At 28.7% G+C, this 51,535-nt stretch carries 45 protein-coding genes, 2 pseudogenes and 1 other annotated feature; of the genes and pseudogenes, 8 read left to right on the top strand and 39 right to left on the bottom strand.

The window, feature by feature from the left end:
* Positions 1 to 1,456, bottom strand: a pseudogene (locus WAO56_RS02210) (ATP-dependent DNA helicase); the annotation flags it as partial.
* A 166-nt stretch (positions 1,457 to 1,622) separates the two neighbouring features.
* Between WAO56_RS02210 and WAO56_RS02205 the strand changes: the two are divergent.
* Complete coding sequence (locus WAO56_RS02205; protein ID WP_422143678.1) at positions 1,623 to 2,777, top strand: iron-containing alcohol dehydrogenase; 1,155 nt, start codon at positions 1,623 to 1,625, stop codon at positions 2,775 to 2,777.
* Between the two features lie 168 nt (positions 2,778 to 2,945).
* On the opposite strand, the gene WAO56_RS02200 is transcribed toward WAO56_RS02205, so the two are convergent.
* The 17 genes from WAO56_RS02200 to WAO56_RS02120 all read right to left on the bottom strand — a co-directional run bounded on the left by WAO56_RS02200 (position 2,946) and on the right by WAO56_RS02120 (position 21,333).
* On the bottom strand, positions 2,946 to 3,797 hold the full coding sequence (locus tag WAO56_RS02200; RefSeq protein WP_422143679.1) for an aminoglycoside 6-adenylyltransferase: 852 nt from the start codon (positions 3,795 to 3,797) through the stop codon (positions 2,946 to 2,948).
* A complete protein-coding gene (locus tag WAO56_RS02195) occupies positions 3,790 to 4,401 on the bottom strand; it encodes an NUDIX hydrolase (RefSeq protein ID WP_422143680.1) in 612 nt (203 codons plus the stop codon). The genes WAO56_RS02200 and WAO56_RS02195 overlap by 8 nt, the downstream gene beginning before the upstream one ends.
* A gap of 149 nt (positions 4,402 to 4,550) precedes the next feature.
* Positions 4,551 to 7,133, bottom strand: a complete 2,583-nt coding sequence (gene clpB / locus WAO56_RS02190; protein WP_422143681.1) for an ATP-dependent chaperone ClpB — start codon at positions 7,131 to 7,133, stop codon at positions 4,551 to 4,553.
* Positions 7,134 to 7,145: 12 nt separating this feature from the next.
* Complete coding sequence (locus WAO56_RS02185; protein ID WP_422143682.1) at positions 7,146 to 8,087, bottom strand: DnaJ C-terminal domain-containing protein; 942 nt, start codon at positions 8,085 to 8,087, stop codon at positions 7,146 to 7,148.
* A gap of 278 nt (positions 8,088 to 8,365) precedes the next feature.
* Positions 8,366 to 9,418 carry a TcaA NTF2-like domain-containing protein gene (locus tag WAO56_RS02180; RefSeq protein ID WP_422143683.1) on the bottom strand — a complete coding sequence of 351 codons (1,053 nt, stop codon included), beginning with the start codon at positions 9,416 to 9,418 and terminating at the stop codon, positions 8,366 to 8,368.
* A gap of 154 nt (positions 9,419 to 9,572) precedes the next feature.
* Entirely contained in the window at positions 9,573 to 10,949 is a 1,377-nt protein-coding gene (locus WAO56_RS02175) for a uracil-xanthine permease family protein (protein WP_422143684.1), read from the bottom strand.
* A gap of 113 nt (positions 10,950 to 11,062) precedes the next feature.
* Positions 11,063 to 11,287, bottom strand: coding sequence for a DUF951 domain-containing protein (locus WAO56_RS02170; RefSeq protein ID WP_422143685.1), 225 nt, complete (start codon positions 11,285 to 11,287; stop codon positions 11,063 to 11,065).
* Positions 11,288 to 11,297: 10 nt separating this feature from the next.
* The gene (locus WAO56_RS02165; protein WP_422143686.1) at positions 11,298 to 12,134 is read right to left on the bottom strand and encodes a mechanosensitive ion channel family protein; all 837 of its coding nucleotides are present in this window, start codon (positions 12,132 to 12,134) and stop codon (positions 11,298 to 11,300) included.
* Positions 12,134 to 12,385, bottom strand: coding sequence for a DUF3343 domain-containing protein (locus WAO56_RS02160; protein WP_422143687.1), 252 nt, complete (start codon positions 12,383 to 12,385; stop codon positions 12,134 to 12,136). The genes WAO56_RS02165 and WAO56_RS02160 overlap by 1 nt, the downstream gene beginning before the upstream one ends.
* Entirely contained in the window at positions 12,385 to 12,975 is a 591-nt protein-coding gene (yedF, locus tag WAO56_RS02155) for a sulfurtransferase-like selenium metabolism protein YedF (protein WP_422143688.1), read from the bottom strand. Before yedF ends, WAO56_RS02160 begins: the two co-directional genes overlap by 1 nt.
* A 9-nt stretch (positions 12,976 to 12,984) precedes the next feature.
* The gene (locus WAO56_RS02150) at positions 12,985 to 14,004 is read right to left on the bottom strand and encodes a hypothetical protein (protein WP_422143689.1); all 1,020 of its coding nucleotides are present in this window, start codon (positions 14,002 to 14,004) and stop codon (positions 12,985 to 12,987) included.
* A 263-nt stretch (positions 14,005 to 14,267) separates the two neighbouring features.
* Positions 14,268 to 14,852, bottom strand: coding sequence for a rubrerythrin (gene rbr / locus WAO56_RS02145; RefSeq protein WP_422143735.1), 585 nt, complete (start codon positions 14,850 to 14,852; stop codon positions 14,268 to 14,270).
* Positions 14,853 to 14,934: 82 nt separating this feature from the next.
* Positions 14,935 to 16,677, bottom strand: a complete 1,743-nt coding sequence (locus WAO56_RS02140) for an NADH-dependent [FeFe] hydrogenase, group A6 (RefSeq protein WP_422143690.1) — start codon at positions 16,675 to 16,677, stop codon at positions 14,935 to 14,937.
* A gap of 7 nt (positions 16,678 to 16,684) precedes the next feature.
* A complete protein-coding gene (nuoF, locus tag WAO56_RS02135) occupies positions 16,685 to 18,556 on the bottom strand; it encodes an NADH-quinone oxidoreductase subunit NuoF (protein WP_422143691.1) in 1,872 nt (623 codons plus the stop codon).
* A 20-nt stretch (positions 18,557 to 18,576) separates the two neighbouring features.
* The gene (gene nuoE / locus WAO56_RS02130) at positions 18,577 to 19,062 is read right to left on the bottom strand and encodes an NADH-quinone oxidoreductase subunit NuoE (RefSeq protein ID WP_422143692.1); all 486 of its coding nucleotides are present in this window, start codon (positions 19,060 to 19,062) and stop codon (positions 18,577 to 18,579) included.
* A 317-nt stretch (positions 19,063 to 19,379) separates the two neighbouring features.
* On the bottom strand, positions 19,380 to 20,591 hold the full coding sequence (locus WAO56_RS02125) for a GNAT family N-acetyltransferase (protein WP_422143693.1): 1,212 nt from the start codon (positions 20,589 to 20,591) through the stop codon (positions 19,380 to 19,382).
* Between the two features lie 52 nt (positions 20,592 to 20,643).
* Positions 20,644 to 21,333, bottom strand: coding sequence for a Crp/Fnr family transcriptional regulator (locus WAO56_RS02120; protein ID WP_422146229.1), 690 nt, complete (start codon positions 21,331 to 21,333; stop codon positions 20,644 to 20,646).
* Positions 21,334 to 21,487: 154 nt separating this feature from the next.
* Between WAO56_RS02120 and WAO56_RS02115 the strand changes: the two genes are divergently transcribed.
* Positions 21,488 to 21,769, top strand: a complete 282-nt coding sequence (locus WAO56_RS02115; RefSeq protein WP_422143694.1) for a DUF503 domain-containing protein — start codon at positions 21,488 to 21,490, stop codon at positions 21,767 to 21,769.
* 45 nt (positions 21,770 to 21,814) lie between these two features.
* Here the strand turns inward: WAO56_RS02115 and purH are convergent, their stop codons facing one another.
* Positions 21,815 to 23,344, bottom strand: a complete 1,530-nt coding sequence (gene purH / locus WAO56_RS02110) for a bifunctional phosphoribosylaminoimidazolecarboxamide formyltransferase/IMP cyclohydrolase (RefSeq protein ID WP_422143695.1) — start codon at positions 23,342 to 23,344, stop codon at positions 21,815 to 21,817.
* Positions 23,345 to 23,452: 108 nt separating this feature from the next.
* Here purH and WAO56_RS02105 point away from each other — a divergent pair, with 108 nt between their 5' ends.
* Positions 23,453 to 24,286 carry a prephenate dehydratase gene (locus tag WAO56_RS02105; protein WP_422143696.1) on the top strand — a complete coding sequence of 278 codons (834 nt, stop codon included), beginning with the start codon at positions 23,453 to 23,455 and terminating at the stop codon, positions 24,284 to 24,286.
* Here WAO56_RS02105 and WAO56_RS02100 read toward each other — a convergent pair whose 3' ends face one another.
* The 9 genes from WAO56_RS02100 to ileS all read right to left on the bottom strand — a co-directional run bounded on the left by WAO56_RS02100 (position 24,287) and on the right by ileS (position 34,982).
* Positions 24,287 to 25,159, bottom strand: a complete 873-nt coding sequence (locus tag WAO56_RS02100) for a prephenate dehydrogenase (RefSeq protein WP_422143697.1) — start codon at positions 25,157 to 25,159, stop codon at positions 24,287 to 24,289.
* Between the two features lie 109 nt (positions 25,160 to 25,268).
* A complete protein-coding gene (locus WAO56_RS02095; RefSeq protein ID WP_422143698.1) occupies positions 25,269 to 25,661 on the bottom strand; it encodes a YxeA family protein in 393 nt (130 codons plus the stop codon).
* Complete coding sequence (locus tag WAO56_RS02090) at positions 25,661 to 26,392, bottom strand: hypothetical protein (protein WP_422143699.1); 732 nt, start codon at positions 26,390 to 26,392, stop codon at positions 25,661 to 25,663. Before WAO56_RS02090 ends, WAO56_RS02095 begins: the two co-directional genes overlap by 1 nt.
* The gene (locus WAO56_RS02085) at positions 26,392 to 27,300 is read right to left on the bottom strand and encodes an ABC transporter ATP-binding protein (RefSeq protein WP_422143700.1); all 909 of its coding nucleotides are present in this window, start codon (positions 27,298 to 27,300) and stop codon (positions 26,392 to 26,394) included. The genes WAO56_RS02090 and WAO56_RS02085 overlap by 1 nt, the downstream gene beginning before the upstream one ends.
* Positions 27,301 to 27,520: 220 nt before the next feature.
* Entirely contained in the window at positions 27,521 to 28,219 is a 699-nt protein-coding gene (locus WAO56_RS02080) for an N-acetylmannosamine-6-phosphate 2-epimerase (RefSeq protein ID WP_422143701.1), read from the bottom strand.
* The gene (locus WAO56_RS02075; RefSeq protein WP_422143702.1) at positions 28,219 to 29,727 is read right to left on the bottom strand and encodes a PTS transporter subunit EIIC; all 1,509 of its coding nucleotides are present in this window, start codon (positions 29,725 to 29,727) and stop codon (positions 28,219 to 28,221) included. The genes WAO56_RS02080 and WAO56_RS02075 overlap by 1 nt, the downstream gene beginning before the upstream one ends.
* A 16-nt stretch (positions 29,728 to 29,743) precedes the next feature.
* On the bottom strand, positions 29,744 to 30,562 hold the full coding sequence (locus WAO56_RS02070; RefSeq protein ID WP_422143703.1) for a MurR/RpiR family transcriptional regulator: 819 nt from the start codon (positions 30,560 to 30,562) through the stop codon (positions 29,744 to 29,746).
* Positions 30,563 to 30,681: 119 nt separating this feature from the next.
* Positions 30,682 to 31,458, bottom strand: a complete 777-nt coding sequence (gene erm / locus WAO56_RS02065; RefSeq protein WP_422143737.1) for a 23S ribosomal RNA methyltransferase Erm — start codon at positions 31,456 to 31,458, stop codon at positions 30,682 to 30,684.
* A gap of 425 nt (positions 31,459 to 31,883) precedes the next feature.
* On the bottom strand, positions 31,884 to 34,982 hold the full coding sequence (gene ileS, locus WAO56_RS02060) for an isoleucine--tRNA ligase (protein WP_422143704.1): 3,099 nt from the start codon (positions 34,980 to 34,982) through the stop codon (positions 31,884 to 31,886).
* Between the two features lie 66 nt (positions 34,983 to 35,048).
* Positions 35,049 to 35,256, bottom strand: a binding site (T-box leader).
* 278 nt (positions 35,257 to 35,534) lie between these two features.
* Between ileS and WAO56_RS02055 the strand changes: the two genes are divergently transcribed.
* The gene (locus tag WAO56_RS02055) at positions 35,535 to 36,458 is read left to right on the top strand and encodes a CPBP family intramembrane glutamic endopeptidase (RefSeq protein ID WP_422143705.1); all 924 of its coding nucleotides are present in this window, start codon (positions 35,535 to 35,537) and stop codon (positions 36,456 to 36,458) included.
* A gap of 70 nt (positions 36,459 to 36,528) precedes the next feature.
* On the opposite strand, the gene WAO56_RS02050 is transcribed toward WAO56_RS02055, so the two are convergent.
* From WAO56_RS02050 to ilvA, 5 genes are all read right to left on the bottom strand, one after another.
* Positions 36,529 to 36,993, bottom strand: a complete 465-nt coding sequence (locus tag WAO56_RS02050) for a GAF domain-containing protein (protein ID WP_422143706.1) — start codon at positions 36,991 to 36,993, stop codon at positions 36,529 to 36,531.
* 9 nt (positions 36,994 to 37,002) lie between these two features.
* Positions 37,003 to 38,295, bottom strand: coding sequence for an NAD(P)H-dependent oxidoreductase (locus tag WAO56_RS02045; RefSeq protein ID WP_422143707.1), 1,293 nt, complete (start codon positions 38,293 to 38,295; stop codon positions 37,003 to 37,005).
* 10 nt (positions 38,296 to 38,305) lie between these two features.
* Positions 38,306 to 39,520, bottom strand: a complete 1,215-nt coding sequence (locus tag WAO56_RS02040) for an NAD(P)/FAD-dependent oxidoreductase (RefSeq protein WP_422143708.1) — start codon at positions 39,518 to 39,520, stop codon at positions 38,306 to 38,308.
* A 633-nt stretch (positions 39,521 to 40,153) separates the two neighbouring features.
* Entirely contained in the window at positions 40,154 to 41,614 is a 1,461-nt protein-coding gene (locus WAO56_RS02035; RefSeq protein WP_422143709.1) for a UDP-N-acetylmuramoyl-L-alanyl-D-glutamate--2,6-diaminopimelate ligase, read from the bottom strand.
* 8 nt (positions 41,615 to 41,622) lie between these two features.
* Entirely contained in the window at positions 41,623 to 42,849 is a 1,227-nt protein-coding gene (gene ilvA, locus WAO56_RS02030; protein ID WP_422143710.1) for a threonine ammonia-lyase, read from the bottom strand.
* Between the two features lie 156 nt (positions 42,850 to 43,005).
* On the opposite strand from ilvA, the gene WAO56_RS02025 reads away from it, so the two are divergent.
* Both WAO56_RS02025 and WAO56_RS02020 read left to right on the top strand, forming a co-directional pair.
* Entirely contained in the window at positions 43,006 to 43,251 is a 246-nt protein-coding gene (locus WAO56_RS02025; RefSeq protein WP_422143711.1) for a glutaredoxin family protein, read from the top strand.
* A gap of 22 nt (positions 43,252 to 43,273) precedes the next feature.
* The gene (locus WAO56_RS02020; protein WP_422143712.1) at positions 43,274 to 43,516 is read left to right on the top strand and encodes a glutaredoxin family protein; all 243 of its coding nucleotides are present in this window, start codon (positions 43,274 to 43,276) and stop codon (positions 43,514 to 43,516) included.
* A gap of 654 nt (positions 43,517 to 44,170) precedes the next feature.
* Here WAO56_RS02020 and WAO56_RS02015 read toward each other — a convergent pair.
* The 3 genes from WAO56_RS02015 to hemZ all read right to left on the bottom strand — a co-directional run bounded on the left by WAO56_RS02015 (position 44,171) and on the right by hemZ (position 47,878).
* On the bottom strand, positions 44,171 to 45,751 hold the full coding sequence (locus WAO56_RS02015; RefSeq protein WP_422143713.1) for a cell wall-binding repeat-containing protein: 1,581 nt from the start codon (positions 45,749 to 45,751) through the stop codon (positions 44,171 to 44,173).
* Positions 45,752 to 46,026: 275 nt separating this feature from the next.
* Positions 46,027 to 46,452, bottom strand: coding sequence for a hypothetical protein (locus tag WAO56_RS02010; RefSeq protein WP_422143714.1), 426 nt, complete (start codon positions 46,450 to 46,452; stop codon positions 46,027 to 46,029).
* The gene (gene hemZ / locus WAO56_RS02005) at positions 46,445 to 47,878 is read right to left on the bottom strand and encodes a coproporphyrinogen dehydrogenase HemZ (RefSeq protein WP_422143715.1); all 1,434 of its coding nucleotides are present in this window, start codon (positions 47,876 to 47,878) and stop codon (positions 46,445 to 46,447) included. Before hemZ ends, WAO56_RS02010 begins: the two co-directional genes overlap by 8 nt.
* A 103-nt stretch (positions 47,879 to 47,981) precedes the next feature.
* Between hemZ and WAO56_RS02000 the strand changes: the two genes are divergently transcribed.
* A complete protein-coding gene (locus tag WAO56_RS02000; protein ID WP_422143716.1) occupies positions 47,982 to 49,139 on the top strand; it encodes a M20 family metallopeptidase in 1,158 nt (385 codons plus the stop codon).
* 266 nt (positions 49,140 to 49,405) lie between these two features.
* Here WAO56_RS02000 and WAO56_RS01995 read toward each other — a convergent pair whose 3' ends face one another.
* The 3 genes from WAO56_RS01995 to WAO56_RS01985 form a co-directional block, all read right to left on the bottom strand.
* Positions 49,406 to 49,954 carry a helix-turn-helix domain-containing protein gene (locus tag WAO56_RS01995; protein ID WP_422143717.1) on the bottom strand — a complete coding sequence of 183 codons (549 nt, stop codon included), beginning with the start codon at positions 49,952 to 49,954 and terminating at the stop codon, positions 49,406 to 49,408.
* 67 nt (positions 49,955 to 50,021) lie between these two features.
* Positions 50,022 to 50,273: a hypothetical protein gene (locus tag WAO56_RS01990; protein ID WP_422143718.1), complete on the bottom strand. Its 252-nt coding sequence runs from the start codon at positions 50,271 to 50,273 to the stop codon at positions 50,022 to 50,024.
* A 14-nt stretch (positions 50,274 to 50,287) separates the two neighbouring features.
* Positions 50,288 to 50,926: a hypothetical protein gene (locus tag WAO56_RS01985; RefSeq protein ID WP_422143719.1), complete on the bottom strand. Its 639-nt coding sequence runs from the start codon at positions 50,924 to 50,926 to the stop codon at positions 50,288 to 50,290.
* A gap of 347 nt (positions 50,927 to 51,273) precedes the next feature.
* Here WAO56_RS01985 and WAO56_RS01980 point away from each other — a divergent pair.
* A pseudogene (locus tag WAO56_RS01980) lies at positions 51,274 to 51,535 on the top strand (ISL3 family transposase); the annotation flags it as partial.

Raw genomic sequence — 51,535 nt, 5'->3', positions numbered from 1 at the left:
AAATTTTTACAAATTTAGAAAATTCAAAATATAAATCTAGTACATCATCATAATATGGTTTATTCTTTTTATCTGTTAAAAACTTTTCCATAGTTCTCATAGTAAAAATAATTTCTGATACAAAATCATCATCTATATATTTAGAAATATAATATTTATTATTTTCTGCTAATCTATAAAAATCATCTATTAAATTAGAAATTTTATTAAGAGCATTTTTAACTTTATAATCATCTTCTTCCAATAAATTAACAAGCTGATTTATTTTTTTCATAGAAATTTCTTTACTGTACATATCCCTTCCCCTATCTACAAGATTATGGGATTCATCTATTAAAAAAGTGTATTTTTCAACAGTTCCTTCAAAAAACCTTCTTAAATACACAGTAGGATCAAAAACATAATTATAATCACATACAACAAGATCAGAATATATTGCCATATCCAATTGAAATTCCATTGGACATACCTTATGTTTTTTTGAATAATCTATAATTGTTTCCATATTTAAAATTTCTTCATTTTCATAAATATCTAAAATAGCATCATTTACCCTATCGAAATGTCCCTTTGCAAAAGGACAATCCTTTGGATTACATTTTACCTCATCATTTATACATATTTTATCCTTAGCCGTTATAATAACAGCTTTAAACCTTAGTCCTCTATCCATTAACCTATATACAGCTTTGACAGCTGCTTCTTTAGTTGTGGATCTAGCAGTTAAATAAAATATTTTATCCGTTAATCCTTCACCAACAGCTTTAATTGAAGGAAATAAAGTAGACATGGTTTTGCCGATTCCCGTTGGTGCTTCTGCAAATAGTATATTCTTATCCCTTATGGTTTTATATACACCAACAGTCATCTTCCTTTGACCTTTCCTATAAGATAAAAATGGAAATTGTAAAGTTCTTATATGTTCATCTCGTTCTTTTTTAAATTTTAAAATCATAACACTAAAATCCAAGTACAAATCTAAAAGAGTAAAATAAAATTTTTCTAAGTCTGCTTTAGTAAATTTTTCTATAATTCTTTTTATATCGTCTGATTCCACTTGATAATATGTTAATTGAATATCTATTTCTTCCAAATTATTTTTAACACAATAAAAATAACCATAACATTTAGCTTGAGCCCAATGTAATGGATTTGAATTATATTTTAAATCTTCTAAATTTCTAGTAGTGGACTTTATTTCATCAATTAAAACTTCATTTCCTTTATGGTAAATACCGTCTGCTCTTCCTTCTACTGCAAAAATTAAATCCTTGTATTCTATTTCGTTTTTTAACACTACTTCTTTTTCATAGTATTTTCCATATTCTTTTTGAAGTTTTTGATGGATCTTTTGTCCTTCCTTCATTCTGCTAATACCTGTAAAAGTATTGTCTATATCTCCACTACGCATTACAAAGTCTATTAGTCCATGTACCGATAATTTTATTTTTTCCATATTTACCTCTTCATTAATATTATACTGTAAAGACAAATTTTTGTAGAATAAAATATATCTGGGACAGTAACATTCCTCTTGACATAATTTCATCCAATGGTATAATATTAATTAAAGATAGTTAAATATTTAATTATCATTTTCATGAGTTTAATAGGAGGTCATAATGCAAAATTTTAAAATACCTGGAGATATAGTTTTTGGTGAAAATGCTCTTTCCCATCTTACAACTTTAAAAGGAAATAAAGCCATGATTGTTACTGGCGGAAGTTCAATGAAGAAATTCGGTTTCTTAGATCAAGCAAGAAAATATTTAGAAGACTCAGACTTTACTGTTGAAATATTCGATGGCGTTGAAGAAAATCCATCTGTAGAGACTATTTTAAAGGGTAAGGAAGCAATGTTACAATTTGAACCTGACTGGATTATTGCGATTGGTGGAGGTTCTCCAATGGACGCTGCTAAAATAATGTGGGCTATGTATGAACATCCAGAAGTTACTTTTGAATACTTAGGATATGGAGAAAACTTTCCTAAATTAAGAAATAAGGCAAGACTTGTTTGTATACCTTCAACATCCGGTACTGCATCTGAAATAACAAGTACTGGTGTAGTAACAGATACAAAAAACCATGTTAAATATCCTATATCATCACCTGAAATAGTTCCTGATATAGCAATAATTGATCCAATTTTACCATCTAAAATGCCTAAACATATTACAGCTAATACCGGTATGGATGTACTAACCCATGCTTCAGAGGCTATTACTTCAACTGGTGCAAGTGACTACACAGATGCTTTGGCTATTCAAGCAATAAAATTAGTTTTTAAATATTTGCCAATAGCTTATAATGAACCGGATAATATAGAAGCTAGAGAAAAAATGCACAACGCTTCAGCAATGGCTGGAATGGCTTTTGCTTCAGCATCTTTAGGTATTTCTCATTCTTTAGCTCATAAAATTGGTGGAATGTTTGGAATAACTCATGGTTTAGCTAATGCAATTCTTTTACCTTATGTTACTCAATTTAATAGAAAATCCACCGATAAGGTTGATTGGATTGAAAGAGAATTAGGAATTGAAGATTTCCCTAATGCTATTAAAGAACTTAACAAAAAATTAAATATTCCTTTATCTTTTAAAGATACTGAGGGTTTTGGTTTAGAAGATAATAAAAAATTCTATGAAGAATTAAAAAACATGAGTGTTAATGCACAAGATGATCCTTGTACCTTAACAAATCCAAGGGAAACAAATCCAGAAATATTAGCCTTAATTTATAAGCATGCTTATAATGGTGAAGATATTACAGAATAAAATATTAGACTTAGAACTCCTCATGTAAGGAGTTCTTTTTTATTTATTTCTTAAGAAAATATTAAAAGTCGATTTTATACTATATTCTCCTTATTAATAAATAAAAAACTAGTTCCATTTAGATTTAGAACTAGTTTTGTTTTTTATTTTTGTATTATCTAATAATATCTATTGTGCATACATGTTCCAAACTTCTCTTAAATATTTTACTATTTCCCTATCTGCTTCTTTTGGATATAGATATTCAAGTTTTTCTGACACATGTAATCCTTCTTTTCTAAAAAGCATACAAGCATTAAATAAAGCCGTCCAAAGTTTATCTTTATCTGGTGAAGGATATGTTTCCAGTAATTTTTCATAATGGGATTTTTCTAAATAGGTTTTCATATTTTTATCATATGCACCAATATTTACACTAAAGTCATACTGACAACCAATATAGTACAAGGTCATTTTATCAAGTCTGGCTTTTAATTTTGTAAATAAATTCATACTATAAATAATTTCCGATCTATAAAGACCTCGTGCAATTTTTAATGCGTAAATAAAAAACTCATTACAGCATTTTAAAAATTCTTTTTGAGTAGGTTTAAGCTGCCTATATTTAACGTCTGTTATTTTAACATTTCCTACAAGTCCATTATTTTTATCTATATGTATTTTACACAAACTATCTACATCTATATAGGATTGGACATCATCATATTTAAAGAAAGTAAAGTCTACAATAGTAAGGTCATCAATAACAGCAATATACCTTAAAACATCACCAAAATAATTATTCATCATTGATAGTCCATCTTCTTTTTGTAGTATAAAACTACTTTCTATTATTTCCTTCATTGATTCTAAAAGGGCAATTTCATTTAAATCCTTTACCCCTAAAATCAATTTAAATCCCATTAAGGAATCCTTACTTATTGTTGTATTTACACGTTCCCCTGTTTCCAATAAACAAACTATATTTTTATTATTGTATACAATTTTCATCATTGCACTTAATAAATTTTCTTTATTCATTAATTTCACCTTCACATATTTCTATAAACTTTGAAATAATCTTAGCTGTTAAACCCCAAATTAAAGGTTTCGTATTTTCATAAAAGAAAATATCATTATTTACTTCACTAAAACGATAGTTCTTTCCATTTGGTATTAGTTCAAAAGGAAAATCCTTTTCGAAATTATTTTTTAAACTACTACTGTATACTTTAGGTTTGTTTTTCAAAAAATAATCTATAGGATAGGTAAATAAATATTCTACTTCCTTATTTGATTTAAAATTATCTATATTGAAATTCTCAACTTCTCCTATAAACACCCATATTATAGAATGGTTTAAATCATATAAATAATCCATTTCTCCAACAACATTAATTCTCTTTATGTTTATCCCTAATTCTTCAGAAGCTTCTCTTTTAGCTGCTAACAAGGGAGTTTCTCCTACCTCAACTTTACCTCCAGGTAATGAAACCTCTCCTGGCTGTGAAATTTTTCTACCTCTTTTTTCAAATATTATATGATCTTTACCATTAATTTTCGCAATTAAAATTATTACACTGTATTCTTTTTCCATTCCTATAGGTTTGGGATTATAATTTTGAAAAATTCTTTCTATGTTCATTACCTCACCTACATATATTCTAATTTAAATATAATACTTAAGCAAATATTATATTTTCTATATCTTAATAACAAACAATCAAAATCAAAAATAGAAAAAGCATCCTAACTTTAATAGATTAACTATTAGGATGCTTTGTATTTATATACTTATCTTACATATAATTTAAGTTCTCCGTTTTCTACAGATATTACTACATTATCCTTATCTTGAACTTCTCCTTTTAACAACATTCTACCAAGTTCTGTTTCAATATATTTTTGTAAGAATCTCTTTACCGGTCTAGCACCATATTGAACATTATATGCTCTTGCCATTATTAATTCCTTTGCAGCCCTATCTAAAGTAATGGAAATTTGTCTATCTTCTAGTCGACTTTCTATGTCTGCAATATTATGGTCTACTATTTCATAGATTTCATCTTCAGTTAAAGGCTTAAACATTACTATATCGTCTACCCTATTTAAAAATTCCGGTTTAAAGGTTGCCTTCATTTGATTCATTACATTTTCCCTTGCATCTGTTGATATATTTCCTTCTTTGTCTATACCTTCTATTAAATATGATGAGCCAATATTAGATGTCATTATTATTATAGTATTCTTAAAGTCTACTGTTCTACCTTGGTTGTCTGTTAATCTACCGTCATCTAATACCTGTAATAGAATATTAAATACATCAGGATGGGCTTTTTCAATTTCATCAAATAACACTACTGAATATGGTTTTCTTCTTACAGCTTCTGTTAATTGCCCTCCTTCTTCGTATCCAACATATCCTGGAGGAGAACCTACAAGTCTTGAAACAGAATGTTTCTCCATATATTCTGACATGTCTATTCTAACTAGATTTTTTTCATCATCAAACATAGCTTCAGTTAATGCTTTAGCAAGTTCTGTTTTTCCTACACCTGTTGGTCCTAAAAATATAAAGGAGCCTATTGGTTTTCCAAAGGATGCTATTCCTGAACGTGATCTAATTATTGCCTCTGTAACTGCATCTACAGCTTCATTTTGTCCTATAACCCTTTGATGTAGAACTTCATCCATATTTAAGATTTTATCTCTTTCTGTTTCTACTAATTTACTTACTGGAATACCTGTCCATTTAGAAACTACATCAGCTATTTCCTCTTCTGTTACCTCTTCTTTTAACATTGATTCATCTTCTGCGTTTTTAGCTGTAATTTCCGCTAATTTTGTTTCTAATTCGGCTAATTTACCATATTTTAATTGGGAAAGTTTTTCAAAATCGTATTTTCTTTCAGCTTCATCCATTTGAATTCTTACACTGTCGATTTCCTCTTTTAAATCTTTAACTTCATCTATACTCTTCTTTTGACTTCTCCATTTTTCGTAATTAGCATCATATTCATTTCTTAAATCTTGAAGTTCCTTTTCCAAGTCCTCTAAACGTTTCTTACTTAAATCGTCTTCTTCTTTCTTTAAAGCAGCTCTTTCAATTTCCAATTGTAATATTCTTCTATTTTGTTCATCAAGATCTGCCGGCATAGAATCTATTTCTGTTCTAACCATAGCAGAAGCTTCATCCATTAAATCTATAGCCTTATCAGGTAAAAATCTATCTGTAATATATCTATCAGACATAGTTGCACAAGCTATTACAGCACCATCGGAAATTCTTATTCCATGATGGATTTCATATTTTTCTTTAATACCTCTTAATATGGAAATTGTATCTTCAACTGTTGGCTCATTTACTAAAACCTTTTGGAATCTTCTTTCTAAGGCACCATCTTTTTCAATATATTGTCTATATTCATCTAAGGTAGTTGCACCAATTGTATGAAGCTCTCCTCTAGCCAACATTGGTTTTAACATGTTTGATGCATCCATTGCACCTTCTGTTTTACCTGCTCCTACTAAAGTATGAAGTTCATCAATAAACAATATTATTTCTCCATCTGAATCCGTTATTTCTTTTAAAACAGCCTTTAGTCTTTCTTCAAATTGTCCTCGGTATTTAGCTCCAGCAATTAACGCTCCTAAATCTAGGGCGAAGATAGTCTTATCCCTTAGGGTTTCTGGAACATCATTATTTACAATTCTTTGTGCTAAGCCTTCTACTATAGCAGTTTTTCCAACTCCCGGTTCTCCAATTAAAACCGGATTATTCTTTGTTCTTCTAGATAGTATTCTTATACAGTTTCTAATTTCTTCATCTCTACCTATTACCGGATCAATTGCACCCTTTCGTGCATCAGCCGTTAAGTCCCTACCATATTTTTCAAGAGCATTCATAGAACTTTCTGGATCATCTGTTTCTATTTTTGCACTTCCTCTTATTTCCTTTAAGGTTTTTTTAAAGCCTTTCAAATTTATATTAAATCTATTAAAAATTGCTGTACTTGAAATACTTTTTTCTTTTAGTATTGTCATATAAATATGCTCAACAGATATAAAACTATCTCCCATTGACTTTGCTTCATCTTCAGCTTTTAATAAAATTCTTTGAAAAATTGTTGAAGGATAAATATTTGAAGAACTGTCTTGTCTTGGTAATTTGTCTAATTCATTTGTCAATGCAATAGTATAAGCATTAACATCTACTCCCATTTTATTTAAAACTCTTTGAATAACCCCTTCAGTGTCAGCTACTAAAGCATAATGTAGATGAATATCATTTACTTCCGGATTACCATTTTTAATAGCAATATTTTGAGCATCTTGTATAGCTTCAATTGATTTTTGAGTAAATTTATTTAAATCCATATTTTATCCTCCTTATATAGATTTTCTTAATTCTTCATATAATTCTTTTTGTCTTTTTGTTAAATGATTTGGATTTTGTATTTGTATTTCTAAAAATAAATCTCCCTTTTCACCTTTCATATTTCTAAATCCCTTATTAGCCAGTCTAATTCTTTTACCTGACTGTATTTCCTTAGGAATATTAACCTTAATTTTTCCTTCTAAAGTATCAACTACAACTTTTCCTCCAAGAGCAGCTTCCCAAGGATATACATTTACTTTTTTAATTATATTTAGTCCATCTAAAGTGTTTTTTTGGTCTATAACGTTGATTTTTATATAAATATCGCCATCTAAACCAATTTTTTCTCCCTTGGTCTTAATTTTTTTACCTGGTAAAATCCCTTTAGGTATTTTTACATTTAAAGATTTATTTTCTCCATTGACATTTAAATATAAGGTTTTTTCAGCACCATCAAAGGCTTCCTTTAAGCTAATTGATATTTCGGTGTCATATCTTTGTCTTTGAGGTTTACTTCTTCCTCCAAAACCTGAAAACACATCTCTACTACTTTTTCTAGAAGATGAGTTGTTTCCAAAACCTCCTCCGAAAAACATATTGAAGAAGTCTGAAAATCCTCCACTATCTCCTGATGAAGTATAGGTATATGTTGTACCATTTTTCCCAAATCCACCAAAATCGCCAAAATCAAAACCATATTGAGATGGGTCAAAATTTTGACCTCCTGTAAAATCATAATTAGAACCAAATTGGTCATATTTTTGTCTTTTATCTTTATCGCCTAATACTTCATAGGCTTCATTAATTTCCTTTAATTTCTCAGAAGCTTTTTCATTTCCTTGATTTAAATCAGGATGATATTTTTTCGCTAACTTTCTATATGCTTTTTTAATTTCAGCATCGGTAGCGGATTTATCTACCCCTAATATTTTATAATAGTCTTTATACTCCATAATATCCTCCCTTACAAAAAAATTGTGTAAATGGATTATGATACAAATATTATATTAATACCAAAATCCTTTTACATAATTCATTATTCTTTGACTTTCTTTGACCTTATTGTTATTATACTACTTTATTTTACAATTTACAATAGATTTTTCAAAATTATTACATTTTTTTAATAATTAAAACTTTTATTATATGACTAAATAAAATAAGTGTAAGTATATCTATTAATTAATATACCTACACTTTTCTAAAAATAACATTTTATCTTAATTTTTATTTAATAATGAGTTTTTGAAATTACCTTTACTTTTTCTGGAAAAGAATATAATTTCCATTCATTGTTTATATCCAATTTAAATCTATAAACTGCTTCTATAACTCTATGATGATAGCCATCTTTTTTATTGTGTATATCATATTCTTCATATACCTTAATATCTACTGTATTACTACTTACATCATTATAATATATGATTTTAGCATATAGTAATTCCTCATAAATATCTGTACCAACATATTTTTTCTGTTCCTTATAAGCTGGACTATTTACTATTATATATGGTTCTACATATGAAAAATCCTTATTATTTAAAGCTCTAACCATTCCATCTAAATAGGATATTAATCCATCTTCTATAGAGTTAATCTGCTTTGAATTTCCATCAATAGCGGTTAAATAATCATATTCGTTTTCAAAATAAAAATCTAGATTTTTATTTTCAATATGGCTTAACTCATTATTAATATTTATTTCTACCTTCTGCTCATTATTTCCTGCTATTAACATATTAGTATTTATTTTATCTTTTAATTTATACAGAATATCATAGCCTCTTTTGTAGTTTTCATGTTCAAACTCTTCATTGGCTTCTTCAATTTTTTCATCAACTTTTAAGTTGTCTTTTTCTTCTTTTGAAATTTCAATACTATTAATTTCATTTAATATAATTTCGAACTTGTCTTGACTGTCCTTCCTGTATTCATTAAGTTTTCTAACTACAGGTTCTAAATTCTTATTTCTTAATTTTGAAGTATAAGGACCTTTATAACTTTCAATGTTTTCAATATCTTCCTTAATTTTTTCATATTTTACATCAGAAATAATCAATTGCTCAACATCTTTTGAAATTTCATCAATTTCTTTCATATAGGAATTACGCTGAAAAAAATATAGAACAATTAATAATATAGCAATGCAAATAGCAAGTAAAACTACTATTTTTTTAAAATTTAATTTTACTTTATCATTTTCTACCTTATTTATTTTCCCACAATGAGAACAGAACTTATCCTTCTCATCTATTTCATTTCCACAGTTATTACAATGCATATACGCTCTCCTAAATATACTTATTAAATATAATTAATATCATATTATTTAAATACTTTTAAGTCAATATAATATTACATCTCACTTTTATAATCCATTTTATAGAAATTAAAATAGAGATGAATTTTTCCACCTCTATTATATGTATTTAAATTTATTCCTTTTCTTCTTTTAATATAATATTAAGTACAAAAGCTGTTATAGTACCTGCTGAAATTCCTGATGAAAATAGGGCATTTAAAACCGTTGGTAAATTTTCCACTATTTCAGGTTTAAATGTAACTCCTAAACCTATTGTTAATGATGATGCTATTATTATTAAATTTCTATTTGTAAATTTAACTAAGGACAAATTTTGAATTCCCGATGCCGCTACTGTACCAAACATTAAAATCCCTGCTCCACCTAATACTGCTGGAGGCATTATAGATACTATTGTAGCAATTTTAGGAAATAAACTAATTAATATTAATAAAACTCCACTAATTATTGCTACAGATCTTGATGCTACTTTAGTTAAAGGAATAAGTCCTGCATTTTGACTAAAGGTTGCAACTGGTCCTGAACCAAAAAATGGTGATAGGAATGAACCAAAGGCATCTGCTCTTACTCCATTTGCTATCATATCATCTGTTACTTCTGTTTCTGTTACCTCCCCAACTACTTGAACAACTCCTATTGTCTCTATAACGGTTACTAAATATCCTGCTATAAATGGTATAACAAACTTTAAATCAAAATTTACACCAAATTTAAATATAGATGGTGGAGCGAACCAACTTGCTTCTATAACTTGATTAAAGTCAACTTTATTTAAAGGTATACAGATAATATAACCAACTACTATCCCTATTAAAACTGAAGCTGAACTAACAAATCCCTTTCCATACCTGTTCAATAATATAATAATTACAAATACAATTAAAGCAATTCCAAGATTTTCAACAGAGCCATAGTCTGCTGCTCCTACTCCACCTGCAGCCCAGTCAAATGTTACAGGTACTAGAGTCATACCTATTAGTGTAATAACAGTTCCAGTGACAACTTGTGGAAAGAACTTTAGTAAAGGTTTAACAAAATAACTTAAAATAAATTCTAAAATTGCACCTAAAATACTCGCTCCAAAATATGCTGGAAGTCCTCCTCCCATTCCAACTATAATAGTTGAAGCTGGAGCAACAAAACCAAAGTCTGTTCCCATAATTGTAGGTAGTCCAGAACCAATTCTAAACGGAGACATACCTATTCCTCTTGATTGTATTATTGTACATATACCTGAACATAACAAGGCAGCACTTACTAAATATGCTGTATCTGCAACATTGGCTCCTGCCATGCCGGCAATAATTAATGGTACTGCTACAATTCCTCCAAAAGCAGTTAAAATATTTTGAATTCCCATTACAAAACCAACTGCAGCAGGTGGGTTATCTTCTACACCATAAAGAAGTTTCCCCTGGCTTTCAGCTTCATACAATTCTTTTTTCTTTACAAAAACGCTTCTTCGCTTTTCTGATACTTTATCACTCATATTTTCAATCCCTCCTTTTATTCTGTTAATATTATAACATTTATAATTATATTTTCATCAAATTCTTCAATAAAAAAATGCTGCAAAACTATTAAATAATTTTGCAGCATTTTTTACTCTTCTTCAGGCTCATAATGTACAATGGAAATAAATTTTCCATCCTTATTTCTAATTCTTCTCAATCTTTTATCAAAGTCCATTCGAGAAAGCCAAACAACTTTATTACATCCCTGACACTCTAACTTTATATCTAAACCAGTTCTAAGTATTTTCCATTTATTTTCACCGCAAGGATGTCCTTTTTTCAAGGTTACAATGTCGCCTACTCTATATTTCATATTATTACCCCTAAATATTATCCATATTTAACTTCCTAGTTTCCTTAATAAACAATTCTCTCATTTGTAATTCAATTATAGCCTGTTTACCTGGTTTAGTCCATGCTACTATTGCAATTTTAACACTGCTACCAAGGCCTATATCCATTACTCCCATTAAATATGGTTTTACCGTTACATTTTTATCCTTACCTATTTTTTCAGAAATAATAGCTACAACTTTTTCAATATCTGAAATACTCATTTCATTTGGAACAATTATTTCTACATAGGCCCTCTGATTTCCTTTAGACATATTTTTTACAGTATTTATATTACCATTTCCAATTGATGTAATAGAGCCATCAAACCCCTTAATAAATGTAGTTCTCATTCCAAATTCAACAACATTACCGGAAATTGTATTATTTATTAATACATGATCTCCTATAACATACTGTCCCTCAAATATAATAAATATACCAGATATTACATCCTTAACTATGGATTGGGCACCAAACCCTACTGCAACCCCTCCTATACCAGCAAGACCTACACTAATGCTTTTACCTATGTCAAATACTTCAAGTATTAAAACCAGCCCTATAAAATAGATAATATATTTTAGTGTATTGTCTATTACAGAGGTAATTGTTAGACTTTTTTTAGCATCTATAAATTTACTGTCTAATTTTTCAGAGTTTTTTAACAAATATTTATTAAATAATTTATGGACAAGTTTGGCCATTATAATTGTAATTATTGCAATAATTAAAGCATATAATAATTTGCCAAGTATATTTAAATTATTTGCTTCGTTATAAAAAATTTTCCTTATATTTCCTATAAATGAATTTATTGTTTCCATTAAGCAATTTTCACCACTTCTACATTTCCTTTTTCTTTTTTATATTTCCAAATATAACCTATTGGCAAGTCTTCTTTTAATTTAACAATATTATCTAATTCTTGATTTTCAACCATTATTGCTAAACCACAACTTCTACTAATTTCCCTAGGAGTTGGTATGGTTTTAATTTTATAGCCCATTTCTATTAATTTTTTTTCTGTCATCATGGTGAAATTTACAGAATCAAAAGTTAATAATATTACATCCATTACCTAATTACCACATTTTTAGAAGCTTCTTTAATTTTCTCATAAATTGTGTACATATTGGAAACTTCCCCAACTTTTAATTTATCTTTTAAATTATAATAGTCTAAACATGTACCACAAGAATGAATTTCTACACCCTCTTTGGCTAATTTTTCTATATCATCTAGAACCGGTGAATCTTCACAGGTTAAAAATACTCCACTATTATAGAAAATTATAGTATTTGGTAATGGTTTTGTTTCTGTAACTGTATACATAAATGATTTCATTAATATATGTCCTAACTCTTCTTCTCCACCACCCATTGTATCAGAAGCAATTACTAGTGTATAATCTTCATCATCCATGATTTCACATGTTAAATTATCCTTCTTTTCTGATTTATTAATTGTAACCTTATACTCATTTTCAGAAATTGTTACTACGCTATATTCATATCCTTGACCTTTGGCTAATCTTGAAAGATTTTCCACTGCTACTTTATTGTCAACTGTAGTTTCAACTTCTCCACTATCTATATTATCTAATTCTTTCTTTGTTAATATTACTGGTTTAGGACATGCCAATCCTTTTGCATCAATTTTTATCATAATATCCTCCTAGTTTTCATTTACCTTAGTAACAGAATCCTTGTGAATTAAATACAATCCATTTTCTGTTTTTATTATTTTCTGCACGTCTGAAACAGTTTTAGCATTATCTACTTTTCCTCTTATATATTCAGAATAATTGTTTTTACCAATTAAGAATACTCGATTATCACTTACGAATAAATTACTATAATCTTCCTTTAATTGTATGGAATTAATTAATTTAAAATCAAAATCATAAATATTTAAAGAATCGCCTTCTAAAATATAAATATTGGATTTTAAAATTCCAGCTCCTTTAAATTCTGAAATCCTTCTTTTGGACTCTATATTAAAATCATCAAATATTATAGCTTGTTTATTACTAATTAATAAGTATCTATCATTATCAATATATTCAGAAAACATTATAACTTCACCAGCAAAACTTTGACTGATTTCCGTATCTTCTTTTATATTTTTCAAATATATCTTTGATTTATATACATTATCAATTAAATCAATAGTAGTAACAATTAATTCTTTTTGTTTTTCAGACATTATAGCTGTAGTAATGGCAGACTTTGTCTTTATTGTATCGACTTGTTTGCCTTTAAAGTCCATTAAAACAAGTTCCTTATCTCCTGAAATATAAATAATATTATCCTTAATTTCAATATTTTTAATTTCAAATTTCATTTTAAGACTTTCTTCAATTTTGCCATTTGAATTAACAATATATAAGTTTTTATTTTCATATATAACTAATTTATTATTATCGCCAACTAAATGTCCTTTTTCTACTGGAATATTAACGGATATTTTCTCTTTTCCTGTTTCGTCATAAGACTTTAAATTATTGGTTTTTAAAAGATATATTCCCTCATCTAATATTGCAATATTAGTATAGTCCCCTTCAAAAGGAATTTTTTCCATACTTCCAATACTACCTGCTTTTAAATTAAATAATAAAAAAATAATAACCACAAAAAATACAAGTAATATTATAAAACCAAATAATTTCTTATTAAATTTTTTTAATTTTTTCATATTATCACCAATTTTTACAACCTATTAATAATTTTACCACTATATCTAGTTGAATTCTACCAATTATAATTTTATAACTATAATTGAAAAATAAATAAATTGGTGAAATATTTTCTACTACTTAAATAAATCATTTTTAATTTTTAAAAAAATAATTCATCCTATTTATTATTATATACTATAAATCGAGATTTTTTTCTATAAGTTTAAGAAAATTAAAAATCTTGATAGTATAGACTACCAAGATTTTAATTTAATTCTTATTAATAAGTTTCTTTAAAAACTTCGAAATGAGCTTGTGGATGATCACATGCTGGACATTTAACAGGAGCAGTTTTTCCTGTATGTACATATCCGCAGTTATTACATTTCCATTCAACTACTTCTTCTTTTTTGAAAACTTCATCATTTTCAATATTTGCAAGTAATTTTCTGAATCTTCTTTCATGTCTGTCTTCTACTTCTGCAATTTCTCTCCATACATAAGCTATTTCTTTAAATCCTTCTTCTTCTGCTATGTCTGCAAATCCTGGATACATTTCTACAAACTCTTCATGTTCTCCATTAGCTGCAGCCAGTAAATTTTCTGCAGTAGTCCCTAATTCTACTGGATAATTCCAATCTACTTGAATAGTTTCATCTTTTAAATCTTCATTTAAAAATTTAAAAAATCTTTTAGCATGTTCTTTTTCATTTCTTGCAGTTTCTTCAAATATATTAGATATTTGAACATATCCTTCCTTTTTAGCTGTAGAAGCATAGTATGTATATCTCATATTAGCTTGAGATTCTCCTGCAAATGAAATCATAAGATTCTTAGCTGTTTTTGTTCCCTTTAAACTCATAATTACCCCCTCGTTATAGTAATGTTAAATTTGTAATCATTACAATAACATTGTAGCAACTAGACTTTTTTTTGTCAAATAGAAATTATAATCTTGGTCTAGGTTTATATGATGTATGAAGTAGCTCTTCTGCCTTTTCTGAGCCTGGTTTTTCTAAAAATTCATCATATAGTTTCTTTATCATAGGATTTTCATGTGCCTTTCTTATGGTCTTATCCCTATCAACCTTATATATTCCTTCTGCCCTTTTCCTTAATATAGTTAAATCTCCATAATGATATGGTTGACCAGCTCCACCTATACATCCTCCAGGACAAGCCATGACTTCTATTGCATCAAAATGCTCCTCACCTTTACGAATTTTTTCTAAAAGTCTTCTTGTGTTACCTAAGCCATTTGCTACTGCGATTCTTATTAGTCTTCCATTTATATCTATTTCAGTAGTTTTAATACCTTTAATTCCCCTTAGTTCAGTAAACTCCATATAGCCTAAAGGTTGTCCTGTTAACCATTCGTAAGCAGTTCTAACAGTAGCTTCTATAACTCCTCCAGTTGAGCCAAATATAGCTCCTGCACCTGATGATTCTCCCATTATATTATCAAAATCAGCTTCTTCTAATAAGTCAAAGCTTATTCCAGCTTCCTTAATCATAATTGCTAATTCCCTAGTAGTTATTACTACATCTACATCTTTTTTATCTTCATTCATAAGTTCTGGTCTTGCAGACTCATATTTTTTAGCAACACAAGGCATAACAGATACTACTACAATATCATCTGGATTAATATTCATTTTTTCTGCATAATAGGTTTTAGCTATTGTTCCAAACATTTCATGAGGTGACTTACAGGAAGATGGTATGTCTAACATATCTGAGAATTGTTGTTCCATAAAATTAACCCATGAAGGACAACAACTTGTTAATATTGGTAATTTCCCTCCATTTTGAAGTCTATTGGCAAATTCATTTGCTTCTTCCATAACTGTTAAATCTGCTGCAAAATTTGTGTCAAAAACTTTATCAAAACCTAAATTTTTTAAAGCCGTTACCATTTTACCTGTTAAATCAGTTCCTGGCTCAAATCCAAATTCCTCTCCTATAGCAACTCTAATTGCTGGAGCAGTTTGAACTATTACATGTTTACTTTCATCATGTAATAATCTCCATAATTTTCCTATATTATTTATTTCAGTTAAAGCTCCTGTTGGACATACTGCAACACATTGTCCACAGAAAGTACAGGTTGTATTATACATTGACTTATCAAAAGTTGATCCTACATATGTATTAAAACCTCTACCTATTGTAGCTAATGCACCAACGGTTTGTGTATTATTACAAACTGTTTCACATCTTTTACAAAGAATACATTTGTTTGGATCCCTCATTATAGACAGACTATCTACATCTATTGCATACTTACTTCTCTCACCCTTATAGTGAATTTTCCTTATACCTAAATCAGATGCTAATTTTTGTAATTCACAGTTCATATTTTTAGCACATACTAAACAATCCGTTGGGTGATTTGATAATAATAATTCTACAATTGCCCTTCTTGCTTGTATTGCTCTTGCAGATTCAGTTTTAATTTCCATACCTTCAAAGACCGGAGTAGCACAAGCTGCAACTAATTTTCCCGTATTTACTACTTCAACCATACAAACTCTACATGAAGCTCTTTTATTTTCTAAGTCTATTTCATGTAAACTTAAATGACACAAAGTAGGTATTTTAATTTTAAGCCTTTTGGCTGCAGATAAAATTGTTGTACCTTCTTCAACTGCAATACTATGACCATTTATAATAACATTTACCATTTTCATAATATAATTACTCCTTTACTATGGCATGAACTGGACAACCATTAAAACATGCTCCACATTTAATACATTTTGAATTGTCTATAACATGAACTTCTCTAACAGCTCCTGTAATACATTGAGCTGGACATATTTTTGCACATTTAGTACATCCTATACAATCATCTGTAATTTTATATTCCAATAAACTAGTACAAATTTTAGCTGGACATTTATGATTTAAAACATGTTCTTCATATTCTTTTCTAAAGCTTTTTATAGTAGATAAAACCGGATTAGGTGCAGATTGACCTAATGCACATAGGGAAGTATCTTTAATGATATTTGATAAATCCTCTAGGTTTTTTAAATCCTCTTCAGTTGCTTTACCATCTGATATTTTACATAAAATTTCGTAAAGCCTTTTGTTTCCAATTCTACAAGGAGTACACTTACCACAGGATTCATCTAAGGTAAATTCCAGATAGAATTTAGCAATGTCAACCATACAGTTGTCTTCATCCATTACAATCATTCCACCTGAACCCATCATTGATCCTTTTTCCACTAATGAATCATAGTCAATAGGTGTGTCTAAATCTTCTGCAGTTATACACCCTCCTGATGGACCACCGGTTTGTACTGCCTTAAATTCCCTTCCTTTTTGAATGCCTCCACCAATATCGTACAGTATTTCTCTTAATGTTGTTCCCATAGGAACTTCAACTAAACCAATGTTATTAACCTTACCAGCTAAGGCAAAAACCTTAGTACCTTTAGATTTTTCTGTACCAACAGAATTAAACCATTTTGCTCCCTTTGAAATAATAACAGGTATATTTGCATATGTTTCAACATTATTAATTAAGGTAGGTTTACCATATAAACCTGATGTTGATGGGAAAGGTGGTTTTGGATTAGGCTCTCCTCTTTGACCTTCAATTGAATTTATCAATGCAGTTTCCTCACCACAAACAAAGGCACCTGCACCAAACTTCATACTAAGATTAAAGGAAAAATCCGTGCCTAAGATATTATCTCCTAATATTCCAATTTCTTTAGCCTGTTTAATTGCTTTGCCTAGTCTTTCAATAGCTAAAGGATATTCTGCTCTTATATAAACATAACCTTGCTTAGCTCCAATTACATAACCAGCTATAGCCATTGCTTCAATAACTGAATGTGGATCCCCTTCTAGTATGGATCTATCCATAAAAGCTCCTGGGTCCCCTTCGTCAGCGTTACAAATTACATACTTTTCATCTGACTGGGAGTTTTTAGTAAATTCCCATTTAAGTCCAGTTGGGAAACCACCGCCTCCTCTACCTCTTAAACCTGAATCTTTAATTATATCTATTACTTCTTCTCTAGAATATTCTTCTAGACATTTACCTAAAGCTAAATAGCCTCCATAACCAATATATTCTTCTATAACTTCAGGATTTATAATTCCACAATTCCTAAGTGCAATTCTAAGTTGTTTTTTATAAAAAGGTATATCATCTTGAGATGGTATTTCTTCTTCTGTTCCAGGTAATTTATATAATAATCTATGTACTAACTCATCTTTGATAATATCCGTTTCAATTATTTCTCTAGCATCTTCTGGTTGTACCTTAGTATAAAAAGTATCCTTTGGAAATATTTTAACTATAGGTCCCTTTTCACAAAAACCTAAACAACCGGTAATATGTGCTGAACATTTTTCTTCTAAACCATATTCTGCAATTAATTTTTTCATTTCATCTAATAGTTCTAAACTCTTTGATGAAGTACAGCCAGTTCCTCCACATATTAAAATTTCTTTCTTTATTCCTTCTGATTTATTTAATCTATTATGTAATAATTCTTCATATGTACTGCTTAAATCAAGTAATTCTTTATAGTTTTTAATTGGTTTCATATCAATCCCCTATATAGTATTTATTTATATTTTTTTAAAATTTTATCAATATCTTTTGATGAAACATTTCCATAAATATCACCATTTACCTTTATTACTGGTGCTAAACCACATGCTCCAATACATCTAATTCCCTCAATGGAATATTTGCCATCCTTACTTGTTTCTCCATTTTTTATGCCTAGTAAATTAGTTAATTCTGTTAAAATGTCATTGGCTCCCTTTACATAACAAGCTGTTCCTGTACAAACTGCTATGTCTATTTCTCCCTTTGGCTCAAATCTAAATTGGGAATAAAAAGTTGCAACTCCATATATTTCTGATGTATGAATACCTAATTCTAAAGCAATAATATCCACAATGGCTTCAGGAATAAATCCGTAGTCTTGTTGTGCTCTTTGTAAAGCAGGCATAACCGCACCAGGTTCATCTTTGATTATTCTTAAATAGTCAATATACTCTCTTAATTTGCCCATATCTTGTTCAATATCATAATTATAATCCATAGCTACCTCCAATTAGTTTGATATAATTATATCTATTTTCCTTTATCAATTCAATATATCCGATAAATAGTAATCATTATCATGTAGGTGTTTATACGAATATATATTTATTAATAATCGATATTACTAGAATGACTACGTTTTTCATAATTAATTATTCCTATATCTGAATATATATTTATTGTAAATTTAAAGTTTTTTTATTAGAATTAATTAAAATATTTCTTTTTTGTAATAATTGTCCCTGTGCGGCAAATCTGTTCCCTGTGTTGTATTTTTTCCAATAAAAAAATGACTTTCTTAAAATCAAAGTCATTTTAAAAATAGTCCGAAAAATACGGTACCTGTTTTTCTATTGAATCCTCTAAATCATTAATTGTATCACTACTACACTTTATTCTCCCTATTCTATATAAATAATCTGGTCTTTTATATCCTAAAAGCATAGTTGTCATTGTTTGTATATCTATTTTATCTTCTGTTTTTTCAGAGACAGGTTTAGCCCTACCTTTTCCATCCTTATTAATATAAAGATGAAAGGCTCCATCGTTCCAAGATAGTAAAGGATCTTCTAATTTAAAAACCCATTCCTTATCTACCTTGTCCTTCTTAAAGGGAAATTCTTCAATAAATTTTTCAAAATCTACAATTCTAGCCATAAAGTATGGTGATATACTTTCTTTAATATCTGCATCTTCAAATAAAAAGGAAAGAGGTTCATCTGTATAGGTATTTCCTATAACCTTCTTTATCATGGAAAAATGAGCACTTACAAAGTCCCAAAGTCCTCTTCTGGCATTTTCATTTAAAAAAATCATTTCTTTAATATAAAATACTTCATCTGAAATCCAGTAGACTAAATATCCTTCTAATCCATCTTTTTCGTTATAGTAAACGGCTGTCATAATATCTTCATTTTCCCATAACCAATATTCATTCCAAGAAATATCGTCACGAATTAAAGCTCCATGAGTTATTTGGGAAAATTTATCATAAGCTTTCTTTATTTCTTCTCCCTTAGGCTCAACTCTCCTAACCTTACCTAATATTTTTTCATCTTTAGGTAGCTGATAATCATTTATTTCATAGGTAATTTTATCGGAAATTATTTCCCAACCCTTTCTTCTATAATAAGGTATAGAGTAGGGATATAAATAAGATATATATTGTTTCTTTTCTCTCATTCTAGCTAGGGCCTGAAAAAGCAATTTATGCATTAATCCATTTCCAGTATATTCAGGATAGGTTCCAACACCAGTAAGACCACCCATGTTAAATGTTCGATTAAAAATTCTAACCTGCATAGGATATACTATTACCTGGGATATAAGATTGTCTTTATCGAACCAACCTAAAGCATCTGCTTTTTTTAAATTTGGTGCCTTGGCCCTAATAAAATCCTCTTCCTCCTCCCAACCAGAATTAGTTAATTCACTTTCTGTAACTTGAAAAACATATTTTAATAGTTGATTATACTGCTCTAAGTATTCAACTCCTATTTCTTTCATTATTAAATCTTTATTGCTCATAATATCACTCTTTACTAATTTTTGTATAAAAAATGACATGCTATACATGTCATTAAAATTCCCCAGCTATTTCTTCTATTTTATCAATATCAACTAGAAGTATTTTTTTATTTCCTAGTACTTTTAAATAACCCTTGTCTTTAAACTGATGTAATTTTCTAGTTATTGTTTCCCTACTAGTTCCAGCAAAGGAGGCCATTTCTTCCCTACTTATAGGAAAATCCAAGAGAATTCCATCCTTCGTTTCCTCACCGAAAATATCTGCTAAATCCAATAGCAAGCTGGCAACTTTACCATCTGCAGTACCACTAAACAATCTGTCAATAAGACCTTCAGCTAATCTAATTCTATGATAGGATTTTTCTAATATTCTCCTTAGTACAATTGGATTATTCAAAATTACTTCGTCAAATTTATCTTTAGATAAAGTAGCTACAAGTCCACCTTCTATTACTTCACCTATATACAAATATTCATCATCTTTTAAAAGATTAAGTCCTCCTACAAAATCTCCTGAAGAATAAATATATAATATTTGTTCTCTTCCATCAACTAGATTTTTGTAGATTTTTATTTTACCTTCAACAAGAATATAAAGTTTGTCGGCAGAATCTCCTGTTTCAAAAATAACATCTCCATTATTTACCTTAAGAATTTCCACACCTTCAAATACTCTGTCTTTTTCTTCTTTAGATAATCCTTCAAAAAATGGTATATGTTCTAAAATTTCTTCATTTTTCATTTTTCTATAATTTAGCAGAATAATCACCTCCAAAATTTAAATAGATCCCCTGTTTACTATTATACCATTATTAATAAAAAAGAAACTTCATACTTAGTATAAAATCCTAATCTTTTGTTAATTTGTTATAATCAATATAATGGAGGAAAATTATATGAATATACTTTTACTAACAATATCTTTATATGCACCTTGGGTTCATAGTTTAAAAGAAAAAAGATCCATTGTTAAAAGTCTAGTAGTTAAACTTAGAAACAATTATAATGTTTCTGTTGTTGAATCGGAAGATCAAAATCTGCACCAAAAAATAACAATAAGTATTGCTGCCATTACTTTTAATTCCTTTAAAAGCGATAATCTAGAAAGTAAAATTATAGATTTTATTGAAGCAAATACAGAAGCCAGTATTATTAATATAGAAAAAGAAATAAGATAAAATAAAAATTATCCAATAGGATTTCTATTGGATAATTTTTTTATACTAATGTTTAAAATGTCTCATTCCTGTAAATACTACAGCAATATCGTACTTATTGGCTAATTCTATAACTTCCTTATCTTTAACTGAGCCTCCTGGTTGAATTATTGCCTTTACGCCGGCCTTATTTAATTCTTCCACAGTATCTCCAAAGAAAAATCCATCGGAAGCTAAAACAGCTCCATGTAGGTCTTTAATTGACCTATTAACAGCTTTTTCTACCGCCCAGTGCCTTCTAACTTCTCCTTGCCCAATTGCCAAGGTCTGCTTATCCTTAGATATAACTACTCCATTTGAGTTAACGTATTTAACAGCCTTCCAAGCAAATAAAAGCTCCTCAAGTTCTTCATCTGTTGGCTTTCTATTAGTTACAAAATCCAGTTGCTCTTTTAATAGTTTATTGTCCCTATCTTGTAGTAATACCCCATGTAATACATCCTTAGTTTCTTGTTTTACAAGTTCTAAAGTATTTAGATTTTTTATTTGTAAAATCCTAATATTTTTCTTCTTAGATAAAATATTAAAAGCTTCTTCCTCATAGTCTGGTGCAACTACAATTTCTAAAAATATTTGAGAAAGTAAATTAGCTGTTTCAACATCTACTTTTCTATTTAGGGAAATAATTCCACCAAAAATAGATACTTCATCTGCCTCATAAGCTTTTTTAAAGGCTTCATAAATATTTTCACCAGAAGCAATTCCACATGGATTATTGTGTTTTACAGCTACAGCTGTTGGGTCTTCAAATTCTTTAACCATTTTTACAGCACCATATAAATCATTTAAGTTATTATAGGATAGCTCTTTTCCATGTAGTTGAACTATGTCTCCTTTTTCCTCTGGAACTTCGTAAATCTTTTCATAAAATGCTGCGTTTTGGTGAGGATTTTCTCCGTATCTTAAATTTTGTTTTAATCTATATGTAAATGTAATATTCTCTGGAAAATCCACTTTATTTTGATTATTGAAATAGTTTGAAATTAAAGCATCATACTGTGCTGTTGTTCCAAAAGCTTTCCCTGCTAAAATTCTCTTATTGTCTAAAGTTAAGTCTCCTTTTTCTTTTAATTCCTTTAAAACAAAATCATAATCTAGGGTACTTGTAACAACAATAACATCCTTATAGTTTTTAGCAGCTGCCCTAATCATAGATGGTCCACCAATATCAATTTTCTCTATTAGTTCTTCATGGGTAGAATTAATATCGTTGATTGTTTCTTCAAAAGGATACAGAGTATTAACTACCATATCAATAGAATTTATCTTTTGCTCTTCAATAGTATTTACATGTTCTTCTACATCTCTACGATATAAAATTCCTCCATATACTTTAGGGTGTAGGGTTTTTACCCTTCCATTGAGTATTTCTGGGAAATTTGTTATATCGGTAATGTCGGTAACATCTATACCATTATCTAAAAGATGTTTATAGGTACCACCTGTAGAAACAATATTCCAACCTAATTCTGTTAATCCCTTAACAAAATCAACTATTCCTTCTTTTTTATAAACAGAAATTAATGCAGTTTTCATTTTCACTCCTTTTTATTATTTCACATTAGTATAATAATATTATACAATAAATTTATTAAACATATCTAAGTATGATATAATAAATCAAAATTATTTTAGGAGTAATAAATGAAAATCGGTTATCAAGGTGTGCCAGGTGCATATAGTGAAGTTGCAACAATTAAATTTTTCGGAGAAAAGGGTTATGAGGCTATTGGTTATGATAATTTTAGAAGCTTAATTAAGGATTTGTCCAACAATAGCTTGGATTATGCTGTTTTACCTATTGAAAATTCAACAACAGGAATAATTTATAGAACAATGGATTTAATAAGACATAATAACATTTTTGCCATTGGGGAAGTTTTCGTACCTATTCATCATCAATTAATAGGTTTTCCAGATGCTACATTTGAAGACATTACAGATGTTTATTCCCATCCTGAAGCCTTAAGTCAATGTAATTATTTTTTTGAATACAATGAGCAGTTAAATCCAGTTTCCTGGAAAGACACTTCTGAAAGTGTAGATTATATAAAGAGAAATAACTTAAAGACCTCTGCTGCCCTTGCAAGTAAAAGAGCTGCAGAAATATATAGTATGAAAATTTTAAGGGAAAATGTTCAGGATATCTACTATAATACTACAAGGTTTTTAATATTTAAAAACTCTATGGACATACCTGAAAACGCTAATAAGACAACTATGTATTTCCAAGTAAAACATAGTCCTGGTGCGTTACTTTCTGCCCTACAGTGTTTTGCCGATGAAAAGTTAAATTTAATAAATCTTAATTCAAGACCTTTAGGAAATGAAAATATATTCCAATATGGTTTCTTTGTAGAAGTTGACGCTAGTTTAAACTCTCCAAATATGCAAAGAACTATTGAAACCATAAAGCCCCATGTAACAGTAACAAATATAATAGGAAGCTACCCAAAGGGTGAACTTCCTTTTAAATAACTATATTTCCCTTGAACGTCTTTGACGACTATGCTCTAGAATATTCCAGATTGTTTCATAATCTTCAATTTCTAGGGCATTTTTCAATTTAATGAATTCCTTTAAAAATTTATCCATTTCGATTAATAAATCTTCCTTTGATTCTAAAAATGCATCTGTCCATAAATTAGGATTAATTCTTGCAACTCTTGTAATATCCTTAAAACTTCCACCAACAAAATATTCAACCTGATCATCATAGGATGGTGAATTTGTTATTGCTACTGAAATTGCATGAACTAGCTGACTTGCATAGGCTATTTTTTTATCGTGAGTTTCAATATCGGTTATTTCCACACCCTTACACTTAATTTCCAAGGCTAGGGTTTTAATTAAATCTATATTTTCCGGCTTGTTTTTTTCCGTTGGAGTTAATATATAGTTTGCATTATAAAAAATTGCCTTATCTGCATTTAGAAAACCACTAAATTCATTTCCTGCCATAGGATGGCCAGGTATAAAATCTAAGTCCTCCCTTAAAAAAGATAATATTTCAGGAACTAACTTTTTCTTTGTACCAGCTAAATCCGTAACTACTGTACCCGGTTTTAAAAATTGCTGGTTTTTTCTTAAAAACTCAACAATTCCTGAAGGATACATAGATAAAATTAACAAATCAGTATCCTCTAAAATTTCCTGAGGATTAACCGAACCCTTATCAATAGCTTCTAAGGCTTCAGCTGCCTTTATAGTATTTTCAGTTCTTGATATTCCATATATTTTTCTAGGTTTTATCCATTCTTTTATAGCAAGTGCCATAGAGCCGCCTTCCATACCTAAACCTGCTATTGTTATATTCATATTCTTTAATCTATTTAAATTATTATTATCCATAAATACCTCTTTAAAATTTTCTACTTATAGTACATTATACATGAAAATTTATCTTATTATAAAAAACAAACCTAATCTTCTACTCTAAGAAAATTAGGTTTGAACTTTTTTATTTATTCTCTTCTATTTTTGCTAGTATATCTTGTGGAACTTCATCTCTTGTAATAATTTCTTCACCTAAGACTATTTCTTTACTTGCCTTAATTTTCAAAAAAGTTCCCGGTTTAAATAACTTATCTTTATCTTCAGTATTTACTGAAAATTCCAATAATCTTTCACCATTTTCATCATAGGATTTTAACTTATATTTTTTACCCAGTCCTACTACTTCGCCCTTATCATCTTTCATATCCTCTAATTCCATTGGCTCGTCCATTGGAATCATCGTATAATAATAAGTTCCTGTATATCTGTTTTCATAATATTCTTTTCCTTTAACTGCTATAAAAGCAATTAAAGCTATTACTACTATTCCTATTATTAATTTTATACCTTTTTTCATTAAATAAACTCTACCTCTTTCTTATTAAACATTAAAATTGCCAATACTATAGAAACTAAAATATATACTCCAATTCCTATTAAAGAAATATATTTACCTTGAGCTAACTCACCTGTAAGTGATGAAAATAACCAACTACTTCTATCTCCCATTAATGATGTAACAGGTGGAAACTTTAATCCCATAGTCACTAATGAATGTACCATTTCCGTACATAAAAGCAGATAGGTAATTGTACCATATATAGCTTTTTGTGTTGCAAAAATTATAATTGAAGTTAAGGAAGCATAACCTATAATACCTACTATAATGCTACTTGTATATAATACTAAACTTTCTATTTCCAAGTTTGAAAATTTAAACTTATACATCATTCCCATTAAAAAGAAAACCAGTGTAAAAAAAGCAAACATTACTATTGTTAAGATAGTCATAATAATTAATTTATATATAACTATACTGGATCTTTTTATACCTAAACCTACACCTGCATTTAAAGCATTACTATTAAAATCGTCATTATATACAGTATTAAAAATATATATTCCGGCTATAATCGTTGCAAAAGATAGCAAGTTAAGTGTATTGCTTATATAATCTAAACTTGTTGACTGAGAATTTAACATCATATAGTTTATAAGAACAAAACCTAGAGCAATTATCCCCATAAAAATATATAAACTTTTTTTCTTGAAAATCCTATATAACTCACTTCTTATATATTTAGTCATTATTTTTTACCTCCTATTAAATTGAAGTAATAATCTTCTAAAGAGCTTTCTCGTTTATATATTTCAAATACATCAACATTATTCTCTATTATAGTTTTATTAATAACATTTAAATAGTCTATATTATCATTTACTACTAAAGTTGAGTGGTTAGTAATATTTATATTTTCTATATTGAATTTATCATTTAAAATATTACTTGCTTTTTCAACATTATCAACCTTAATTATAATAGCAGATGTAGTTTTTTTATGAAGTTCTTCAAAGGATATTTCCTCTAAAAGTTTCCCATGATCTATAATTCCAAATTTACTTGCTACTAAATCCAATTCACTTAGTATATGAGAAGATACAATAATAGTTGTATTATATTCTTCATTTAATATTTTTATAATATTTCTTATATCTACAATACCCTGAGGATCTAATCCATTTATTGGTTCATCTAGTACTATTAACTCTGGATTACCAAGCATTGCTGCTGCAAGTCCAAGTCTTTGTTTCATCCCCATAGAAAATGATTTAAAGGGTTTATTAACATTCTTTAAACCAACCATTTCTAAAACTCTTTTGCTTTCTTTTCTTCCCTTAACTCCCTTCATTTTTCTATGATATTCAATATTTTCCTTTGCATTTAAATAAGGAAAAAAACTTTGACCAATATAAAAACCTATTTTCCTTCTATTTATTGTATTTTCTCTTTCATTTTTTCCACCAAATAAAGATATATTACCTGAAGTTGGACTGGAAAGACCCATTATCATTCTTAATAAGGTAGTCTTACCTGCACCATTTTTTCCTATTAACCCGTATATATCCTTCTCTTTGACTTCTATATTAACATTACTTACTGCTTCAAAGTTTCCAAACTTCTTAGTAAGTCCATTAATTTTTATAATATTTTCCATATTGCCTCTCCTGTTATAATGTACTTAATAATTAATACACTAGTATCTTATCATTATATTTTTTATTTTGCAATAGGATTTTAAAAATTTTTTTAATTTATTTATTAATATAAGAAAAATTTAAAAACAATTAAACGGTATATCTCCTGTTAAGTACAGAAAACATACCGTTTAAAATAAATATTATTTATTTATATTTAGTATTTATCCCAAATGTTTATTATTTTTTATTTAACTCTTCGATTTCATCTACAAATCTTTTAGTTATAAGCTGTGGCCTTGTAATAATTGAACCAACTACAACTGAATAACTTCCAAGTTCTAACACCCTTCTTGCCTTTTCCGGACTATCTATATTTCCTTCAGCTATTACAGGTTTCGAAACTTTTCCAATTATTTCTTTTATAATTTTAAAATCTTCTTCTTCTATTTTATCGTTTTTACTTTCTTCAGTATAACCAACTAAAGTAGTTCCAATAAAATCAAAACCAAGTTTGTCCGCAAAAATAGCTTCTTCAACTGTAGAGCAATCTGCCATAAATTTATTATTTGGATATTTTTCCTTTACCTCTTTAAAAAATTCTTCTAAAGTCTTTCCATCAGGTCTAACTCTCGAAGTAGCATCTGTTGCAATTATTTCACATCCCGTTTCTACAAGCTCATCTATTTCCTTCATTGTTGGAGTAATAAACACAGGATTATCATTATAAACCCTTTTTAAAATTCCAATAATTGGTAAATCCACTACTTTTTGAATCTCTAAAATATCCTCGACAGTATTCGCTCTTATTCCCTTAGCTCCCCCTATCTTAGCAGCTAAGGCCATTCTTCCCATAATAAAAGATGAATGTAGCGGTTCATCCGGTAATGCCTGACAAGATACCACTAAATTTCCTTTTATATTATTAATTATATTCATTATTCATCATATCCTAAAACTTTATTAATAGCATTTTTATATTTATCTGCCTTTGCACCATAAACTGCTTGTACCCCACCTTGCACTTCTAAAACGGCTGTAGCTCCAAGTTCTACTAATCTATCCTTATCAACCTTACTTGGATCTACAACATCTACTCTTAACCTAGTAATACAAGCATCAACATTTTCAAGATTTTCAGCTCCACCTAAAGCCTCCATAATTAGCAAAGCTTCATCTGCTAAACTTTCCTTAGTAGTTACTTTTACTTCTTCACCATTATCTATTGCTCTACCTGGAATTTTAACATCAAATTTATTAATTAAAAATCTAAATAAGAAATAATACATTAAAGCCCATAATACACCTACTATAATAACATATATCCAATTGGTTTTATCATTCCCTTGTAAAATCCCAAATAGTGTAAAATCTATTGCCCCACCTGAAAATGTATTTCCTATTCTAATACTTAAAAGGTCAGCTATTAAGAAAGATAAACCATCAAATAAAGCATGAATAACATATAACCAAGGAGCTATAAATAAAAACATAAATTCAATAGGTTCAGTAATACCAGTTAAAAAAGAAGTTAAGGCTGCTGAAAAATATAATCCAACAACTTTCTTTCTATTTTCTTTTGGTACACAATGGTACATTGCTAAACAAGCTGCTGGTAGACCAAACATCATTGTATCAAATCTTCCTGCAAAAAATCTTGTTCCATAAGTAAATAAGCCTTGATGATTTGGATCAGCTAATTGTGCAAAGAATATGTTTTGTGCTCCCTCAACCATTTGACCTGCTACCATTTCAGCTCCACCTAATGCTGTATACCAAAACATAGGATAAATAACATGATGTAGTCCTACTGCCCCAGTTAATCTTAATAAAAATCCATATAGGAAAGTACCTACACTTCCCATTTTAGCTATTGAACCACCGGCTAAAACTAATAGATTTTGAATTGGTGGCCAAATTAAAAAAAACGCTACTCCAAGTAAAATTGCTGCAAAAGAAGAAACAATTGGAATAAATCTTGAACCTCCAAAAAATCCTAAAAATTGTGGTAACTCTACATCCCTATAATTATTATGTAAGTATGCAACAATACTACCAATAACTATAGAGCCTACAACTCCAGTATCAATAGCTGAACCTTCCTCTAAAAAAATACCAACTAAAGCTGCTATTGTAGCATTAAATACTAGAAAGGCAACTCCTCCTGCTAATGCAGCTGTTCCCTTATCCTTTTTAGCTAAACCTAAAGCTATACCAATTGCAAATATTAATGCAATATTAGCAAATACAACATTTCCTGCTTCACTCATTACTTTAAAAATAACTTGTAAAATTCTGTTATCTAAAACAGGAAATGCCATTATGGTGTTTGGATTTGATAAAGCTCCACCAATACCTAGTAACAAACCTGCTGCCGGTAAAATAGCTATAGGAAGCATAAAGGCTTTACCTAATTGTTGAAACTTTTTGAATAAATTTTTAAACATTTTTACCCTCCTTATTTTAAACCTCTTTTGTCTTATGTGAAATAGACTTAGAAGTTTTCAATCTCATTTGACTTGCTTCATCTTTGTATCTTGTAGCATAAGTTGTACAAATTAAATCTGTAATATATTCTTGAGAGATTTTTCCTGCTAGGGATCCTCCTTCAAAAGGTGACTCCTTACCTGCTGTAAGTATTGTAAAATCAGCCATTTCAGCAACAGGTGAAAGAATATGATTACAAATAGCTACAATTGTAGCATTATTTTCTTTTGCAAGTTTAACGGAATCAATAATATCCTCTGTATAACCGGATAAAGAAAAGGCAATTACTAAATCTTCCTTTGCTAAAGTTGCGCTGTTCATAAGCTGGTAATGAGCATCTGTTACCGACAGAGAAAATTTTCCATAACGAAGCAATTTAGATTGCATATCCTGTGCAGCAATACCACTTGAACCTACTCCATAAATCAAAATACGTTTTCCTTTATAAATTAAATCTGCAACTTCATTAAGTAAGTCAACATCTAATAAATCTTTTGTTTTATTTATTGCATTAATAATATTATCAGTAACTTTATCTATGTAATTATCTGGAAAACCATCTTCATTATCAGAACTTTCCTTGGCTAACATAAGTTTTAGCTCTTGAAATCCTGTTAAACCAATTTTATTACAAAATCTAATAACAGTGGCTTCTCCCACTCCAATACTTTTAGAAATTTCCTTTAAAGATTGGTAAATCACATTTTGCTCATTTTTTAAAATATAATCTGCTACCCTTTGTTCTCCCTTTGTTAAAGAAGGATAGTAGGATTCTATTATTGCTCTATAACTCATAATTCACCTCCATGAATCAATTATAACATCTTTACTCCAAAAGTAAATACTATTTTGGAGTTACGCTCCATTTGTTGCAATAAAAAAATAGGATAGACATCAGCCTATCCTATTAATATTTAAAGCTTATTATAATATTTAAATAAACATAGAAATTGAGCATATTTTACATTATTATTCCCACTAATTTGATCTAATTTCTCAAATTTCAAGGCAGTTTGAATTTGTCTTTTCGTTAGCAACCTTCTTCTTCCATAGAGTCCATATTTAAATGAATGATTTATGAATTGTTCATATTTCTTTTTCTCTTCTGTACATATGTCTGATGTATTCTTTCTAGAAAAGTGAACTAGAACAGATTCAACTGATGGTTTTGGATTAAAATCATCTTTTCTAAAAAAATATAAAATTTCCATATCCCAAAATGGTTTAATTATTAAAGATTTCCTTGTTTCTTTAGCTTGTCCAAGAAATCTTTTGGCTGCTCCTTTTTCCATAACAAGATAAATATCACTAGATTTATTGTTGACGTTAGTTAATTTGTTAATAATTTTTGTAGTGATTGAGTATGGTATATTTGAAAATACTTTATAATTTCCTTCTTTGGGTAATTTATAATCTAAAAAATCCATATTTATTAAAGTACAATTTTTATATAAATTTAATTTTTCTTTAGAATATTTATAAAGCTTTTCATCTATTTCTATCGAAAATACCCTTTTACTTTTTTTAGCTAGTTCTTCTGTAATATGTCCTTTACCAGTCCCTATCTCTATAATCTTATCTTCTCTATCTATATTGCTAAGGTTTATAATCTTCTTTATTAATGATTTCTTAGTCATAAAATTCTGTGTAATCCAATATTCGTTTTTTTGCATATAACTCTCCTTTTTTATTGTTTTTTACATAAAAAAGGGCAATAAAAAACAGGAGTCATATTTGAATAAACCTCTCCTGTAAAATTTTATCGAATTAAATACAATCTTTTAATTTAAAAAATCAGACTATTCGAAAAAATACAACAAAAAAGTCTATCATACTTAATAGAGTCCTTATTTTTATTGCCGAGTTTATCTTAAACGAATAGATGCTGTCAATTATATTCTCCAAATCATTAAAATTTAATTTATTGATTATTAATAGCTTTACTAGAAATTCCAACAAAAAAAGTTATTCAAAAATATTTATTCCTGTACTCTATTGCCGGATTTATTACCAACATTCATTCCACCTCCAAGCTATTAAAATCGCAGTGTAATTATATCATACTATCACTTTTAAAACAATATAAAAGAACATGGCTTTCACCATGTCCCCTAAACTAAATTCTATTTAACTCTATTACTACTTCTTCCCCATTTAAATCTACAGTTTCGCCATTAAGACTTTCTACTGCAAGTATTTCTTTTGCCAATGTTTCCTTTTTAATAAAATCTTCAAATTCTTCTACAGCTGATTTTATTGCTTCTGTAGGTACATAGGTAATTTTAATATTGTCTAGTACGTCATAATCATTCGCTTTTCTCATTTGTTGAACTTTAGATATAAATTCTCTAGCATATCCTTCTGCTTTAAGTTCAGGAGTTATTGTTGTATCGAGAATTACAAATAGATTATTTTCCATTATTACATCAAAACCTTCTTTTGCAGATACTCTTACTTCAATATACTCTCTTTTTATTGTAGTATTTTCTCCTGAAAGTTCCACTTCCAAATCTCCTGCTTCTAGGTCTGCTACAAACTTCTTAGCATCTACTCCTTTAAGGTAGTTTTGGAATTCTTTTATTTTCTTTCCTAATATTCTTCCTGCTACTTTAAAGTCAGGTTTTAATTCATAATTCATAAACTCTGAAAGGTCTGCTTCAAATTTAACATTTTTAATATTAAGCTCTTCTTTAATTAAAGGAACTAGATCTGAAATTAATTCTTCATATTTAGCATCAACAACTATTTCTGTTAAAGGTTGTCTTACTTTAATATTAACTTCTTCTCTTGAAGCTCTACCTAGGGCTACTAAATTTCTTACTACTTCCATTTTTTCTTCTAGTTGTTCATTTATTAAGGCTTCCTCTACTTCTGGAAGATAATCTAAATGAACTGAGGTTTTATCTGTTAAGTTACGATATATTTCCTCTGCCATAAATGGTGTAAATGGTGCTATTAGTTTAGTTACTCCTAAAAGTATTTCATAGGTTGTATTATAAACGGCTTTTTTATCGTCATCTATTTCTGTTTTCCAAAATCTTCTTCTATTTCTTCTTATATACCAGTTAGACACATCTTCAATTACAAAGTCGGAAATTGCCCTTACAACTTTTGTAACTTCAAATATTTCCATATTTTCATTATATAGTTTTAATAGATTATTATATCTTGAAAGAATCCATCTATCTATTTCCGGTCTATTTTCCGGTTCTATATAAAAATCTCTAGGATCTATATTGTCTGTATTTGCATATAATTGGAAGAAATTATAGGTGTTTTTAAAGGATCTAAAGAATTTACTGTCTACTTCTCTTAGTCCATCAACATCAAATTTAGTTGGAACCCATGGTGGTGATACATATAATGAGTAAAATCTTACAACATCTGCTCCAAATTTATCGAATAATTCTATTGGATCTAATGTATTTCCTCTGGATTTACTCATTTTCTTTCCTTCTTTGTCAAGGATTAAATCATTTACCAGTACATTTTTATAAGGTGCTTTTCCTGTTGTTAATACGGATATAGCAAGTAATGAATAAAACCATCCTCTTGTTTGGTCTATTCCCTCATTTATAAAGTCAGCCGGGAAAAGCTCTTCAAAGAAATTCTCCTTGTTTTCAAATGGATAGTGTTGTTGTGCAAAAGGCATTGCCCCAGAGTCAAACCAAACGTCTATAACGTCTTTTTCCCTAGTCATTGGCTTTCCACATTTTTCACATGTTAAATGTACATCATCAACATATGGTCTGTGCAATTCAATATCTTCAGAAATATCCTCAATTGCTCTTTCCTTAAGTTCTTTTCTTGAACCTACAGATGTAGTATGACCTTCTTCACATTTCCATACAGGGAATGGAGTTCCCCAATATCTTGAACGAGAAATTGCCCAGTCATTTAAATTTTCCAACCAGTTTCCAAATCTCTTTTCTCCAACAAAGTCAGGATACCAGTTTACCTTATTATTTTCATCTATAAATTGTTCTTTTAGTTTTGTAACTTCTATATACCAAGATGGTTTTGAATAGTAGATTAAAGGAGTTCCACATCTCCAGCAATGAGGGTAGTTATGCTCTACTTTTTGTTTTTTAAATGCCTTACCATTATCAAATAAATAATGGATTATATCATGATCGGCATCCATAACAAATTGACCATCCCAAGGTGAACCAACAAATTTTCCTTCTTCATTTACCGGATTAATTAACGGTAAATCATATCTTCTTCCGGTTTGGTAGTCATCTTCCCCAAATGCTGGTGCAGTATGAACTATACCTGTACCATCTTCTGTTGATACATAGTTTGCTGTTGTTACAAAGAAAGCTTTTTTATCAGGTTTAAAAAATGGAAGTAGTTGTTCATATTCCATATACTCCATGTCCTTACCCTTAAGCTCTTTTACTACCTTATAATCCTCTCCTAGAACTTTATCTGCTAAAGCCTTAGCAATGTAGTACTTTTCTCCACCTAATTCAGCTAGAATATAATCTACATCAGGACCTACTGTTAGGGCAACATTAGATAATAAAGTCCAAGGTGTTGTTGTCCAAGCTAGGAAATACTCGTCTGCATCCTTTCTCTTAAAGGCAACATATACAGTTTGAGTTTTTATCATCTTATAGCCTTGAGCAACTTCATGAGAAGCAAGTCCCGTTCCACATCTTGGACAATATGGTAAAATTTTAGCTCCTTCATAAACAAGACCTTTTTTAAACATACCATCTAGTAGCCACCAAACAGTTTCTATATAGTCATTGTCTAAAGTTATATATGGATTATCCATATCAGCCATAAACGCCATTCTTTCTGACATTTCTCTCCAAGCTTGCTCATAGGTAAATACAGAGTTTCTACATTCCTTATTAAAGGCTTCTACACCATACTCCTCTATTTCCTTCTTACTATGAAGTCCTAATTTCTTTTCAACTTCAATTTCAACAGGTAAACCATGAGTATCCCAGCCTGCTTTTTTCTTTACTCTAAAGCCTTTCATAGTCTTATAACGACATGTCATATCCTTTAAAGTTCTGGATATTACATGATGAATTCCCGGCCTACCATTTGCCGTTGGAGGTCCATCATAAAAAACATAATTTTTATCCTTCGGTCTTTGGTTTACTGTTTCGTGTAGTAAATCTATTTCTTTCCAATATTTGGAAATTTCAATTTCTCTTTCTCTTACCGGTGCCTTAGAAAGATCTTTAAACTTTGACATAATTCCTCTCCTTAAACTTATTATTTAATTTCACTAATCTATAAATTACAAAAAGCATCCTATATAAAATAGGACGCTTCTAACCGTGTTACCACCTAAATTGCATAGCAAATAAAGCCATGCCACTCAACATACTTAACGCGTACTACGTAATATCTTTAATATCGGATATTAAACTCCAAGCTGATTTTTCCTATAATTTCATTAGTTCATTCCACCAAGCAGAACCTCTCTATTAACTCCATTGTAGGAACGGTCTCTTCACAGTCTATAATCCTTATTATTCTACATATTTAGCACCATTTTGTCAAGTTTTACAAAATATAAGTAAAGTTATTAAAAATTTCTTTAAGTTAGTTTATGATTATTTCATTTAGAAAGTTAAGATAATATTGAAATGATTCCCTAATTTTATCCTCTACTTATATTCCCCTATCTTATAGAGTTTCTGAAAAATATGGAAAATTATAAATTATCATAGTTTAATTAAGTATTTAACTCTAACTATAAATCATATATAATTTGTAGTAGTTTGTATTAGAAGGAGACAATATGGAAAAATATAAAAATACTTTTAGTAAAATAGCTTTTGGTTTAATTACAATAATGGTTGTTCAAAATATTTTTAGTATATTTTTATATAAATTTAAGGGATTTATTCCACAAAATATATTAGAAATTGACTGGATACCACTTGTCCTATACCTGATAATTCAATATTTAATAGCCTATCCTTTTGGGCTTCTAGTAATAAATACCGCTCCCAATAGTCCTATAACCAAACCATTAAAAAAAATAGATTTAAATTTAAAACAAATAATTGCAACTGCTCTATCTGGTTTTGCTATAGTTTCATCTATAACAGCAGTAGGCAATTTAGTTACAATACTACTAAAGAAAATTTTACAAAGAGGCTTAAATAGTAATCCAATTTCAGATTTAATATTAGATTCTAACCCCTATATTATGTTTTTTGTTGCAGTTATACTTGCACCAATTATTGAAGAATATATTTTCAGATACTTTCTGTATAAAAAAACCTCAGTATTTGGAGATAGAATTTATATATTATTTAGCTCTTTAATATTTGGAATGTTTCATTTAAATATACTTCAATCATTATACGCTTTTGTGTTAGGGCTTATTTTATCTTCCCTATATCTGTACACAGGAAATATTAAGTATCCAATTATAATTCATTTAATTATAAACTTATTAGGTGGAGGTATTTCAATACTGACCTTAGCCCTTAATAACAATATTATTTCATATATATGGGCTATATTATCCTTTATTCTTATAGTAATTGGCTTGTTTCTATTATTAACTTGGTTTATTCCTAAATTTAGAAATATCCAATTTTCAAAAGGGGAAATAGAACTAGAAAATATCAATGCTATAATTTTAAACCCTGGAATGATGATCTTTTCAATTATCGTTATAGTCACTATGATAAATATATTTTTTACAACTTAATTTAAAAATTTTTTATTAAAATTCAAAAGCCCCATAAATTAAAATTTAAATTTATGGGGCTTATTTATTTTTATTTCCAATCTATTGTATTTACTAAAATATCTCTAACTCTTTCAACAAAATCCTGGTCTTCTTCTGTAAAGTTTCCTATTTTATCACTATCTAAGTCTATTACTCCATAGACTACATCATTTTTAATTATTGGTACAACTAGTTCAGCTTGAGCATCCTCATCACATTGAATATGACCTGGAAACTTACTTACATCATAAACCTTTTTTGTTTCCATTAATAAAGCTGCTGTACCACAAACTCCTTCTCCAGGAGCAATTTTTATGCAAGCTGGTTTGCCTACATAAGGTCCTAAAATCAAATCTTCATCTTCATTAGTTAAATAAAACCCTGACCATATAACATTAGGAACTTTATTTTTTAAAATTTCAGAAACTTTCTGAAGCTTTTTTTCTTTTGTTTTCTCTGCCATTAAAATATCAATTAAAGAATCCAATATTTCTTCATATTTCAAATGTGCCATAAGAACCTCCTATAAACCTAGCTCATCTTGTTTTTTTCTCAACTTTGTAATTATTTGATCCTCTTCTAATTCTACCATATCGTAAGTAATTAACTCATCTTTTTTTACATCAACTTTTAATTTGGTCTTTTTAGTTATTAGGGCAATTGGCAATAATTTCCTATTTCTTTGATTAATATGACTTGTTATTTTCCCGAAAACATCTTTTCCTCCAATACCTTCTAAATACTGGCCAGCCTTCAAATCCCTTTTAGCTACAGTAATAGTATCTGAAACCTGTCCCTTCTCTGGAGCTATAGTAGGATCGTGTTCAACAATAGCCTCATAAATTGTAACAGGAGTTTCCAAACTCGTTAAATGATAAGGTCTATACAATACATAATTTGGTCCCTTCCCCATTGAAAGATAGTCCATTAAATCGTGTACCTCTTTAGTATCATGAGTTACAACAGCAAAAACACCTGGAGCTATGCCAAAACAAAAATCTACAATTCTATAATTGTTTAATATTCCCCCTTGTTCCTTTAGGGAAAATAATCTAGGAATATCCTTAATATCAGCTGTAACTCCGTGGCATCCCAATATATCTGGTGTAAATCCTAAAGCATTTGCTACAGAAGTTAGTTCCAACATAGTATTTGTTCCATCGACAAAAGCTGTTAACATCTTAGGATAAAGCCCTTTTGAAATTGCTTCCTCCCTTAAATCATCCTCTGTTGCATAATTATTCAGCGGATTATTTTTACCCTTTCCAACTGCTAATAAATTAAATCCCGCCCCTACTGCAAAGTTTGCCAGCTCCATTATTGCTCCCGGCTCATCCCCTGCAGTGCCAGTATATACAACATTGTTCTTTTTAGCGTAATCGTATATTATTGGTCCAACTACTGCATCACATTCTACATTTAGCATAATTACATTCCTGTAGTTTTCTATTGATTCCATTGCTAACTGAGCACCAAAAGGAGGATTTCCTGTAGCATCTACAACTCCTTGGATTTTATCTAGTCTATATGCCAAAGTGTAGTCATCTGTAATTACAAATTTATTTTTTGATAGGGCAAGTTCAGCTTGTTGAATAGAATTGGTTTTTATAATATCTTCTTTTTTTATACCTGCTGAATCTAAGGCATGGTAGGCCTTGTCTATTTTTTCATCAACTATTATAGACGTAGTCATTCCCTTTATTCTTGAAATTTGATTAACAAGACCAGTCCCCATTTTTCCTGCCCCTACTAATGCAATTCTTATTTGTTCTCCTCGACTAACTAATTCATCGAGTTTGTTTTTCATTCTAAACATCTTAATCTCCTTAGACAATGTCTTTAGCACAGGCATTTGCAGAAGCCCATGCCCAATGAAGATTATATCCTCCACAATCTCCATCTATATCCATTATTTCTCCAATAATATATAAATTATCCTGTATTTTCGACTTCATAGTTTTTGGTTCTATTTCCTTTGTAGAAATTCCGCCACATGTAACTTGACCATCTTTTTCAGATTTATAACCGGTAACTTTTAAACGCAAATCCTTAATAGTTTTTGAAATTTCAAATATAATTTCCTTTGATAAATTCCCAACTACTATATCGTCTAAATTCAAATATTCTATTAAAGAGCTAATAACCTTATCGTTAATTGTTCCCACTAAAGCTTGAGATAATTTCTTATAGCTATTTTTTTCAAAATTAGTTTTTAAATAATTATATAACTCATCTTCTTTTAAATATGGAAGTAAATCTACAGAAATATAAACTTCTTTATTGGCTTTTAACTTTCTTATAGCCTCACCAGATATTTGTAATATTCCCGGTCCTGATATTCCATAGTCTGTAAATAATATATCAGAAAATTGCTCCATTGTCTTTTTGTTTTTGTTTATTAAATAAATATAGCCTGGTATTTTTGTTCCATTTATCTTCTTAAATTCCTTATTTTCCAATTTTAATTGGACAATACCCGGGTGTGTAGGAACAAGGCTATGTCCTATTTTTTCTAGTAACAAATATCCATTACCATCTGAACCGGATTTGCTCATTGCTTTTCCGCCTGTAGCTACTATTATAAAATCTCCTTCAAATTCTTCATTATTATATAAGATAACCTTAGGTTTCTTTTTAAAATCTAGCATTTTTATATAACTGTTGTACTTAAACTTAACCCCAAGTTTTTCAGCTTCTAAAACCATTTGTTTCACAACAGAACTAGCCTGTAAACTCATAGGATAAATTTTTCCATTTTCCAATTCTAATTCTTTTATTCCAATATCATTAAAAAAATCAATTACTTCATCATAACCAAAGCTTTTTATTGCTGACATTACAAATTTAGGATTTTTACCATGATAGTTGCTAAATTCTATATTTCTATTTGTAAAATTACATCTTCCATTTCCTGTAGCGTAGATTTTTTTCATTGGCTTTTCATTTCTTTCAAAAACCAATACCTCGTGTCCCTTTCTTTTTAAAAGAATACTGGCCATAACTCCTGAAGCACCAGCACCTACTATTATAATTTTAGACATATTTACACCTCGTAATAAATATAATAATATATTTAAAAACATTTATTATATTTCAATTTATATACTTTTGTTTTACACTAAATAAAACTTTTTATTTTTTAATTTTTTACTACAATATACTTTAACATATTATCTACTTACTTAAAAATAGCAATATTATAAAATTCATCTTCTCTAATTCTCCCCTAACTTATACCATAGAATTTAACTTATAAGGTAGGTTAGTCATAAAGCAGACTATTTCTTGCCACTTTCTTCGTTCATGGGTAATAGATTGCATTTGACCTACCTACCATTTACTTCGTAAATTGGGTTAGGTCATAAAGCAGACTATTTCTTGCCACTTTCTTCCTTCGTCGGTAATAGATTGCATTTGACCTACCTGCCATTTACTTTGTAAATGGGGTTAGGTCATAATGTAACAATTTTGTAACTTTTTTGTAATTTATCTGTAACTACATAATTATATATTTATGCTATTATATATTCAGAAGAAAAGATATAGGTCATTTATTTTGTTCATCCTCCCAAATTATGAACCCTGCGACCTATATATAAAATAAAAAGTCCAGCTAACCACTGGACTTATTTTTTTGCTTTTATTTAAGTTGTTAAAACAAATAAAGCATTGGATTATTTATTTGCCAATGCTTTGTTTATTTCCTCTATCTCATAATAATATTCTTCTTTTCCATCTTTTTTTAGGAATCTTTCATTTCCCTTTCCTAAAAAAAGTACTATATTATCTTTATTTGCCATTTTTATTGCTTCTTTTACAGCTTGTCTTCTATCTGGAATATAGGTATATTTACCCTTATTTTTATTTATTCCTTTAATTATGGATTTTGAAATATTATCTACATTATCAAAAATTTCATCATCCTTTGTTACTATGGAAAAATCCGCATATTTTCCAGCTACTTCGCCAATTTTTTCTCTTGCTTCTATATTTCTTGCACCTTGAACTCCAAATAGAACTATTATATCCTTATTGAAATTACTTTTAGCAAACTGTAATATTTTCTCAACTGCATCTGGAGTGTGAGCAAAGTCTATTACTAAATTAAGACCCTTGTCGTTTTGAACAACTTCATACCTGCCCTCCGGTCCTTTAAACTTTCCAATACCCTTTGCTATATTTTCTAAGCTAATACCCATTTCACAAGCTACTGCCATAGCCGATAGGGCGTTATAGACATTAAATAATGCAGAAGTAGGCATTGTTATATCTATTTCTCCTTTAGGAGTGCTAAATATGAATTTAGACTCTGTTACAGACATTTCTATTTTTTTTGCCATATAGTCAGCTTCACAGTTAATTCCATATGTCTTTACACTTCTATTATCGTCTTTTAATTCTTGTGCAAGTCTTTTTCCATAACTATCATCTATATTAATAATATTTTCTTTAGATGTCATATAAAACAATTTTTTCTTTGCTTTATAATAGTCCTCCATATTATTATGAAGTTCTAAATGCTCTAAAGTTAAGTTTGTAAAAACACCGTAATCAAACTCTGTATATTTTACCCTGTCTAATTCTAAAGAGTGGGACGATACTTCCATTACACAGTTTTCCACTCCCTTATCTACAAGTTCCTTAAATATTTTTTGTAATAAATTAGACTCAGGAGTTGTTTTTCCTAATGATTTATTTCCTTCTCTTGTTTTTAATCCAATACTACCTATAGAGGCAGTGCTACTATTATTGTAATTTAAAATTTCTTCTAACATATAAGTAGCTGTAGTTTTTCCATTTGTACCTGTTATTCCTACCATGTTTAACTTCTTACTTGGCTCACCAAATAATATAGAAGATAATTCAGAAAGTGCAGTTCTTGTATTATTCATCTTAATATAAGTAATATTATTAGCATATTCTTTTAATTCTGACTGGTGAAAAATTACTCTACTACCATTATTTATTGCATCATTAATAAATTTATGACCATCTGTAACAAATCCTTTTATAGCAATAAAAGCAGTGTTTTTATCTACTTCCTTAGAATTTAAAGAAATGTACTCTATATTTATAGTTATATCACCTTTTATCTTCTCGGTTTTAACACGGCTTATTAATTCTCCTACTAACATTAATCCCCCTAGCTGGTTCTTTTTACTTTATAGCCTTCATCATAAAGTCTTTCAATTATTTTATTTATATGATCGTGACCATTAGCTTCAACTTGTACTTGTAAAACAACATCTGTTAGTCTATCTGCTGTTTTAAATTGATCATGAGATACTTCTACAACGTTAGCACTCATTTCAGCTAAAATTCTTGCTATATTTAAAAGCTCCCCAGGTCTATCTGGTAACAATACTGTAAAACCAAATAATCTACCTTTAGATACAAGACCTTTTTGAACCATAGTCGAAATAGTCACCATATCTATATTACCACCACTAATTACACATGCAACCTTTTTGTTCCAAACCTTAAGTTTTTTTGCAGCAGCAACAGACATAGCTCCTGAAGACTCAGCCATTAATTTATGGGTTTCCATTATTTCAATAAAGCTTTCCATTATTTCATAATCTGTTACAGAAATTATTTCATCAACATAATTTCTAACTAATTCATAGGTTATTTTTCCCGGCTCTTTAACAGCTACACCATCTGCTATTGTGTCTACATTGTCTAAACATATAATATGGCCATCTTCCATTGAGCAAGTCATGGACTTAGCTCCTTCTGGCTCAACTCCTATTATTTTTATATTAGGGTTAATTTGTTTGGCAGCAACTGCTACTCCAGAAATTAATCCACCGCCACCAATTGGAACAATAATTATATCTATATCAGGTTGTTCTTTAAGTATTTCTAGAGAAATTGTCCCTTGTCCTTCTATAACATCTAAATCATCAAAAGGATGTACAAATTCCAAATTCTTTTCTTTAGCAATTTCTTCTGCTTTATGAAATGCTTCATCAAAATTAGTTCCATATAATAATACATTTACACCATATTTTCTAGTTCCCTCAACTTTAATAAGGGGAGTTGTAGATGGCATTACTATAGTTGCACTTGCTCCAGCTTCTTTTGCAGAATAGGCAACTCCTTGAGCATGATTTCCAGCTGAAGCTGAAATTAGTCCCTTAGTCTTTTGCTCCTCAGTCATTTTAGAAATTTTATTATAAGCTCCTCTTATTTTAAATGCCCCTGTAACTTGTAAGTTTTCAGGTTTTAAGTAAATATGATTACCAAAAATATTTGAAAAAGCATCGCTATATATTAATCTTGTTGGATTCGTCTTATTATTTAGCCTTTCTTTAGCTCCTTTAAAATCCAATTGTTCTACCCATTTATCTAAATTTTCACAGGTCATTTCTTCCTCCAATTATCTTTTCTTAAATAATCATTATATCATTTTTCTTTACTTATTTAAACTATTTACTATAATTATATTAATTTTTTTATATTTATACTGAATAATTTTTTTATTATGGGTATTTATCAATTGTGACATAAAAGGGGTGAAAATATGACAAAATTAGAATTATTCTATAAAGACGTTTGTCCTTACTGTCAAAAGGTTTTTAGATTTATTGACAAATATGAATTAAGGGACAAAATTACTTTTACAAATATAAGTTCAAATCCTGCCGATAAGGATAGATTAATAGAAGTAGGTGGCTCTGTACAAGTACCTTGTTTATTTATAGATGACAAACCTATGTATGAATCAAGTGATATTATTGAATATTTAAAAAATAATTTTGTAAAATAATCTTTTTATAAGGAGATTAATATTGATAAAATTAGAATTATATTATAAAAGTACCTGTCCTTTTTCTAGAAAGGTTTTAAATTTTATTGAAGAAAATAATATTAAAGATAAAATTGTTTTCAAAGATATTGATTTAAATGAATACGATAGGGAAACATTAGAAAAAGTTGGTGGGAAAGTTCAAGTACCTTGTCTGTTCATAGATGGAAAACCAATGTATGAATCAGATGAAATAATTAACTTTTTAAAGGAAAATACACTTTAAAAATAGATAATGAACTTAAAATATCAATATAGAAATAGACATGGAATAAAAAACATGTCTATTTTTTTAATATTAATGAAAAAAATTATTTTTTATGTTTAAAATATTTTTTCTGGGTATATATTAAATATAAATTATAATTTTATTTATGACCTACCAACTAAAACTTAAAAATATAAATTAAACGGTGGTTTTATATGAGATGTCATATTTAATCTATTATATAATTTATATTCTATTATAAAATTATAATTAAAAAATAGATAATCTAAGGTTATTATAAATAACAAGAGATTAAGTAACAAAGAAATACAAATAAACAAGAAGGGAAATGATAATTATGATGGAGCCTAAAACAGATCGTTGGTACAGTCATACTTAAAAGAGATTCTAGCTTATTAAAGTTATAGAATCTCTTTTTTGTTTCCTAAATTTAATATTCTTATCCTTAATTTCCAAGAAATATAAGATATGATTATTTGTAAACACAACAAGCTCTAATTAGTATTTTGTAGTGAATTATTGTATCAGAAAATGCTTCTTATGTCTTTTTTTAATAAAAAATGGTATTGGAGAAGATTTTCATTTTCCTTCACCAACACCATAAATTATAGGACATAAAAAACCCTAGTAGAAAATCTACTAGGATTTAAATTAATCTAATACATATAATTTTACTGTTTTTCTACCCCATTCATAACATCTACTAACTGAATCAAAGTGAACATCAATTTTATTTCCTTTTATTGCTCCACCTGTATCTCCAGCTACAGCGTATCCATATCCTTCAACATAAACCTTAGTACCTAAAGGAATTACATTTCTATCAACTGCTATTACATTAGGATTTTGACTTAAATCAATTCCTGATGCAGTCTTATTTGATAGGCCAGCTTCATTTCTACTATAAGCTGTTGCTGTAACAGTCATAACTTTTGAGTAAGAAAAATCTTGACTATCGCCATTTACACTTGATTCTTGTTTTGGTGTTTCTTTTGGAGTTTCCTTAGCTATTTCTGAATCTGAAAGGTATTTTGCACTTACATATGCTGTTTTGCCATTGTAGTCAAATTTTAACCATCCATCTTCCTCAACGCCTGTTACCTTATCTCCTTTTGAGAAAGTACCAAGTATTGAATGACTTGTTCCTGCTCCTGTTCTAATATTTAAACTTTGTGTTACCCAAGCAGTTCTTTCAGTTCCTTGAGCTATATTATAAACAACTTTTCCACTAGCATCTTTTATGCCTAATTCTAGTTGATTATTGTTTAATAAAGTTCTTATAAACTGTTTCATATATGAATAAGAAACTGTTTCTGTAGAAACTGCATAAAGATTGTCTATTCCTTCTATATTTGCAACTTTTTCACTTACAGTAGAATTATCAACTAATACTACTGGAGCTTCTAAACTTGAAGCAAGTGATGATGCTAAAATTGAATCTTTATAATTTTCTCCATTAGCTAATACCAATGTATTAAATGAACCATATCTTTCACTTATTTTTAAAGAAGTTTCATGTCTGTTAGAACCTGCTAATGTATTGTTTTTTATTTCCTTAACATTTTTATCTGCAATGTTATAAATTTCTTCCTTAATATTTTGTGGTAATGAACCTTCTCCACCAACAAAATATATATTAGAATCTTTATTTTCTTTAATATAGTCTTTTGTAACTTCAGGAACAAGCTTAGCATCTACTAAAAGAATAGTCATGTCATTTTTAACTGCTAATGAAGTTGCTGCTAAAGAATCTGCTAAAGCATTTCCATTAGTAATTATTATGTCCCTTTTACCTTCTAACTTATCTGCTATTTTAACAGCTGTTTCATATCTGTCAGCTCCATAAATCCTACCTTTGTAGTTTTCTAATTCAGACACTACAGACTCAGGAATAATTTCCTGTCCACCAATAGCATAAACATTTTTAGCTTCCTTTACTATTGATAAGGAACTTTCAGATAATTTTCCTTCTTCTAAAAATACTATTGCCCCATTATTTTCCCCTGATAAAACTCCTCCTGGAATTCCATCAATTAATTCTTCTGAACTTAATATATAAACATTTTCTGCTTTTTTTCCATTAAATCTAGCTACCTGATTAACTGTACTTGATAAGCTACTATTGTTAATATTTACTGCATTAAAACCTTCATTTGCTAAACTAGGAGTTAATGAAGAAAATATTACAGAGCCTATAACTAATCCGGAAACTAACTTCTTTTTAATACTCAAAATATTTCTCCTTAATTTTATTACAAATTTTGTAACCTTTTTGTAACTATTTCTGTTACGCTAATTATTTTAGCCCATAGAAAAAATAGTGTCAATTCAAAGTTGAATATTTTTGAGTTTTTTGTTTAAAAATGCTGATTTTTAACAGATAAATTAAATTTATTTAAATTTTGTAACTTTTTTGTAACCTATTGCCTCTTTAAATCTGTATTTTTCAATGATTAGAAATCCCTATAAAAAACATATAAATTTCCCAAATGATTTAAGGCTTTTTGTTACTTTTTTGTAATATTTCGGGTTTTTAACTCTTTATTTAGGTCATAAACGTATCTATTTAATACTTTTTCCAAATTTAAAAATAGGACACTTGAAATAATTGTCGATAAATTATCCATTTTATTCTCTTGGTAGATTCTTACATCTGTAGTATTTTCATCTATTTTTTTTAACTCTACTTCAAATTTTCCATCAATTAATTTGTTCTTAAATTTCAATTTAAATATTTCATTTTCTATTTTCTCTTCTATAATATAATGTGTTTTTAAATCATTAATATTAATTTCTTCAAATTCCTCATTATTGATTTTTTTAAAACTTTTAATATCATTTCTCCAAATAACATCTTCCCTATTTGTAATTATTTCCCATACATCTTCTATTGGATATTTAAATTTTGAATGTACCTGAGCTTTTTTAATCATATTTTTCTCCCAATAATTCTATTTTTTTCAAAAGTAAATTATCAATATTCTCTAAATAATCTTTCATATTCATATAGTTTCTATGATTTAAAATCATATTATTTCCCTTTATAAATTTCGAACTTGCTCCCATACCAATACCTATAATATTTTCAGCTTCCTCCATCATAGTAATATTATAAATACATTCCTTTCCCTGTTTTGAAAATCCAATATTTTCCATATTCCCTAAAATCTGTTTTTGTCTATATAAATAATATGGTATAAAATCATTTTGACTAGCAAAGTCCACTACCATATCCATCATATTTAGAACATTATTCTTTTCATCTTCTAAATTTAAAGACCTTTCACTTATTTTAGAACCTTTTTTCACTGCTAAAGTATGAATAGTTAAATTTTCTGGAGATAAGTCCTTAACTATTTTTAAAGTATTTTCTAAATCAGTTAAATTTTCCCTTGGTAATCCTATAATTAAGTCCATATTAATAGAGCTAAATTTCAATTCCTTTGCCTCATAATACCTTTTTATTAATTCCTCGTTATTCTGCTTACGGCCAATTAAGTTTAAAGTATCGGATTTAAAAGTCTGGGGATTTAAAGAAATTCTACTTATCTTCTGCTCCTTTAGTAATCTTAATTTTTCATAGGATAGGGTATCCTCTCTACCAGCCTCAACTGTAAATTCAGTGGCATTTTCAAAGTTTTCATTTATATATGTTAAAAGATATTTTAAACTGTCCTCATTTAAAGTTGTTGGTGTTCCTCCTCCTATATATATAGTAGAAAGATTATAGCCACTTAAATACTTTTTAAGACTATTTAATTCATGTATTATTGTTTCTATATATATAGGAACTAAATTTTTATGTTTTTCAATTTTTAAAGTAGAAAAACTACAATAATCACATCTAGTTGGACAAAATGGAATATTTATATAAAGACTATAACTATTCTTTTTTAATCTGTTAATATAATTATCTTGAATTGTAGAAATAGAAGTAATTAAATTTACCTTATTTTCCTTTAAAAGCATTTTATCCCTTAGAATTTTTCTTGCACCTTCTATTCCAAACTGATTTATTAAACTATGTGCAACCTTTACTGGCCTAATACCTGTTAAAACACCCCAGTCACTTGAAATATTAAACTCCTCTTTAAAAAACTTTAATACTTCTGCCTTTATAAGCATTTTTTCTTTAAAATATTCATCAACTAGGATTTTAGTATTGGTAATTTTTTTATTATATTTAATTTCCTTATTTAAATAATATTTAACTTCTAAATCTTCGTGGATTTTAATAATTAAAATATCGTCTAAACTTTTATAATCATCAACAAATTCAATGTTTTCCTTTCCAATTAAGGAGCGTATTAATTCAAATACTTCATATTTATAATTTAAATCATTTAAATATATTTTCATTTATTCCTCTTTATTTCAATAATTAAGTAAAAATAATTATATCATAGTTAAATTGTATTGCCTCTATTCTTATAATATACTATTTATGAAAGGTAGTGGTTAAATGTCTAATAATTATTCTAATTACGAAGAAGAATTACTAAATTTATTACAAAAAGCAGTACGTATAAAAAGTATAAATCCTCCAGGAAATGAATTGGAGATGTGCAATTTAGTTTATGATTATATGACAAAATTAGATATTGAAACTTATAAAATTGAAGTGGAAGAAAATAGGTACGATATAATATCTATTTTAAGAAGTAATACAAATAATCCAGGAATTATTTTTACCGGTCATATGGATGTTGTACCTGTTAGTGAAGACGAATCTACTAGATGGGAAGTGGCACCTTTTTCCGGAATAATAAAAGATGGTTTTCTGTATGGTCGTGGAGCTTCAGACATGAAGTCCGGTCTTTGTTCAATTATGGTTGCAATGAGATATATAAAGGAAAACAACCTTCCTATTAATAGGGATATAGCCCTAGTTGCTACAGTTGACGAAGAAGATAGTATGAAGGGTTCAAAAGCATTAGTTGGTCATAAATTACTGGAAAACTTTAGGGAAGTTGTCGTTTGTGAACCAACGAATATGGAAATCTGTAATGTTGGTAGAGGAAGAACCTACGGTGTTATTGATATAAAAGGTAAAACTGGCCATGGTTCTCAATTAAGTGTAGATAAAAATGCTATACTTATAGCTAATAAAATAATCAATAAAATGGGCGAAACTGATTTATCCGATAAAGCTCATAAGACCTATGGTTCAAGTTTCTGGCAGCCATTAGCAATTCATGCCTCAGTTGACCCATGGGTTGTACCGGATGATTGTGAGTTAAAAATCGATGCTCGTCTTGTACCAAATCATTTTTCCGACGATATTTGGCATAGAATCGATAAAATACTTACAGAAGTAAAAGCAGAAGTTCCTAGTATGCAGGCAATTGTCACTATATTAGATAGAAGAGAACCTTGGATTACCGATGAAAATACAGAGCTTATGCAAAATATAAAAAATATATACCAAAGTTTAGATTATGAATATATTACCCAGGACTTTAAAGGAACAACTGATGGTACCATACTTAGAAAAGACGGACGAGATGTTGTAATAGTTGGACCGGGTTTACTTGCCGGCGTTCACAAAGAAAATGAAAAGGTGTTAATAAAGAATCTTTTTAGAGCTTTAAGGCTTTATTCTGAACTTATGCAAAAATAATATAGAAATTTTAATTTCTATTATTTCATATTCTAAAATCCTAAATAACAAAACCTCTTGATTAATTTCTATTGATATGCTCCCCACTATAGTTACACATTTTTATTATTTCATGTGTCTACTATATGGGGAGCATATCATTATCTTATCATAGAAGGCTTTATTTACAGACTTTTTTAACAGGCTCTAGCCACATTTTACTAACCTTGTCTCCATATTTAATAGCTTTTGTTCATATTTTCATCCATTCTATAGATTTTTTCTTTTTATTTACCTGTGCTTCTATATTCTCCTGCCGTTCCTTTAACATCTTTTTTTGGATTAAATATATCATCTACTCTATTTAAGTACCTTATAGCCTTATTCTGTAATTTATTTTCGTTCTCATATTTCATTAAATCATTTTTATTTATTCTAGAAACCTTATTACTTTTATTGTTTTTAGATTTCATTTTAGAGGGGCTCCCTTGTTGTTTTATGAGACCTTCTTTTCCTGATTTTCTAAATTTAGATACCCATCCAGCTATTATAGATGGATTTGGTATTGCGAAATTGGTTGCTAGTTCATGATAAGAGATCTCTGTTGTTAGGTAAGACTTTATCATATTTAATTTGAAATCTAAAGTATATTTATTATTGTTTTTTCTCCTTATTAATAGACTTTCTTCGCCAAATTCTATATATTTTTTAACCCAGTCACGAACTGTTCCTTTATCGGGAATACTATATTTTTTAGCTAAATATTTGTATCCTCCTAAACCTTGTAAATATTCCTCTACTACTTTTAGTTTAAATTCAAAACTATATTTTGCCATTGAAAAACCGACCTCCTAATTGTTAGATTTTTGGTTTAATTTTTGGGGTCGGTATACAACTAACTGGTTACGATTCAATTTTATCTATAATATAACTTAAGCTTTTTAATATATAGTATATCCAAATTGTTGATATGATATTGGTAAAAGAACTAATCAACAACAATTTTATTCCTTTTATTACTTGTTCTGAATAAGTAGGATCAAAAATAACATATCCCCATGTTCTAACGAAAAAATACACAATATATATTAAAATACATAAACCTATTAGAATCGTTGCTTTTGATAAAATTATTAATTTTTTACTTAAGTTCATTTTAAAAGCTCCTTTTAATAAACATTTATTTGGGTAGAGTAAGTTTTAACAACAGTTACATAACCCAAATCAACAGAATATCCTATTATGTCTCCACCAATAGAAAAGCTACCACCATTAATATAGAATTGTCCAGTTACACTAAATCTAGCTGAAGTATTTCCTGTTCTATTTATATTAACGTCTGAACCTTGGAAATTTTTATAGTAGTCATTTGTAGTTACATATGGTTTCCCCCAACTTTCAACATTACTAACACGACCTGTTCTTCTATTAACAACGCATCGAATCTCTGTATAAAAAGTAACTCCTATATTTCCAGAATTTGTCTTTATGGTTTCTTTAGCTTTACCAGACACTATTCTATAAGCAATGTATTCATCACCTATCCTAGGACTAATTCTATTTGCAATAAAATCTTTTTCCTTTTGCAGTTCATATTCATAACTTGTATTATTAGCTAATGCTTGGGAATAAGCATATCTTTCAATAGAATTTTCTAGTAAATCTAATATAGAATCTAAAGAAAGTTCCGAGTTTTTTTGGATATCTTCACTAGCTGTGAAAACTACGTTTTTTTCAATTAATATTAATGAAAAAATCACAGCTATGAGTATAAAACTAAATGTTAAATTTCTATTTTTTATTTTCATGAAAAACTACTTTTACTTAAAATAATTATTAGTTTTTTTATAAAGTCTTATATTTTTTGCACCAAACTTACTCGAATACTATAAATTTTATTAAACATTATATTAATGAATAATTTAATTTTTCATTGGATTCACCTCAAAATATAATACTTGCTACAATAGTTATACTAATTATATGTATATGATGTTATACATATTAATTACCCATAGTTTTATAAATAAAGCAAGCTCATATTTTCTTTTTTCCGTTTCAGTTGCTATTCTAGCATCTGGATAGGCTACACTAAATAGGACAGTTTCATACCAAACATGATAGAATCTAAATAATAAAAACAAGGATTGAAATAATGAAAAAGTTTAATACTTCCTCTATTGAATATAAAAGACTAAAAAGATATTGGAAACTCATTCAAAAGGATTCTTCTAAACTAGATATAATCCACTTTGATAAATGGACACATTTCCATAGGTGGAAAAGTGCTTCTGATGTGGTAAATGAAACTGTATCTGTTAACAACACTTTACAGAAAACATATGAGGTTTATCAAATTCTTTTATCTGATATTAGATGTAAAAATTCTAAAGGATTGAAGGAACATTTAGTTTTAT

The organism is Miniphocaeibacter sp. (assembly GCF_049276255.1).
In the GTDB taxonomy this organism is placed as follows: Bacteria; Bacillota; Clostridia; order Tissierellales; family Peptoniphilaceae; genus Miniphocaeibacter.
The sequence above is the reverse complement of the archived record's forward strand: the minus strand, read 5'-3'. Positions and strand labels throughout refer to the sequence as shown.

Bases quoted from the DNA above. Each gene is read 5' to 3' on its own strand.
- WAO56_RS02195 (WP_422143680.1), bottom strand. From the start codon at position 4,401: ATGAACATAGAAAGAATTTTTCAAAATTATAATCCCAAACCTATAGGA.
- nuoF (WP_422143691.1), bottom strand. From the start codon at position 18,556: ATGAAACCAATTAAAAACTATAAAGAATTACTTGATTTAAGCAGTACA.
- purH (WP_422143695.1), bottom strand. From the start codon at position 23,344: ATGAAAACTGCATTAATTTCTGTTTATAAAAAAGAAGGAATAGTTGAT.
- WAO56_RS02140 (WP_422143690.1), bottom strand. From the start codon at position 16,677: ATGAAAATGGTAAATGTTATTATAAATGGTCATAGTATTGCAGTTGAA.
- WAO56_RS02160 (WP_422143687.1), bottom strand. From the start codon at position 12,385: ATGGATGTAATATTATTAACTTTTGATTCTGTAAATTTCACCATGATG.
- WAO56_RS02085 (WP_422143700.1), bottom strand. From the start codon at position 27,300: ATGGAAAATATTATAAAAATTAATGGACTTACTAAGAAGTTTGGAAAC.
- WAO56_RS02095 (WP_422143698.1), bottom strand. From the start codon at position 25,661: ATGAAAAAAGGTATAAAATTAATAATAGGAATAGTAGTAATAGCTTTA.
- WAO56_RS02205 (WP_422143678.1), top strand. From the start codon at position 1,623: ATGCAAAATTTTAAAATACCTGGAGATATAGTTTTTGGTGAAAATGCT.
- WAO56_RS02100 (WP_422143697.1), bottom strand. From the start codon at position 25,159: ATGGATAATAATAATTTAAATAGATTAAAGAATATGAATATAACAATA.
- WAO56_RS02150 (WP_422143689.1), bottom strand. From the start codon at position 14,004: ATGAAAAAATTAAAAAAATTTAATAAGAAATTATTTGGTTTTATAATA.
- WAO56_RS02185 (WP_422143682.1), bottom strand. From the start codon at position 8,087: ATGGAGTATAAAGACTATTATAAAATATTAGGGGTAGATAAATCCGCT.
- nuoE (WP_422143692.1), bottom strand. From the start codon at position 19,062: ATGGATTATAATTATGATATTGAACAAGATATGGGCAAATTAAGAGAG.
- WAO56_RS01995 (WP_422143717.1), bottom strand. From the start codon at position 49,954: ATGGCAAAATATAGTTTTGAATTTAAACTAAAAGTAGTAGAGGAATAT.
- WAO56_RS02040 (WP_422143708.1), bottom strand. From the start codon at position 39,520: ATGTCTAAAATTATAATAGTAGGTGCTGGTGCTTCAGGAGTTATGGCC.
- WAO56_RS02025 (WP_422143711.1), top strand. From the start codon at position 43,006: ATGACAAAATTAGAATTATTCTATAAAGACGTTTGTCCTTACTGTCAA.
- WAO56_RS02055 (WP_422143705.1), top strand. From the start codon at position 35,535: ATGGAAAAATATAAAAATACTTTTAGTAAAATAGCTTTTGGTTTAATT.
- WAO56_RS02165 (WP_422143686.1), bottom strand. From the start codon at position 12,134: ATGGAAACAATAAATTCATTTATAGGAAATATAAGGAAAATTTTTTAT.
- WAO56_RS02080 (WP_422143701.1), bottom strand. From the start codon at position 28,219: ATGAATATAATTAATAATATAAAAGGAAATTTAGTGGTATCTTGTCAG.
- clpB (WP_422143681.1), bottom strand. From the start codon at position 7,133: ATGGATTTAAATAAATTTACTCAAAAATCAATTGAAGCTATACAAGAT.
- hemZ (WP_422143715.1), bottom strand. From the start codon at position 47,878: ATGAAAATATATTTAAATGATTTAAATTATAAATATGAAGTATTTGAA.
- WAO56_RS02170 (WP_422143685.1), bottom strand. From the start codon at position 11,287: ATGAAATATAGAGTAGGCGACATTGTAACCTTGAAAAAAGGACATCCT.
- WAO56_RS01990 (WP_422143718.1), bottom strand. From the start codon at position 50,273: ATGAACTTAAGTAAAAAATTAATAATTTTATCAAAAGCAACGATTCTA.
- WAO56_RS02075 (WP_422143702.1), bottom strand. From the start codon at position 29,727: ATGTTTAAAAATTTATTCAAAAAGTTTCAACAATTAGGTAAAGCCTTT.
- WAO56_RS02180 (WP_422143683.1), bottom strand. From the start codon at position 9,418: ATGCATTGTAATAACTGTGGAAATGAAATAGATGAGAAGGATAAGTTC.
- WAO56_RS02090 (WP_422143699.1), bottom strand. From the start codon at position 26,392: ATGACTAAATATATAAGAAGTGAGTTATATAGGATTTTCAAGAAAAAA.
- WAO56_RS02000 (WP_422143716.1), top strand. From the start codon at position 47,982: ATGTCTAATAATTATTCTAATTACGAAGAAGAATTACTAAATTTATTA.
- WAO56_RS02120 (WP_422146229.1), bottom strand. From the start codon at position 21,333: ATGAAAAATGAAGAAATTTTAGAACATATACCATTTTTTGAAGGATTA.
- WAO56_RS02035 (WP_422143709.1), bottom strand. From the start codon at position 41,614: ATGTTAGTAGGAGAATTAATAAGCCGTGTTAAAACCGAGAAGATAAAA.
- WAO56_RS01985 (WP_422143719.1), bottom strand. From the start codon at position 50,926: ATGAAAATAAAAAATAGAAATTTAACATTTAGTTTTATACTCATAGCT.
- WAO56_RS02105 (WP_422143696.1), top strand. From the start codon at position 23,453: ATGAAAATCGGTTATCAAGGTGTGCCAGGTGCATATAGTGAAGTTGCA.
- WAO56_RS02050 (WP_422143706.1), bottom strand. From the start codon at position 36,993: ATGGCACATTTGAAATATGAAGAAATATTGGATTCTTTAATTGATATT.
- ileS (WP_422143704.1), bottom strand. From the start codon at position 34,982: ATGTCAAAGTTTAAAGATCTTTCTAAGGCACCGGTAAGAGAAAGAGAA.
- WAO56_RS02200 (WP_422143679.1), bottom strand. From the start codon at position 3,797: ATGAATAAAGAAAATTTATTAAGTGCAATGATGAAAATTGTATACAAT.
- ilvA (WP_422143710.1), bottom strand. From the start codon at position 42,849: ATGACCTGTGAAAATTTAGATAAATGGGTAGAACAATTGGATTTTAAA.
- WAO56_RS02010 (WP_422143714.1), bottom strand. From the start codon at position 46,452: ATGATTAAAAAAGCTCAGGTACATTCAAAATTTAAATATCCAATAGAA.
- WAO56_RS02115 (WP_422143694.1), top strand. From the start codon at position 21,488: ATGAATATACTTTTACTAACAATATCTTTATATGCACCTTGGGTTCAT.
- WAO56_RS02045 (WP_422143707.1), bottom strand. From the start codon at position 38,295: ATGTTTAGAATGAAAAACAAACTCGATGAATTAGTTAGTCGAGGAGAA.
- yedF (WP_422143688.1), bottom strand. From the start codon at position 12,975: ATGATAAAAATTGATGCAAAAGGATTGGCATGTCCTAAACCAGTAATA.
- WAO56_RS02125 (WP_422143693.1), bottom strand. From the start codon at position 20,591: ATGAGCAATAAAGATTTAATAATGAAAGAAATAGGAGTTGAATACTTA.
- WAO56_RS02070 (WP_422143703.1), bottom strand. From the start codon at position 30,562: ATGAGTTATAGAGCAATAATAGAATCCTACTATCCTTCTTTAACAAAG.
- WAO56_RS02175 (WP_422143684.1), bottom strand. From the start codon at position 10,949: ATGAGTGATAAAGTATCAGAAAAGCGAAGAAGCGTTTTTGTAAAGAAA.